This window comes from Streptomyces sp. NPDC058685 (assembly GCF_042714725.1).
Taxonomy (GTDB): domain Bacteria; phylum Actinomycetota; class Actinomycetes; order Streptomycetales; family Streptomycetaceae; genus Streptomyces.
Genome location: NZ_JBHXSL010000023.1, coordinates 1 through 55,059, shown reverse-complemented (window position 1 = coordinate 55,059; position 55,059 = coordinate 1). Strand labels below are relative to the sequence as shown.

Annotated in this window: 53 protein-coding genes, 1 pseudogene and 1 riboswitch (1 of these 55 only partly in view); of the genes and pseudogenes, 34 read left to right on the top strand and 20 right to left on the bottom strand. The window is 72.0% G+C overall.

The features are described 5' to 3' along the window. Both ACFWU3_RS19990 and ACFWU3_RS19985 read right to left on the bottom strand, forming a co-directional pair. Window positions 1–171, bottom strand: partial view of an urease subunit gamma gene (locus ACFWU3_RS19990; RefSeq protein WP_352204907.1) — the 5' portion only. The gene continues 132 nt to the left of window position 1, outside the view; only the first 171 of its 303 coding nucleotides appear in the window; the start codon lies at window positions 169–171; its stop codon lies off the left edge, out of view. A 135-nt stretch (window positions 172–306) separates the two neighbouring features. Continuing rightward, on the bottom strand, window positions 307–927 hold the full coding sequence (locus tag ACFWU3_RS19985) for a TetR/AcrR family transcriptional regulator (RefSeq protein ID WP_384439010.1): 621 nt from the start codon (window positions 925–927) through the stop codon (window positions 307–309). Window positions 928–1,031: 104 nt separating this feature from the next. Here ACFWU3_RS19985 and ACFWU3_RS19980 point away from each other — a divergent pair, with 104 nt between their 5' ends. Then, window positions 1,032–2,021 carry an ABC transporter permease gene (locus tag ACFWU3_RS19980; RefSeq protein WP_384439007.1) on the top strand — a complete coding sequence of 330 codons (990 nt, stop codon included), beginning with the start codon at window positions 1,032–1,034 and terminating at the stop codon, window positions 2,019–2,021. Between the two features lie 519 nt (window positions 2,022–2,540). On the opposite strand, the gene ACFWU3_RS19975 is transcribed toward ACFWU3_RS19980, so the two are convergent. Then, the gene (locus ACFWU3_RS19975) at window positions 2,541–2,822 is read right to left on the bottom strand and encodes a type II toxin-antitoxin system Phd/YefM family antitoxin (RefSeq protein WP_328859890.1); all 282 of its coding nucleotides are present in this window, start codon (window positions 2,820–2,822) and stop codon (window positions 2,541–2,543) included. Between the two features lie 96 nt (window positions 2,823–2,918). Between ACFWU3_RS19975 and ACFWU3_RS19970 the strand changes: the two genes are divergently transcribed. From ACFWU3_RS19970 to ACFWU3_RS19960, 3 genes are all read left to right on the top strand, one after another. Then, entirely contained in the window at window positions 2,919–3,554 is a 636-nt protein-coding gene (locus tag ACFWU3_RS19970; RefSeq protein ID WP_384439113.1) for an ATP-dependent Clp protease proteolytic subunit, read from the top strand. A gap of 9 nt (window positions 3,555–3,563) precedes the next feature. Beyond that, window positions 3,564–3,872 carry a hypothetical protein gene (locus ACFWU3_RS19965; RefSeq protein WP_384439004.1) on the top strand — a complete coding sequence of 103 codons (309 nt, stop codon included), beginning with the start codon at window positions 3,564–3,566 and terminating at the stop codon, window positions 3,870–3,872. Between the two features lie 317 nt (window positions 3,873–4,189). After that, window positions 4,190–4,375, top strand: a riboswitch (cyclic di-AMP (ydaO/yuaA leader). 3 nt (window positions 4,376–4,378) lie between these two features. Beyond that, complete coding sequence (locus ACFWU3_RS19960) at window positions 4,379–4,855, top strand: C40 family peptidase (RefSeq protein WP_384439001.1); 477 nt, start codon at window positions 4,379–4,381, stop codon at window positions 4,853–4,855. 87 nt (window positions 4,856–4,942) lie between these two features. On the opposite strand, the gene ACFWU3_RS19955 is transcribed toward ACFWU3_RS19960, so the two are convergent. After that, a complete protein-coding gene (locus tag ACFWU3_RS19955) occupies window positions 4,943–5,572 on the bottom strand; it encodes a LysE family translocator (RefSeq protein WP_384438998.1) in 630 nt (209 codons plus the stop codon). 82 nt (window positions 5,573–5,654) lie between these two features. Between ACFWU3_RS19955 and ACFWU3_RS19950 the strand changes: the two genes are divergently transcribed. Beyond that, a complete protein-coding gene (locus tag ACFWU3_RS19950; RefSeq protein WP_384438995.1) occupies window positions 5,655–6,566 on the top strand; it encodes a LysR family transcriptional regulator in 912 nt (303 codons plus the stop codon). Window positions 6,567–6,688: 122 nt separating this feature from the next. Here ACFWU3_RS19950 and ACFWU3_RS19945 read toward each other — a convergent pair whose 3' ends face one another. Together ACFWU3_RS19945 and ACFWU3_RS19940 are read right to left on the bottom strand one after the other, a co-directional pair. Then, window positions 6,689–7,120, bottom strand: coding sequence for an ATP-binding protein (locus ACFWU3_RS19945; RefSeq protein ID WP_384438992.1), 432 nt, complete (start codon window positions 7,118–7,120; stop codon window positions 6,689–6,691). A 310-nt stretch (window positions 7,121–7,430) separates the two neighbouring features. Continuing rightward, complete coding sequence (locus tag ACFWU3_RS19940) at window positions 7,431–8,576, bottom strand: 8-amino-7-oxononanoate synthase (RefSeq protein ID WP_384438990.1); 1,146 nt, start codon at window positions 8,574–8,576, stop codon at window positions 7,431–7,433. A gap of 146 nt (window positions 8,577–8,722) precedes the next feature. On the opposite strand from ACFWU3_RS19940, the gene bioB reads away from it, so the two are divergent. The 11 genes from bioB to ACFWU3_RS19885 all read left to right on the top strand — a co-directional run bounded on the left by bioB (window position 8,723) and on the right by ACFWU3_RS19885 (window position 20,366). Next, window positions 8,723–9,877 (top strand): biotin synthase BioB, encoded by a 1,155-nt coding sequence (gene bioB, locus ACFWU3_RS19935; RefSeq protein WP_384438987.1) that lies wholly within the window; start codon window positions 8,723–8,725, stop codon window positions 9,875–9,877. 8 nt (window positions 9,878–9,885) lie between these two features. Beyond that, window positions 9,886–11,178, top strand: a complete 1,293-nt coding sequence (locus ACFWU3_RS19930) for an adenosylmethionine--8-amino-7-oxononanoate transaminase (RefSeq protein WP_384438984.1) — start codon at window positions 9,886–9,888, stop codon at window positions 11,176–11,178. Between the two features lie 191 nt (window positions 11,179–11,369). Beyond that, window positions 11,370–12,083: a dethiobiotin synthase gene (bioD, locus tag ACFWU3_RS19925; protein WP_384438981.1), complete on the top strand. Its 714-nt coding sequence runs from the start codon at window positions 11,370–11,372 to the stop codon at window positions 12,081–12,083. A gap of 4 nt (window positions 12,084–12,087) precedes the next feature. Then, window positions 12,088–12,441 carry a VOC family protein gene (locus tag ACFWU3_RS19920; protein ID WP_384438978.1) on the top strand — a complete coding sequence of 118 codons (354 nt, stop codon included), beginning with the start codon at window positions 12,088–12,090 and terminating at the stop codon, window positions 12,439–12,441. Between the two features lie 43 nt (window positions 12,442–12,484). Beyond that, window positions 12,485–13,156 (top strand): class I SAM-dependent methyltransferase, encoded by a 672-nt coding sequence (locus ACFWU3_RS19915; protein WP_384438975.1) that lies wholly within the window; start codon window positions 12,485–12,487, stop codon window positions 13,154–13,156. A 312-nt stretch (window positions 13,157–13,468) separates the two neighbouring features. Next, on the top strand, window positions 13,469–14,287 hold the full coding sequence (locus tag ACFWU3_RS19910; RefSeq protein WP_384438972.1) for an ABC transporter ATP-binding protein: 819 nt from the start codon (window positions 13,469–13,471) through the stop codon (window positions 14,285–14,287). A gap of 9 nt (window positions 14,288–14,296) precedes the next feature. Continuing rightward, a complete protein-coding gene (locus ACFWU3_RS19905; protein ID WP_384438969.1) occupies window positions 14,297–16,861 on the top strand; it encodes an ABC transporter permease in 2,565 nt (854 codons plus the stop codon). Window positions 16,862–17,025: 164 nt separating this feature from the next. Next, complete coding sequence (locus ACFWU3_RS19900) at window positions 17,026–17,355, top strand: hypothetical protein (protein WP_384438966.1); 330 nt, start codon at window positions 17,026–17,028, stop codon at window positions 17,353–17,355. An 87-nt stretch (window positions 17,356–17,442) separates the two neighbouring features. After that, window positions 17,443–17,883, top strand: coding sequence for a GNAT family N-acetyltransferase (locus ACFWU3_RS19895; RefSeq protein ID WP_384438963.1), 441 nt, complete (start codon window positions 17,443–17,445; stop codon window positions 17,881–17,883). A gap of 138 nt (window positions 17,884–18,021) precedes the next feature. Further along, complete coding sequence (locus tag ACFWU3_RS19890; protein WP_384438960.1) at window positions 18,022–19,359, top strand: hemolysin family protein; 1,338 nt, start codon at window positions 18,022–18,024, stop codon at window positions 19,357–19,359. Next, on the top strand, window positions 19,356–20,366 hold the full coding sequence (locus ACFWU3_RS19885; RefSeq protein ID WP_384438957.1) for a hemolysin family protein: 1,011 nt from the start codon (window positions 19,356–19,358) through the stop codon (window positions 20,364–20,366). Before ACFWU3_RS19890 ends, ACFWU3_RS19885 begins: the two co-directional genes overlap by 4 nt. A 143-nt stretch (window positions 20,367–20,509) precedes the next feature. Here the strand turns inward: ACFWU3_RS19885 and ACFWU3_RS19880 are convergent, their stop codons facing one another. Further along, window positions 20,510–21,553, bottom strand: coding sequence for a maleylpyruvate isomerase family mycothiol-dependent enzyme (locus tag ACFWU3_RS19880; RefSeq protein WP_384438954.1), 1,044 nt, complete (start codon window positions 21,551–21,553; stop codon window positions 20,510–20,512). Window positions 21,554–21,611: 58 nt separating this feature from the next. On the opposite strand from ACFWU3_RS19880, the gene ACFWU3_RS19875 reads away from it, so the two are divergent. From ACFWU3_RS19875 to mug, 3 genes are read left to right on the top strand one after another with little or no spacing between them, the layout of a single operon-like run. Continuing rightward, window positions 21,612–22,403, top strand: coding sequence for an SGNH/GDSL hydrolase family protein (locus tag ACFWU3_RS19875; RefSeq protein ID WP_384438951.1), 792 nt, complete (start codon window positions 21,612–21,614; stop codon window positions 22,401–22,403). Between the two features lie 59 nt (window positions 22,404–22,462). Beyond that, window positions 22,463–23,896, top strand: a complete 1,434-nt coding sequence (purB, locus tag ACFWU3_RS19870) for an adenylosuccinate lyase (RefSeq protein WP_384438948.1) — start codon at window positions 22,463–22,465, stop codon at window positions 23,894–23,896. Continuing rightward, window positions 23,893–24,432, top strand: coding sequence for a G/U mismatch-specific DNA glycosylase (gene mug / locus ACFWU3_RS19865; protein WP_384439111.1), 540 nt, complete (start codon window positions 23,893–23,895; stop codon window positions 24,430–24,432). Before purB ends, mug begins: the two co-directional genes overlap by 4 nt. Window positions 24,433–24,455: 23 nt before the next feature. Here the strand turns inward: mug and ACFWU3_RS19860 are convergent, their stop codons facing one another. Beyond that, window positions 24,456–24,902, bottom strand: coding sequence for a hypothetical protein (locus tag ACFWU3_RS19860; RefSeq protein ID WP_384438945.1), 447 nt, complete (start codon window positions 24,900–24,902; stop codon window positions 24,456–24,458). 164 nt (window positions 24,903–25,066) lie between these two features. Here ACFWU3_RS19860 and ACFWU3_RS19855 point away from each other — a divergent pair, with 164 nt between their 5' ends. Continuing rightward, window positions 25,067–26,224, top strand: coding sequence for an ROK family transcriptional regulator (locus tag ACFWU3_RS19855; RefSeq protein ID WP_384438942.1), 1,158 nt, complete (start codon window positions 25,067–25,069; stop codon window positions 26,222–26,224). A gap of 171 nt (window positions 26,225–26,395) precedes the next feature. Here the strand turns inward: ACFWU3_RS19855 and ACFWU3_RS19850 are convergent, their stop codons facing one another. Next, window positions 26,396–27,160, bottom strand: coding sequence for a GntR family transcriptional regulator (locus ACFWU3_RS19850; RefSeq protein WP_384439108.1), 765 nt, complete (start codon window positions 27,158–27,160; stop codon window positions 26,396–26,398). A gap of 249 nt (window positions 27,161–27,409) precedes the next feature. Further along, window positions 27,410–28,294, bottom strand: coding sequence for an RNA polymerase sigma factor SigJ (sigJ, locus tag ACFWU3_RS19845; RefSeq protein ID WP_384438940.1), 885 nt, complete (start codon window positions 28,292–28,294; stop codon window positions 27,410–27,412). A gap of 202 nt (window positions 28,295–28,496) precedes the next feature. Here sigJ and ACFWU3_RS19840 point away from each other — a divergent pair, with 202 nt between their 5' ends. Continuing rightward, the gene (locus ACFWU3_RS19840) at window positions 28,497–29,327 is read left to right on the top strand and encodes an alpha/beta fold hydrolase (RefSeq protein ID WP_384438937.1); all 831 of its coding nucleotides are present in this window, start codon (window positions 28,497–28,499) and stop codon (window positions 29,325–29,327) included. Window positions 29,328–29,363: 36 nt separating this feature from the next. Here ACFWU3_RS19840 and ACFWU3_RS19835 read toward each other — a convergent pair. Beyond that, window positions 29,364–30,203: pseudogene (locus tag ACFWU3_RS19835) on the bottom strand (DMT family transporter); the annotation flags it as partial. Between the two features lie 56 nt (window positions 30,204–30,259). Between ACFWU3_RS19835 and ACFWU3_RS19830 the strand changes: the two are divergent. From ACFWU3_RS19830 to ACFWU3_RS19820, 3 genes are all read left to right on the top strand, one after another. After that, entirely contained in the window at window positions 30,260–31,711 is a 1,452-nt protein-coding gene (locus ACFWU3_RS19830; RefSeq protein WP_384438934.1) for a PLP-dependent aminotransferase family protein, read from the top strand. A gap of 403 nt (window positions 31,712–32,114) precedes the next feature. Continuing rightward, window positions 32,115–33,692: an alkaline phosphatase D family protein gene (locus tag ACFWU3_RS19825; protein ID WP_384438931.1), complete on the top strand. Its 1,578-nt coding sequence runs from the start codon at window positions 32,115–32,117 to the stop codon at window positions 33,690–33,692. Between the two features lie 357 nt (window positions 33,693–34,049). Next, window positions 34,050–35,441: a GNAT family N-acetyltransferase gene (locus ACFWU3_RS19820; protein WP_384438928.1), complete on the top strand. Its 1,392-nt coding sequence runs from the start codon at window positions 34,050–34,052 to the stop codon at window positions 35,439–35,441. On the opposite strand, the gene ACFWU3_RS19815 is transcribed toward ACFWU3_RS19820, so the two are convergent. After that, the gene (locus tag ACFWU3_RS19815; RefSeq protein WP_384438925.1) at window positions 35,377–36,576 is read right to left on the bottom strand and encodes a trans-sulfuration enzyme family protein; all 1,200 of its coding nucleotides are present in this window, start codon (window positions 36,574–36,576) and stop codon (window positions 35,377–35,379) included. The genes ACFWU3_RS19820 and ACFWU3_RS19815 overlap by 65 nt on opposite strands. A gap of 59 nt (window positions 36,577–36,635) precedes the next feature. Between ACFWU3_RS19815 and ACFWU3_RS19810 the strand changes: the two genes are divergently transcribed. Next, entirely contained in the window at window positions 36,636–37,115 is a 480-nt protein-coding gene (locus tag ACFWU3_RS19810) for an Lrp/AsnC family transcriptional regulator (RefSeq protein ID WP_352204938.1), read from the top strand. A gap of 75 nt (window positions 37,116–37,190) precedes the next feature. Then, window positions 37,191–38,873, top strand: a complete 1,683-nt coding sequence (locus tag ACFWU3_RS19805) for a DUF885 domain-containing protein (protein ID WP_384438922.1) — start codon at window positions 37,191–37,193, stop codon at window positions 38,871–38,873. Between the two features lie 706 nt (window positions 38,874–39,579). On the opposite strand, the gene ACFWU3_RS19800 is transcribed toward ACFWU3_RS19805, so the two are convergent. Both ACFWU3_RS19800 and ACFWU3_RS19795 read right to left on the bottom strand, forming a co-directional pair. Continuing rightward, entirely contained in the window at window positions 39,580–40,431 is an 852-nt protein-coding gene (locus ACFWU3_RS19800) for an SDR family oxidoreductase (RefSeq protein WP_384438919.1), read from the bottom strand. A gap of 103 nt (window positions 40,432–40,534) precedes the next feature. After that, complete coding sequence (locus ACFWU3_RS19795) at window positions 40,535–41,047, bottom strand: rhodanese-like domain-containing protein (protein ID WP_384438916.1); 513 nt, start codon at window positions 41,045–41,047, stop codon at window positions 40,535–40,537. Between the two features lie 94 nt (window positions 41,048–41,141). Between ACFWU3_RS19795 and ACFWU3_RS19790 the strand changes: the two genes are divergently transcribed. Beyond that, window positions 41,142–41,588 (top strand): Lrp/AsnC family transcriptional regulator, encoded by a 447-nt coding sequence (locus ACFWU3_RS19790; RefSeq protein ID WP_384438913.1) that lies wholly within the window; start codon window positions 41,142–41,144, stop codon window positions 41,586–41,588. Here the strand turns inward: ACFWU3_RS19790 and ACFWU3_RS19785 are convergent. Genes ACFWU3_RS19785 through ACFWU3_RS19775 form a run of 3 tightly spaced genes read right to left on the bottom strand, consistent with a single transcriptional unit; the run spans window position 41,578 to window position 46,508 of the window. Then, window positions 41,578–44,679 carry an AAA family ATPase gene (locus ACFWU3_RS19785; protein ID WP_384438910.1) on the bottom strand — a complete coding sequence of 1,034 codons (3,102 nt, stop codon included), beginning with the start codon at window positions 44,677–44,679 and terminating at the stop codon, window positions 41,578–41,580. The genes ACFWU3_RS19790 and ACFWU3_RS19785 overlap by 11 nt on opposite strands. Continuing rightward, window positions 44,676–45,839, bottom strand: coding sequence for an exonuclease SbcCD subunit D (locus ACFWU3_RS19780; protein WP_384438907.1), 1,164 nt, complete (start codon window positions 45,837–45,839; stop codon window positions 44,676–44,678). The genes ACFWU3_RS19785 and ACFWU3_RS19780 overlap by 4 nt, the downstream gene beginning before the upstream one ends. A 42-nt stretch (window positions 45,840–45,881) precedes the next feature. Further along, window positions 45,882–46,508, bottom strand: coding sequence for a YigZ family protein (locus ACFWU3_RS19775; protein WP_384438905.1), 627 nt, complete (start codon window positions 46,506–46,508; stop codon window positions 45,882–45,884). A 62-nt stretch (window positions 46,509–46,570) separates the two neighbouring features. Here ACFWU3_RS19775 and ACFWU3_RS19770 point away from each other — a divergent pair, with 62 nt between their 5' ends. Continuing rightward, window positions 46,571–46,978 (top strand): CoA-binding protein, encoded by a 408-nt coding sequence (locus tag ACFWU3_RS19770; RefSeq protein ID WP_384438902.1) that lies wholly within the window; start codon window positions 46,571–46,573, stop codon window positions 46,976–46,978. Between the two features lie 56 nt (window positions 46,979–47,034). Here ACFWU3_RS19770 and ACFWU3_RS19765 read toward each other — a convergent pair whose 3' ends face one another. Further along, window positions 47,035–47,589 carry a YbaK/EbsC family protein gene (locus ACFWU3_RS19765; RefSeq protein ID WP_384438898.1) on the bottom strand — a complete coding sequence of 185 codons (555 nt, stop codon included), beginning with the start codon at window positions 47,587–47,589 and terminating at the stop codon, window positions 47,035–47,037. A 44-nt stretch (window positions 47,590–47,633) separates the two neighbouring features. Further along, window positions 47,634–48,206, bottom strand: coding sequence for a helix-turn-helix domain-containing protein (locus ACFWU3_RS19760; RefSeq protein WP_384438895.1), 573 nt, complete (start codon window positions 48,204–48,206; stop codon window positions 47,634–47,636). A 92-nt stretch (window positions 48,207–48,298) separates the two neighbouring features. On the opposite strand from ACFWU3_RS19760, the gene ACFWU3_RS19755 reads away from it, so the two are divergent. Beyond that, the gene (locus ACFWU3_RS19755) at window positions 48,299–49,165 is read left to right on the top strand and encodes an EamA family transporter (protein WP_384438892.1); all 867 of its coding nucleotides are present in this window, start codon (window positions 48,299–48,301) and stop codon (window positions 49,163–49,165) included. Between the two features lie 70 nt (window positions 49,166–49,235). On the opposite strand, the gene ACFWU3_RS19750 is transcribed toward ACFWU3_RS19755, so the two are convergent. After that, window positions 49,236–49,973 (bottom strand): acyltransferase, encoded by a 738-nt coding sequence (locus ACFWU3_RS19750; protein ID WP_328859912.1) that lies wholly within the window; start codon window positions 49,971–49,973, stop codon window positions 49,236–49,238. A gap of 478 nt (window positions 49,974–50,451) precedes the next feature. Here ACFWU3_RS19750 and ACFWU3_RS19745 point away from each other — a divergent pair, with 478 nt between their 5' ends. The 5 genes from ACFWU3_RS19745 (at window position 50,452) to ACFWU3_RS19725 (ending at window position 54,917) form a co-directional block, all read left to right on the top strand. Beyond that, window positions 50,452–52,170, top strand: coding sequence for an ATP-binding protein (locus ACFWU3_RS19745; RefSeq protein ID WP_384438888.1), 1,719 nt, complete (start codon window positions 50,452–50,454; stop codon window positions 52,168–52,170). A gap of 75 nt (window positions 52,171–52,245) precedes the next feature. After that, window positions 52,246–52,704 carry a roadblock/LC7 domain-containing protein gene (locus ACFWU3_RS19740; protein ID WP_384438885.1) on the top strand — a complete coding sequence of 153 codons (459 nt, stop codon included), beginning with the start codon at window positions 52,246–52,248 and terminating at the stop codon, window positions 52,702–52,704. Then, window positions 52,701–53,060, top strand: a complete 360-nt coding sequence (locus tag ACFWU3_RS19735; RefSeq protein ID WP_356704662.1) for a DUF742 domain-containing protein — start codon at window positions 52,701–52,703, stop codon at window positions 53,058–53,060. The genes ACFWU3_RS19740 and ACFWU3_RS19735 overlap by 4 nt, the downstream gene beginning before the upstream one ends. Continuing rightward, the gene (locus ACFWU3_RS19730; protein ID WP_313947623.1) at window positions 53,041–53,655 is read left to right on the top strand and encodes an ATP/GTP-binding protein; all 615 of its coding nucleotides are present in this window, start codon (window positions 53,041–53,043) and stop codon (window positions 53,653–53,655) included. The genes ACFWU3_RS19735 and ACFWU3_RS19730 overlap by 20 nt, the downstream gene beginning before the upstream one ends. Next, window positions 53,652–54,917 (top strand): cytochrome P450, encoded by a 1,266-nt coding sequence (locus ACFWU3_RS19725; RefSeq protein ID WP_384438880.1) that lies wholly within the window; start codon window positions 53,652–53,654, stop codon window positions 54,915–54,917. Before ACFWU3_RS19730 ends, ACFWU3_RS19725 begins: the two co-directional genes overlap by 4 nt. Window positions 54,918–55,059 lie beyond the last annotated feature (142 nt).

Here is a 55,059-nt window from a genome sequence, read left to right as displayed (position 1 = left end):
CATCAGCTCGGCGACGGTGCGTCCGTCCCGCGCGCCTTCGAGAATGTGCGAGGTGATCAGGGCGACGGCTTCGGGGTGGTTGAGCCGCACCCCGCGGGCGCGGCGCTTCTCCGCCACGTCGGCCGCCACATGGATCAGCAGTCGTTCCTGCTCGTGCGGGGAGAGTTGCACGCGTCCACCTCACTGTCGTCCGTGCCGGGCCCGTTCGGGCACAGCGAGACCCGTCGCCGCCAACGCTCCGCCGACCTGCACGGTGCCGTCCCACTGCCGGGAGGTGAACGTTAGGGCGCAAGTTTTTCCGGCGCGTTAACTGACGTCGGGGGCGCTCATCGACATGAGCCCCCGGAGCCCGTCCTCCAGGACGTCGACGTCCACGTCGCCGAAGAGCGCCTGCTGAAGGACGAATCCCTGGGCGGTGGCGATGAGCGTGCGCGCCACATGGTCGGCGGGTACGTCGGCGACCATCAGGCCGTTGTCCCGGTAGGCGTCCACGAGCTTCGCCCAGGCGAGCCGCATGCCGCCGTACCCCTCGCCGAGCGTGGTGGCGAGCCGCTCGTTGCGCAGCGTCTCGGTCCACACCTGGACCACGAGCCGGGCGAAGGCCTGTCGGTCCTCCCCCGGTACCTGCTCCCGCAGCAGTTTGCGCAGGACGCGGCCGAGCAGCACGTCGGGCATGGGAGGCGGCGTCGTCCGGGCGGCATCCTCGAAGGCGCCCCGGATCCCGGCGAACGCCTCGTTCGCGATGGCCGCGATCAGCTCGTCCTTGCCACGGAAGTAGCGGTACACGGCGCCGGCCGACAGCTCCGCCTCACTGAGGATGTCCTGCATCGACGTGGCGTGGAAGCCGTTACGGGCGAAGCAGCGGGCGGCGCCGTCGAGGATCTGGCGTCGTCGTGCGTCGAGATGTTCCTGGGATACGCGGGCCATGCCAACAATCTAAAACGAACATTCATTCTTGACAAGCGCGACACGCGGCGGGACAGTGAGGACCAGAAAAACGAACGATCCTTCTCTTTGAATCGAGGCGCACGATGTCCGCCACGCCCACTCACCGCACGATCGCGGTGATGGCTCTCGTCCCCGCCCTGGTCGCGCTGGCCCTGTGGGCCTTCGCCTGGCCCGCCGCCCGTACCGCTCCCCGGGATCTCCCCATCGGCGTCGCCGGCCCGGCGTCCGCGGTCGCCCAGGTCGAACAGCGCCTGGAACAACGGCCGGACGCCTTCGAGGTGCACCGCTACACCGATGAGACCGCCGCCCGTGAGGCGATCGAGGACCGCGTTGTATACGGAGCGGTCGTCGTCACCCCGGAAGGGCCGCAGCTGCTGACCGCCTCCGCGGGGAGCGCCGTGGTCGCCGGACTGCTGAAGGAAGCCGTCACCGCGCACGCCCCTGCCGGCGAGCCGGTGAAGGTGACCGATGTGGTGGCCGCCCCCGCCGGCGATCCGCGCGGCGGCGGGCTGGCGTCGAGCATCCTGCCGCTGGCCCTGGCGGGTGTGGCGGCAGGAGTCATGGTGACGGTGCTCGGATTGCGCGGGAGCCGCGCGGCGCTCGCCCTGACCGGCGCGGCAGCACTGGTCGGACTCACGGCCGCCGCTCTCGCTCACAGCTGGCTCGGCCTGCTGAACGGCAACTGGTGGGCCGAAGCGGGAGTCCTCGGGCTGACCGTCCTCGCCATCGCGGGCGGCGTCGCGGGCTTCGCCGCACTGCTCGGCACCCGTGGCATCGCCCTCGGCAGTCTGCTGATGGTCCTGATCGGCAATCCGTTCTCGGGAGCCGCGAGTGCGCCGGAACTGCTGCCGGACCCCGCGGGAGTGATCGGCCAGTGGCTCCCGCCGGGTGCGGGTGCCCAACTGCTGCGATCGGTCTCGTACTTCGACGGCAGCGGTGCGGGCGCAGCGGTCCTCACGCTCTCGCTGTGGGCAGCGCTCGGACTCGCCGCGGTGCTTGCGGGCGGGCGGAGCGCGCAGCCGGCCGATGCGTCGAAGGAGTCGCTGCGACCCGTGCCGGCACCGGTCGGCTGAGCCCCCACGACCAGCCGCGCGTCCCCGCTGTAGCGGACGGGGACGCGCGGCTTTCTGCTGCGCGGGCGGGCGCCGGGCGGGCTTGTGCGGTGCGGGCCGGCGCCGGGCCCGCGCCACCGATGCGTGCTGGACCGGCCGAACACCCGGCTTGTGCCACTCGGGCGCGTGCTGGACCGGGCTGGGCACGAGGGGCTTGTGCCACTCGGGCGCGTGCTGGGCCGGGCTGGGCACCCGGGCTTGTGTCACTCGGGGGGCCGCACGATGCCGAGCCGGGCGGCAGGTCGTACCGGCCGATCGAGGCGGCGAAACGGCCACGACGGAAGGGCCTCCCCATATGCCCGGGACACCGCGCCCCGGCAACGCTGTGAACCGTCGAGCCCGGACGGCACACCCCCGGGCACCGGGCCGCGAGCCGTGAAGCTCAGCCGCCCGCTGCCCGCCGGGGACGCCGGACTTCACCAGGGCGCGCGGCCCCGTGAGGCCCAGACCTCCGCCGCGCGCCCGGGCGCGCGGCGCGCGTCAGCCGTGTGTGTCGGGCCGGCGGTGCTCCGCCGTGAGTCCGAAGCGCCCCCGTTCGCCGGAAGCGGACGAGAGGGAGCCGACGGACGAGACCGAACTGACCACCTGCTCCTCCGCGCCGTCCTGAGCCTGCTCCAGTCGTTCCAGGTCAGCGGCCGAGACGAGCGCCACGAGGGGCTTTCCGTGCCGGGTGACGACGACTCGTTCGCCCCCGTAGACGACGCGGTTGATCAGATCGGCGAGCTCTGCGCGGGCTTGCGTCACCGGAATCTCGTAGGCCATGCTCCCCATCATAACCGCCTGTACGTCCTGTACATTTTTTACAGAACCGTGCCAGGCGCGCACGGAGGAGACGCACTCATGGAGAAGAGGCCCGCCATGCACCGTCCGGTCGCCCGCTATGTCCTGCCGCAGTTCACCGAGCGCACGAGCTCGGGGACCCGCACCCTCGACCCGTACTCCAGGTTGCTGGAGGAGCGGATCGTCTTCCTCGGGACGGAGGTGGACGACACCGCGGCCAACGATGTGATCGCCCAGCTCCTGCACCTCGAGTACGCGGCCCCGGACCGGGACATCTCGCTCTACATCAACTCCCCCGGCGGCTCGCTCAGCGCCATGGCCGCGATCCACGACACGATGCAGGTGGTCACCTGCGACGTGGAGACGACCTGTCTGGGCCAGGCCGCATCGACGGCCGCCCTGCTGCTCGCCGCCGGCGCACCCGGGAAGCGGATGGCACTGCCGGGTGCGCGGATCGTCCTGCAACAGCCCGAGACCGACGAGCCGTTGCGGGGTCAGCCGTCCGATCTGGACATCGCGGCACAGGAGTTGCTGCGACTGCGGGCCCAACTGGTCGCGATGCTCGTGACGCACACCGGCCAGACGTCCGAGCGGATCGCGGCCGACCTGGAGCGCGTCAAGATCTTCGACGCCGAGGCGGCCAAGGAGTACGGGCTGCTCGACCACGTCATCCGGAACCGCAAGACGTCACTCTCCGCCCCCGGTTCACGGTGAGGCCGAGCCATGCCGCTTCCCGAACCGCCACCGCTGCCCGCGCTGACACGCGCCGAGGGCGACCTGATCGATGCCTTTCTCGAGGTCGTCGATCTGCTGGGGCGGATCAATCCGGCCCGCGCGACCCACACCTACGGCGCACTGCGCGCGGCCCAGGCGCTCGTCGGCCGGGCGAGCGCCCTGCGGGACGCCCTGACACTCATGCACCTGCGCGGCGAGAGCGAGATGCACCCGGCAACCCTCGGCCATGCGCTGCGGGTTCTTGACGGTGATCGGAGGACGCGGCGGGTGACCCTGCCGCCTCCGACGGAGAACTGACGGCGCCTCGGATCGTGTCAACCGCCGAATGGGTACGAGATTTCCTACCCCATTCGGTGGAGCCGTTGCACCCTATATGCCTACGGTCAACTTGCGCACCACGACCACCGATCTGGCGGAATAACTCATTCCGGTGCTGGTGCGAGCGTCCTCGGGTGTCGCGCGGCGAGCGGCCGAACACCCCTGTCCACCCGAACAGGTGAGTGGTGTCGAAACTCACATATCGCCGTTTCAGCTCGGAAATCCGGCGCGCCATGGGTCAAGATCCCTGGGACGACAAGCCCCCGTCACCTCGGCGGGGCGGTCCGGGCGGACGCCGAGTCCTGCCGCCGATCCGGACGTCTGGTCGACAGAAGTGCTTCGGCAGGAGTGGAGGACCCGAGCAACACGGGGCAGCCGGAAAGTCCGGCCGTCCCTCGGGGTGAAGCCGCGTTATGCAGCCGGGCACCTTCGTCCGCCCGAACCCGACAGGTCATCCTTCACAGGCGGCTGACGAAGGGTTGCGCATGAGTGCGCAGAAGCATGTCCCGTTCTTGATGACACGGGCGGGTGCCGTATCGGCCCTGACCCTGGCCGCCGTCGGCGGCTCCATGCTCGTGCCGGGTGCCTCGTCGGAGGCGTACGCAGCAACCACCCACGCCGGCAAGGCGTTGAAGGTGGCCGCGTCGAAGAAGGGCGCGCCGTACAAGTACGGCGCCATGGGTCCCTCCCGCTTCGACTGCTCGGGCCTGACGCTGTATTCGTACAAGAAGGCGGGCAAGAAGCTCCCCCGTACGGCCCAGCAGCAATACAACAAGACGCGTCATATCAAGGCCTCTTCACGGCAGGTGGGTGACCTCGTCTTCTTCCATTCCGGCAGGAGCGTCTATCACGTGGGTATCTACGCCGGCAGCGGGAAGATCTGGCACTCCCCCAAGACCGGTTCCTGGGTGAAGCTCGACAAGATCTGGACCAAGAGCGTCTGGTACGGGCGCGTCGGCTGACGGCACGCCACCGAGGGTGTACCGGCGGACGGTTGTCCCGGCCCGCCGGTGCGCCCGGGCAACGCCCGGTGTCCATGACGCCCGGCGTCAGTGCGCCAGCGGCTGGACGAGCAGTGTCGCGCCCAGCGCCGTGAGCGCGCCGCCGGTGACGCCCTCCACGGCACGGGTGGCCCGCGGCCTGCGCAGCCACGGGCCGAGCCGGTCCACCAGCAGCGCCACCAGCGGGAACCAGACCAGGGCGAGCGCGACGACGATCGTCGCCAGCTGCAGCGTGCGCGGCAGCACGGGGGCGCCCGCCGGCACGAACTGCGGCAGCAGACTGAGGAAGAGCACCGGGGCCTTCGGGTTCAGCACATTGGTGAGGAACCCCTGCCTCAGACCGCGGCGGGTCCCGTCGGCCGCCGTTCCGCCCTCGTCCGCCACGACGGGCCGGGGCCGCAGCGCCGAGCGCACCGCCCGTACTCCCAGGTAGAGCACATACACTCCGCCGGCGATCTGGAGCGTGCGGAAGAGGACCGGCACGGCGACGAGCACCGCCGCGAGCCCGGCCACGGCCAGCGCGGTGTGCACCAGCAGACCTCCCGCCACCCCGATGGCCGAGGCCACGCCGGCGCGCCGTGAGGCCAGCGCGTTGCGTACGACGACGGTGAAGTCCGCGCCCGGCATGGCGACCATGCCCGCAGCGATCCCGGTGAAGGCAACCAGTTGTGCGTCCATGCCAGCCATCCTGGACCTGCGGAGGCTTTAGTGTGTATAGGCAATCTTCTGGGTCTGCCCAAAGCAATGCTTAAGGGGTGCCATGTACGACCCGACACGGCTTGCCGCGCTGGTGGCGGTCGCCGAGGCCGGTTCGATCACCCAGGCCGCCGTGCGCCTCGGCTACACGCCGCCCGCGCTCTCCCAGCAGCTGGCCAAGCTGGAGCGCGAGGCGGGCGCGGCCCTGCTGATCCGGCACCACCGCGGTACCCGGCTCACCGCCGCGGGCGAGGTGCTCGCGACCCGCGCCCGGCGGGTGCTGGACGAGATGGACCAGGCGCGTCACGAACTGGCGCGGCTGTCGGGGCTGTCCGGCGGACGGCTGCGGGTCGGCACCTTCACCACTGTCGGCATCCATCTGCTGCCTCCGGTGCTGAGCGCGTTCCGCCGTGCCCACCCTGATGTCGATCTCACGGTCGCGGAGTACGAACCCCCGCAGGGGGTCCTCGCGGTGGCGGCGGGCGATGTGGACCTCGCGCTGACCCACACCTACGAGCCCAATGAACCGGCCGCGGCGCCGGCGGGAGCGGTTCTCGAACCGCTGCTGGTCGAGGAGTTGGTCCTGGTGACCTCGCCCGGCCATGCGCTGGCGGGTGGTTCGGGCCGGCTGCCCGTCGAGGAGCTGGCGGGCCAGCCGTTGATCAGCAGCGCCCCCGCCCACCCGCCGCGCAAGGGCGTGGAGGGAGCGCTGGCCCGAGCCGGTGCCACACCCTCCGTGGTGTGCGAGACACCGGGCTACGCCCTGGTGTGCGCCCTGGTCAGCTCGGGGCTCGGAGTGGCGGTGGTACCGGAGATGGTGGCCTCCATGTCCGTCACCCCGCTGGGCGTACGGCAGTTGGAGCCGGCTGCGTTCCGGCGGACCATCTCGGTGGCCCACCGCGGGGACGAGTCGGGTCCGGCGGCCGCTTCCCTGCGGGCCCTGCTGCGCGGGGCGTTCGGCCGCGCGACGGGCTGAAGCCGCCGAAGCGCCCGTCACCGGCGACCCATCGAACGCGCCGTCGTTCGGCCCGTCACCGGCGACCCATCGAACGCGCCGTCGTTCGGCCCGTCACGGAGACCCCTCGGACGCGCCGTCGTTCACCCCGGGACCGGCGCCGTCCACGGCAGCGCGATCCAGACCGTCTTGCCGCCCTCCGCGGTGGGGGTCACCGACAGGCGGCCACCGCACTCCGCCGTGAGGCTGCGGATGATGATCATGCCCCTGCCGTTGTCCTGCCGTACGGCGGCGGGCAGTCGCTGTGGCCAGCGCGGGTGGCTGTCCGTGACACCGATGACCAGTTCCTCGTCCCGCTCCAGCCGCAGATCGACCGTGAAGGTCGGTGACTGGCCGAAGGTGTGCTGGACCGCGTTCGTGGTCAGTTCGGAGACGATCAGCCGGACCGTGTCGCCTGCCTCGTCGTCCGCCGGAAGACCCCACTCGGAGAGGATGTCCGTAACGAATTTCCGGGCCGCGGAAACCGAGGCGGGATCGCTCGGCAGAGTGACGGAGGCTTCCTGAAGGTCGGCCATGGCGACGCTGTCCCTTTCCCACCGCGGCCGGGCTCCAACTCGTGGCGGATGATGCGCGGGCGGCCGCGGATTGCGCTTCGCGCCAGAGTGCCACTCCTCGCCCCGCCGGAGGTGGCGATCCACCAAGATATGTAGATATCTGTCGCTCGAAGCGGTGAACTCTGCTACGCGAGACCGGATTTGGTCCGCGCCGTCCCGTCCCTGGTCACGGGCGCGGCGAAACCGCCGAACGGCGTCCGCGGGCCGCGGCGGGCGCGAACGGGAGTGCGCCGTCCGCGACCGGCCCCCTGACGGGCCGCGTTCGGTGATGTCAGCCGGCCGGCGCCGTCTCCACGATCGTGGCGACGGCCCGGGCGATCTGCTCCTCGGTGAGATCCGCGCGGGCCGTCAGCCGCAGCCGCGAGATGCCGTCCGGGACCGACGGCGGGCGGAAGCAGCCGACGCCCAGACCCGCCGCCCGGCAGTCCGCGGCCCACTGCAGCGCCGCCTCCGGCGAGGGCGCCCGTACCGACACCACGGCAGCGTCCGGCCGTACGGCGGTCAGACCCTGGGCCGTCAGCCGCTGGTGCAGGGTCCCCGCGACCGCGCGCGCCCGCCCGGCGAGCTCCGGCTCGCGCCCCAGCAGCCGCAGGGCGGCCAGGGCGGCGCCCGCGGCGGCCGGCGCGAGTCCCGTGTCGAAGATGAACGTCCGTGCGGTGTTGACCAGGTGGTCGATGACCCGCGCGGGGCCGAGGACCGCGCCGCCCTGGCTGCCCAGCGACTTGGAGAGGGTCAGCATCGCGACGACCCCCTCGTCGCCCGCGAGCCCTGCGGCCGCCGCGGCTCCCCGGCCGCCCTCGCCGAGGACGCCCAGGCCGTGGGCGTCGTCCACGAGCAGCGCGGCGCCGTGCTCCCGGCACGCCTGCGCGAGAGCGGGCAGCGGTGCGGCGTCGCCGTCGACGGAGAAGACGGAGTCGGTGACGACGAGAGCACGCCGGCCTGGGTGCGCGTCGAGCGTCTTGCGGACGGCCTCGGCATCGGCGTGCGGGGAGATCGCGGTCTCCGCGCGGGAGAGCCGGCAGCCGTCCACGATCGAGGCGTGGTTGCCGGCGTCGGAGACGATCAGCGACCCGCGATCGCTCAGCGCGGTGACCGCGGCGAGATTGGCCGCATAGCCGGAGGACAGGACGAGGGCGGCCTCGAATCCGCAGAACGCGGCCAGTTCCCGTTCCAGTTCGGCGTGCAGCGCGGTGCTGCCCGTGACGAGCCGGGAGCCGGTCGCGCCGGCGCCCCAGCGCTGCGCCGCCTCGGCGGCCGCGGCCGTGATCTCCGGCCGGCGGGTCAGTCCCAGGTAGTCGTTGCCCGCAAGATCCAGCAGCTCGGAGTCGGCGTCGCGGGGCCGGAGCGTCCGGACGAGACCCGCGCTCGCACGGCGGCGGGACTCGTCGTCGATCCAGTCGAAAGGATCCTGGGTCATGGTGGTCCGGTCCTTTTTGTAGGCAGCGCACAGACCCTAACCGGGCCGGCTCGCGGAACCGATGTGGCCATACACACACCTCATTCGGGCTCTGTTGTCGGGTTCCGCCTTGGCCGGGACGTGTGCCGTACGTCAGGATCTGGCGCATGGACCTGCTGAACACGCTGGTGGAGAAGGGGCTGCGGCGCGAGCTGCCGACCCGTGAAGAGGCGCTCGCCGTACTGGCGACCTCAGACGACGACCTGCTCGAAGTGGTGGCCGCGGCCGGCAAGGTACGCCGTCAGTGGTTCGGGCGCCGGGTGAAGCTCAACTATCTGGTGAACCTCAAATCGGGGCTGTGTCCCGAGGACTGCTCCTACTGCTCGCAGCGGCTGGGGTCCAAGGCCGAGATTCTCAAGTACACCTGGCTGAAGCCCGACGAGGCATCCGAGGCTGCCGCCGCGGGTGTGGCGGGCGGCGCGAAGCGCGTCTGCCTGGTCGCGAGCGGCCGCGGCCCGACGGACCGGGACGTGGACCGCGTCTCCAAGACCATCGAGGCCATCAAGGAGCAGAACGAGGACGTCGAGGTCTGCGCGTGCCTCGGGCTGCTCTCCGAGGGACAGGCCGAGCGGCTGCGGGACGCCGGCGCCGACGCGTACAACCACAACCTCAACACGTCCGAGGGGACGTACGGGGACATCACGACCACCCACACCTACGCGGACCGCGTGGACACCGTGCACCAGGCGCAGGCCGCGGGCCTGTCGGCCTGCTCCGGTCTGATCGCGGGCATGGGCGAGAGCGACACCGACCTCGTCGACGTCGTCTTCTCGCTGCGTGAGCTCGACCCGGACTCCGTGCCGGTGAACTTCCTGATCCCCTTCGAGGGCACGCCGCTGGCCAAGGAGTGGAACCTCACCCCGCAGCGCTGTCTGCGGATTCTCGCCATGGTGCGGTTCGTCTGCCCGGACGTCGAGGTGCGGCTCGCGGGCGGCCGTGAGGTCCATCTGCGGTCGATGCAGCCGCTCGCCCTGAACCTGGTGAACTCGATCTTCCTCGGTGACTATCTGACCAGCGAGGGCCAGGCGGGCAAGGCGGACCTCGACATGATCGCGGACGCCGGGTTCGAGGTGGAGGGCGCGGAGACGACGACGCTGCCGAAGCACCGACAGGGCGGCTGCGGTTCCGTGTGCGGCGGCGAGTCGTCCGACGCTCCGGCCGAAGCGCCCGCCGAGGTCCGTGCGGAGGCCAACGCCGCCCGTACGGACCTGGTCTCCGTGCGCCGCCGCGGCGCCGGCACCGACCTTGCTCCCAATGCCTGAGGCGCCCCATGCCTGAACGAGTGCCCCCTGACGAGCTGGTCGCCCTGGACCGGGCCCATGTCTGGCATCCGTACGGTCCGATGCCGGGGCGCAGCGACCCGCTGGTCGTGGACTCCGCGTCCGGGGTACGGCTGCGGCTCGCCGAACCCGCCCACGGGCAGCATGAGTTGATCGACGGGATGTCGTCGTGGTGGTCGGCCATCCACGGCTACAACCACCCCGTCCTCAACGACGCGGCACGCGATCAGCTGGACCGCATGAGCCATGTGATGTTCGGCGGGCTCACCCACGAGCCCGCCGTGCGGCTCGCGACGCGGCTCGTCGAGATCACTCCCGAGCCGCTGCGGCATGTGTTCCTGTGCGACTCCGGGTCGGTGTCGGTCGAGGTCGCCGTCAAGATGTGCCTGCAGTACTGGCGTTCCACGGGCCGCCCGGAGAAGCGCCGGCTGCTCACCTGGCGCGGCGGGTACCACGGCGACACCTGGCAGCCCATGGCGGTGTGCGATCCCGAGGGCGGGATGCACGAGTTGTGGTCGGGGGTGCTGCCGCGGCAGGTCTTCGCGGACGCGCCGCCGGCCGAGTTCGACGAGGCGTACGCCGACCGCCTCCGGGATGCGGTCGCGCGGCACGCCGACGAGCTCGCGGCCGTGATCGTGGAGCCCGTGGTGCAGGGCGCGGGCGGTATGCGCTTCCACTCGCCCGCGTATCTGCGGGTGCTGCGGGAGGCGTGCGACGCCCACGGTGTGCTGCTGATCTTCGACGAGATCGCCACGGGCTTCGGGCGCACGGGCACGCTGTTCGCCGCGGAGCAGGGCGGGGTGTCGCCGGACGTGATGTGTCTGGGCAAGGCGCTGACCGGTGGCTATCTGACGATGGCGGCGACGCTGTGCACCGCACGGGTGGCAGACGGGATCTCGCGCGGCGAGGTGCCGGTACTGGCCCACGGCCCGACCTTCATGGCCAACCCGCTGGCCGCGTCGGTGGCGAACGCCTCCATCGATCTCCTGCTGGCGCAGGACTGGCCCCAGGAGGTCAAGCGCCTGGAGACGGGCCTGCGGGACGGCCTGGCGGAGGCGCGGAACCTGCCCGGGGTGAAGGACGTCCGGGTGCGGGGAGCGATCGGCGTCGTCCAGCTGGACCACGACGTGGACATGGCCGCGGCGACGGAGGCCGCGGTGCGCGCCGGGGTGTGGCTCCGGCCGTTCCGGGACCTGATCTACACGATGCCGCCGTATGTGACCGGGGACGAGGATCTGTCCCGGGTGTGCGAGGCGGTGTGCGCGGCCGCGGCCGCGGGGTGACCAGGGCCGTGGTCGCAGGGTGACCGGGACCCTGGTCGCAAGCCGACCCCGGGCGGGGCAGCGGACTCGCACGGCGCGGGCACGCGGATGACGCACCGTCCGGGACACGGGGCGGGCACGAGGCGCGGCGACATCGCGCCGAGGAACGAGCGGCGCTTCGGCGCCGGTGAACAGATGGGCGGTAGGGCACCATGGCAGTCGTCGTCGTCTCGGGAACCGGGACGGAGATCGGGAAGACCGTCGTCACCGGCGCCGTCGCCGCGCTCGCGCTCGCGCAGGGGCGGACCGTCGCCGTGGTCAAGCCCGCGCAGACCGGCGTCGGGCGCGACGAGCCCGGCGACCTCGCCGAAGTCGCGCGGCTCGCCGGAGGCGTGTTCGGGGTGGAACTGGCCCGGTACCCCGAGCCGCTCGCCCCCGCCACCGCCGCCCGGCGGGCCGGGGCCGCGCCCGTCCTGCCGCAGGAGGTGGCCGACGCCGTGGAGAAACTGGCCGCCGAGTACGACCTCGTCCTCGTCGAGGGCGCGGGCGGACTGCTCGTCCGGTTCGACGACGACGGCGGGACGCTGGCCGACGCCGCCCGGCTGCTGTCGGCTCCCGTCCTGGTCGTCACCACGGCGGGACTCGGCACGCTCAACGCCACCACGCTGACCGGTGAGGCTCTCCGCGCGCGGGGGCTGGCGCAGCTCGGCGTGGTCGTCGGGAGCTGGCCCGCGGACCCGGGGCTGGCCGAGCGGTGCAATCTGACCGACCTCCCCGAGGCCGCGGGGGCCCCGCTGCTCGGGGCCGTACCGGAGGGGTCCGGAACCCTCACGCCCGCGGATTTCCGTGCCCGCGCCGGAGGTTGGCTCGCTCCGGTGCTCGGCGGGTCGTGGGATGCGGAGGCGTTCGGCTCGGTCGTACGCTGACCGGATGCGCGCGCGTATCGACGAGATCGTCTTCGACTGCCACGATCCGGCCCTGCTGGTCCGCTTCTGGGCCGCGCTCGTCGGCGGGGAGCCCGTCGACCGCAGCGCCGGGTGGTCGTACATCGATCCGCCGGGCTCGGTGCGGATCGCGTTCCAGCGTGTGCCCGAGGGCAAGGCCGCGAAGAACCGTGTCCATCTGGATCTCGACGCCGGCGACGTGGACGAGGCGGCGGAACGGGCGGTGACTCTCGGCGCCGTACGGCTGGGCCCGCTCACGACCGACGACCACGGCCGGTTCCAGGTGCTGACGGATCCGGAGGGCAATGAGTTCTGCTTCGTCGCCCCGGGGGGAGAATGACGGTGAACGTCCGCCGTCCCGGACACGCACTGAGGAGGCCGTCATGCCCTTGCGGAGCAGCACAGTGCCGCGGGACGCCGTCCACCATCCGCTGTTCGCCCGTTTCTACGCCCGGTTCAGTGTGGCCGCGGACAAGAGCATCGCGCAGCACCGCAGGGAACTGCTGACCGGGCTCTCCGGCCGGGTGATCGAGGTCGGTGCGGGCAACGGTCTGAACTTCCCGCACTACCCGTCCGCCGTCTCCGAGGTCGTCGCCCTGGAACCCGAACGCCGCCTGCGCGCACTCGCGGTCGAGGCCGCGCGCCGCGCCGATGTCCCGGTCGACGTGGTCCCGGGAGCGGCCGAGGCGCTGCCGGTGAAGAGCGAGGCGTTCGACGCGGCCGTCGTGTCGCTGGTGCTGTGCTCCGTACGGGATCTGCCGCGGGCGCTGGCGGAGATCAGGCGGGTGTTGCGGCCCGGGGGCGAGCTGCGGTTCTTCGAGCACGGCCGCGCCGAGACCGCGGGAATGGCGCGGGCCCAGCGGCTGGTGGACCGTACGGTGTGGCCGCTGCTGTTCGGCGGCTGTCACACGTCGCGGGACACGCTCACGGCCATCGAGGCGGCCGGGTTCGAACTGGGCGAACACCGGCGGCTGCGGGTGCCGGAGCAGGGCATGCAGGTGCCGAGCTCTCCGTGTGTCCTCGGCAGGGCGTACCGTACCGCCGCCGAGAGCTGATCGCGGGCAGCGACGGCTCCCTTCGTCACCGACTGCCGCCCCCAGAACGGCACATGGCGGCACAGGACGGCGCATCACGGCCGTGGCGGCTCTTTTCGGCCGGCTGTGACCACGCCTGCGGTCCGTCCCGTCGTCCCCTCCGGCGAACACCGCCTCGAACACCACGTGCCTGCCCCTTACATCAACCCCGAGAACCGGGCCCTGCGACGGATACCGGGCACCTCCGGCCGTTCTCTAGTCTCTGGAAGCCTGAGTCTCAGCACGTTGTAGGGCACCGGAGCGAGTCGGAGCGGCACGACCCAGGAGGCGGCCATGTCCACACCTGCCACTGCACCCACCCACGGCCGGGCCACGGGCGTTCCGCTCGCCGCGCGGGCCCGGGCGCTGACCAAGGCGTACGGGAGCGGGGAGACGAGCGTCCGCGCACTGGACGCCGTCGACGTCGACATCGCCCGCGGGCGGTTCACGGCGGTGATGGGCCCGTCCGGTTCGGGCAAGTCCACGCTGATGCACTGCCTCGCAGGACTCGACACCGTCTCGGCGGGCCAGGTGTGGCTCGGGGACACGGAGATCACGGGGCTCAACGACCGCGAGCTGACCAGGCTTCGACGGGACCGGATCGGCTTCATGTTCCAGGCGTTCAATCTGCTGCCCACACTCACGGCGGCCGAGAACATCACCCTCCCCATGGACATCGCCGGACGCAAGCCCGACCAGGAGTGGCTGGAGCGGGTCATCGACACCCTGGGGCTCCGCGACCGCCTCCGGCACCGGCCCGCACAGCTGTCCGGCGGACAGCAGCAGCGAGTGGCCTGTGCGCGCGCCCTGGCGTCCCGCCCGGAGTTGATCTTCGCCGACGAACCGACCGGCAATCTCGACTCCCGCGCCGGCGCCGAAGTCCTCGGATTCCTCCGCGAGGCGGTGGACCACCTGGACCAGACGGTCGTGATGGTCACGCACGATCCGGGCGCCGCGGGCCACTCCGATCTGGTGCTCTACCTCGCGGACGGGCGGATCGTGGACGCGATGCCGGAGCCGACGGCCGAGGCCGTGCTGGAGCGGATGCGCCTGTTCTCCGGCGGCCGGACGCAACCACCGCCCGCCGGGGCCGACACCCTGGCCAAGGACTGAGGGCGCGCCGTGCTCAGAGCGACTCTGCGGAGCTTCTTCGCGCACAAGGGCCGGCTGCTGCTGTCGATGCTCGCGATCCTGCTGTCCGTCGCCTTCGTCAGCGGATCGCTGATCTTCTCGGACACCGTCTCCCGTACCTTCGACCGGCTCTTCGCCTCCACCTCCGCCGATGTCACGATCGCGCCGAAGGAAGGGGTCGGCGAGAGTCTGCCGACCGGCGTCGTACGGACGGTGCCGGCCTCGCTCGCGGACCGGGTGGGTGCCATCGACGGGGTCGCCGGCACCCACGTCGACGCGGCCGTCGAGAACATCACGGTCGTCGACGACCGCAACGAGCCCGTCGGGCCCACCAGTGGCGCGCCCACCATCGCCACCAACTGGTACGTCACCGACCGCAGTCCCGTGAAACTCACCAACGGCCGCGCGCCGCGCGGCCCCGGCGAGGCGCTGCTGGACCGGGACACCGCCGACAAGGCGAAGCTGGGCATCGGCGACCCGCTCACGCTCCTCGCCCAGCCCGGTTCCTTCCGGGTCGAGATCGTCGGCATCGCGACGTTCCGGACCACCAACCCCGGTGCGGCGCTGGTCTTCCTGGACACACCGACCGCGCAGGCCAAGGTGCTGGGCAGGCCCGGCGAAGCCACCTCGATCTCGGTCGACGCCGCCGAGGGCGTCAGCGACGACACGCTCAAGCGGCGGGTCGCCGCCGAACTCGGTGACGCCTACGACCTCAAGACCGCCGACGAACAGGCGGAGTCCGACGCGGCGCAGCTCGGCGGATTCCTCGACGTGATCAAGTGGGTGATGCTGGGCTTCGCGGGCGTGGCCGTCCTGGTGGGCGTCTTCCTGATCGTCAACACCTTCTCGATGCTGATCGCACAGCGCACCCGCGAACTGGGGCTGCTCCGCGCGCTCGGGGCCGACCGCCGCCAGGTGCGCCGTTCGGTGCTGACCGAGGCGGTGCTCCTGGGGCTGGTCGGCTCGACGCTCGGTCTCGCCGCCGGAGTCGGACTGGCGGCCGGGCTCATCGGGCTGATGAGCGCGTTCGGCATGAACCTCAGTGCCGCCGAGATGGTCGTGGGACCGGCGACTCCCGTCTCCGCGTACGCCGTGGGTCTCGGCGTCACCTTCCTGGCCGCGTATCTGCCCGCCCGCCGGGCCGCCCGGGTCTCCCCGATGGCGGCCCTCGTCGACGCCGAAGTCCAGGGCGTGGGACGGCCGTTGAAGGTCCGCGCCGTCGCCGGATCCCTCATGGCCGCCGCGGGCGCGGGCGCGCTCGCGGGCTGTGCGGTGAGCGACCGGACGGCAACGGCGTCCCTGCTGCTCGGACTCGGCGTGGTGCTCACGCTGGTCGCCACGATCGTCGCGGGTCCGCTCCTCGTACGGCCCGTGATCCGGGTGCTGGGCGGGGCGTTCCCCAAGGTCTTCGGGTCGGTGGGCAGGATGAGCCAGCGCAACGCCCTGCGCAATCCCCGGCGTACGGGCGCCACGGCCGCCGCGCTGATGGTCGGGCTGGCCCTGGTCGGCGGGCTGTCGATCGCGAGCGCGTCGATGACCAAGTCGTTCGACAACCAGATCGACAAGACGCTCGGCGCCGACTTCGTCGTCCAGAACAGCAACTTCATGCCCTTCCCGCAGGAGATCACCGAGAAGGTGCGGGCCGTCGAGGGCGCGGGAACGGTCGTACGTCAGCGCTTCGCGCCTCTCGCGCTGACACTGCCGGACGGCAAGCGGGTGGAGTCGACGGCCTCCGGCTACGACCCGAAGCTGGACGAGGCCGCCAACATCACGTACGCGAGCGGAACCACCGCGACCGCACTGGCCGCCGACAGCATCGCCATGGACGTCGCGTACGCGGACGAACACCGGGTGCGCGTCGGGTCGGTGCTGCCGGTCGAGTTCCCGGGCGGGCGGAAGGCCCGGCTGACCGTCGGGGCGCTCACGGACATGGACCAGACGGGCGGGCCGGGCATGGAGGGCGCTCTGTTCATGGGTCTGGCGACCGTCGAGAAGTATCTGCCGGGCGGTCAGGACGCCGCGGTCTTCGTCAACGCGGCCGACAGCGGCGCCACGGATGATCTGCGGACCGGTCTCGAAGCCGCGCTCGACCCGTATCCCCAGGTGCAGGTGCGCGACCAGGCCGACTACAAGGACCTGGTCCGCCAGCAGATCGCCGTGATGCTCTACCTCGTCTACGCCCTGCTCGGGCTGGCCATCGTCATCGCGGTGCTCGGGGTCGTCAACACCCTCGCCCTGTCGGTGGTGGAACGGACGCGGGAGATCGGACTGCTGCGCGCGATCGGCCTCTCCCGGGTGCAGCTGCGGCGGATGATCCGGCTGGAGTCCGTGGTGATCGCGGTCTTCGGGGCGTTGCTGGGGCTGGCGCTGGGCGTGGTGTGGGGCGTGGCCGTCCAGCAGGTGCTGGCGCTGGAGGGCCTGACCGCGTTCGCCGTGCCGTGGGGAACGGTGATCGCGGTGGTGGTGGGATCGGTGGTCGTCGGCCTCGCGGCGGCGGTGCTGCCGGCGCTCCGCGCGTCGCGGATGAACGTGCTGGCGGCGATCGCCCACGAGTAGGGGAGCGACTGCTCCATGACGACGGACACCTGCCGAAGACGGCCCAACGGCCCCGCCCTCCGCTGCTGATCGGCGGCAACGGGGACAAGGTCCTGCAACTCGCCACGGAGCACGCCGACATCATCGCGTTCACAGGCGCCCGGGACAGCAGGGACGGGCTCCGGGTGCTCACCGCCGAGGAGGTCGACGGGCGGGTAGCGGCGTACCGCAGGATGGCCGGCGGCCGGTCCGCGGAGCAGGAGCTCAATCTGCTGCTCCAGTTCGTCGCGGTCACCGACGACCGCGAGGCCCCGGTCAAGGAGCTGCTGCCCCGGGTCCCGCATCTGAGTGTCGAGCAGGTGCTGGACGTGCCCCTGCCGGCCGTCGGGACGGTAGAGGCGATCGCCGGCCGGCTGCGCTTGCAACGTGAGCGCTACGGCTTCAGCTACTTCACCGTCCTCGACCCCTACCTGGAGACGTTCGCGCCGGTGATGGACGAACTGCGCAACGGCTGAGCGGCGCGGAAGGCGAGGGTGCGACGCGGTGTCCCGAACCCTGAAAGCCGGTGGCAGGCACGCTCCCCCGCGTGCTTGGCTCGGCCCGTGATCGATCTGCGCATACGGACCGCCCGGCCGGACGAGGCGACGAGAGTTCTGGCCTTCTGGAAGGAGGCGGCCGAGGGGACCAGCGTCACGGACGACGTGGACGGCGTCACCCGGCTGGTCTCCCGTGACCCCGAGGCTCTGATCCTCGCCGAGTCCGACGGCCTGCTCGTCGGGTCCGTGATCGCGGGCTACGACGGATGGCGGTGTTCCCTCTACCGCCTCGCCGTCCTCCCCTCCCACCGCAGACGCGGTGTCTCGCGCGCCCTGCTGGAGGCGGCGGAGCGCCGGTTCGCCGCCGTCGGCGGACGCCGTGGCGATGCCATGGTTTTGGAAGCCAACGAACAGGCACACGGAGCATGGGCGGCCGCCGGGTACCGGAGGGAGGACCACTGGCGGCGCTGGGTGAAACCGTTCGCGGGCCCCTCCCGTCCCGAATGACTTTGCCGGTCCTTTACCATGGGTGAATCATCACTCTCCGCATGAAAGGTGTGAGCGTCCGTCCATGGGCGAGCCTCCCAGTAGCAGACATCGCGCGTTCCTCCTCCCGCTGTCCGATCATGGGACGGAGGTGACCCGATGACGGAAGTGCTCCTGCTCCTCGTGGCCGTGCTGCTCTCACTGGCCTGCGGTGCCTTCGTCGCGGCGGAGTTCTCGCTCACCACGGTCGAGCGCGCCGACCTCGAGAAGGCCGTCGAGCGGGGTGAACGAGGCGCGGCGAGCGCCCTCAAGGCCGTGCGCGGCCTCACCTTCCAGCTCTCGGGCGCCCAGCTCGGGATCACCGTCACCAACCTGATCGTCGGCATGCTGGCCGAGCCCTCGGTCGCCAAGCTGATCCGCGGTCCGGTCGAGGCGGCCGGGCTCTCGCCCTCCATGGCCTCCTCGGTGGCCCTCGTCCTCGGTACGGCGCTGTCCACCCTCGTGCTGATGGTCGTCGGCGAACTGGTGCCGAAGAACTGGGCCATCTCCTCCCCGCTGGCCGTGGCCAAGGTGGTCGCCCCCGCGCAGCGGGTCTTCACCGCCGCCTTCAAGCCGCTGATCAGCCATCTCAACAACACGGCCAACCGCATCCTGCGCCGGCTCGGCATGGAGCCGACCGAGGAGCTGGCCTCGGCCCGCAGCCCGCAGGAACTGGTCGCCCTGGCCCGTCACTCCGCGAAGGAGGGCGCGCTGGAGGCGGACACCGCCGAGCTGTTCGTCCGGACCCTGAAGCTCGCCGAGCTGACCGCGGAGAACGTGATGACCCCGCGCGTGCAGGTCACCGCGCTGGAGGTGCAGGCCACGGCCGAGGACGTCGCCAACGCGACCCGCGCGACCGGCCTCTCCCGCTTCCCCGTCTACCGCGGCAGCCTCGACACCGTCGTCGGCATCGCCCACATCAAGGACGTCCTGGCGGTACCGGCCGACGACCGGCCCCGCCGCGGCATCACCGAGCTGCTGCGCGAGCCGTTGCTGGTGCCGGAGACCCTCACGGTCGACCGGCTCCTCGACCGGCTGGCCGGCAAGTCGACGATGGCCGTCGTCATCGACGAGTACGGCGGCACGGCCGGTGTCGTGACGATGGAGGACATCGTCGAAGAGGTCGTCGGCGAGGTACGCGACGAACACGATCCCCACGAGACGCCGGACCTCGCACCCGCCGGCCAGGACGCCGACGGCCGCACGCTGTGGTCGGCCGACGGCGCGGCCCGCACCGACCAGCTGGAGCGCATCGGCCTGCGGGTGCCGGAAGGCCCGTACGAGACGCTCGCGGGTCTGATCGCCACCGAACTGGGACGCATCCCCGTCGAGGGCGACCGCATCGACCTCGAAGGCTGGCGCCTCGATGTCGTGGACGCCTCCGGGCGGCGCGCCGCGAGGGTGCTGATGCACGCTCCGCTCCCCTCGGCCGACGAGCCCGTGGAGGCCGGACGATGACCGCGATCCAACTTCTCATCGGCCTGCTGACCCTGGTGGTCAACGCCTTCTTCGTCGGCGCCGAATTCGCTCTGATCTCCGTGCGTCGCAGCCAGATCGAGCCCCACGCGGAGGCCGGCGACCGGCGGGCCCGCAGTGTCATATGGGGCCTGGAGCACGTGTCGGCGCTGCTGGCGGCGGCCCAGCTCGGGATCACACTGTGCACCCTGGTGCTCGGCATCGTCGCCGAGCCCGCGATCGCGCATCTGCTGGAGCCGCTGTTCGACGCGGTGGGCGTGCCGCACGGTGCGGTGCACCCGATCTCGTTCGTGATCGCGCTGGCCGTGGCCACGTATCTGCACATGCTCCTCGGCGAGATGGTGCCGAAGAACATCGCTCTCGCGGAGCCGACCCGCAGCGCTCTGCTCCTCGGCCCGCCGCTGGTGGCGCTCGCGCGGGCGCTGCGCCCGGTGATCTTCTCGATCAACGCCTGCGCCAACGCCCTGCTGAAGCTGCTGAGGGTCGAGGCCAAGGACGAGGTGGCCGCCACCTACTCGGACGACGAACTCGCCCGGATGGTGCGGGACGCCGGCGAGGCGGGCCTGCTCGACGACCGTTCGGCGGGACGTCTGCGCGACGCTCTGGAGCTGGGCCGCCGTCCCGTGCGGGACGTGGTCAGGCCGGTCGAGCAGGTGGTGTACGCGCAGGCGGGGACCACTCCGGAGCAGCTGGAGCGTCTGGCCGCCGAGTCCGGGTACTCACGTTTCCCGGTGGTCGACGCCCGCCGCATCCTCGGCTATCTCCATGTGAAGGACGCCCTGGACGCGGCTCCGCGCGACGAGCCCTTCCCGGTCACGGCGCTGCGGCCGATCGCCCGGGTCCGTGCGGCGACCCCGCTGGACGACGTACTGACCGCGATGCGCCGCAGCCGCACACACCTGGCGGCGGTGCTGGACGAGGACGACTCCCCGGTGGGCCTGGTGACGATGGAGGACGTGCTGCGGGAGCTGGTGGGCCGGCGCGACTAGTCCCCGTCTCCTGACGGTCGGCGCAGGACCGGATCGAGCCGCTGACGGCGGCCGGTCCGGTCCTCGCACGACCGGGGCCCGTCGCCTGCGGCGCACCGCATCCGACGCCGCGCGCTGATCCACCGGGGATGGCGGGACAGCCCTCAGAACGCCGTCGCCCGGAGCCACGCGTCGAGCGTCGCGCGTTCGCCGGAGACATCGAAGCGCGGGTCGTCGGACCGGTACCGGCCGTACAGCAGGAGCAGCAGATCGCCCGCCGCTCCTTGGACACGGGCCGACGCCTCGGGCCCGTCGGCGCGGGCCGGGACCGCAGGGCGGGGGCCGGAGCCCGAGGCCGTCCAGCGGTACCCGCTGCCGCCGAACGAGACGGTCCAGCCCGCCCCCGTGTCCGTGGCCACCAGCCGCAGCGAACCCCCGGGCAGGACGCCGACGGGTTCCGCGAGCCACGGGTAGCAGGGCAGGTTCTCCAGGAACTCCTCGATCCCGTCGGCCGCCGTGCCCGGAACGATCCGCGGCTCCTGGCCCAGTGCGAGTTCGGCGTCCGCGAGGTGGACGAGGGCCTCGAAGAGCAACCGGCGGGGGAAGAACCGCACCCGCTGGTCGGCGCCGTGCGACCACATCGGGGTGTCCGGGTCGACGCCGCGCATCGTACGGACCGAGCCCTCCGCGCTGCGGGCCAGCCACTGGGGGTACGCAGCCGGGTCGTCCGGGAGGTCCAGCGGCACGTCCTTCGACCAGACGCGTTCGGCGGCGCGGGTGCGCACCAGATGCTCCATCCAGCGGTGGGTGGTGCCGTGGTGCCGTACGAGGTCCGCGAAGGTCCAGCCGGGGCAGGTCGGCACCGGCGTCGCCGGGTCCACGTCCCGTACGGTCTGAACGAAGCGCCGCCCCAGGTCCTCCACCGCGTCGCAGTAGAGCTCGTGCTGGTCGTCGTCGATACCGAAGTCCTCGCAGATGCGCAGCACGTCGTCGCGCAGCCCTCCGTCCGGGCGACGGGCGGCGGTCTGCCGGAGCAGGGCCGACAGTGCGCCGCGGTCGGCGGGTGAGAGCCGGCCCAGGAGATACCCGGTGTTCTCCAGCCACTTGACCGCGGTGTCGGGGTCGAGCACGTCGTCGTCACAGGTGGCGACCGAGGTCACCAGATCGGCCAGCGCTTCGGTCAGCGCGTTCAGCAGCGCGTCGCTCACAGGGCTCCCTCCCGGTACGGAACCGACGGACCTTACCGCGCGGTAGGATCCTTCCGCCATGGAGATGCATGCCAACTACACCAGCTTTGTCGCCCTCGGCGACTCCTTCACCGAGGGCATGTCCGACCTGATGCCCGACGGGACCTACCGGGGCTGGGCGGATCTGCTCGCCGGGCGGCTGGCCGTCCGCACCGAGGGGTTCCGCTACGCGAACCTGGCGGTCCGCGGAAAGCTCATCAAGCAGATCGTCGACGAGCAGGTCGATGTCGCCGCTGCCATGCGCCCCGATCTGGTCACGCTCGTGGGCGGGCTGAACGACACCCTGCGCCCCAAGTGCGACATGGGCAACGTCCGCGGTCTGCTGGAGGAGGCCGTGGAGAAGCTGACCCCGTCCTGCGGTCAGCTGGTGCTGATGCGCAGCCCCGGCCGCAACGGCCCGGTGATGGAGCGCTTCCGCCCCCGCATGGAGGAGCTCTTCGACTTCATCGACGAGCTGGGCGCCCGGCACGGCGCTCTCGTGGTGGATCTCTACGGCTCCGGAGCCCTCGGAGACCAGCGGCTGTGGGACGTGGACCGGCTGCATCTGACGGCCGAAGGACACCGGAGGGTGGCGGAGGCCGTCTGGCAGACCCTCGGCCTCGACGCCGAGGACGACTGGCGCTCGCCGCTGCCGCCCGCCGTGCAGGCGCGGTGGACCGCCCGCCGGGTCGCCGACGTGCAGTTCGCCCGCCAGTATCTGGGCCCGTGGATCGGACGCCGGCTCACCGGCCGGTCCTCGGGCGACGGTCTCCCGCCCAAGCGCCCGGAGCTGCTGCCGTACGAGCTCCCCCGCACGGACGATCCCTCGTAGCAAGCCACAAACCGGGGCGGGACGCTGGCCTGCACAAACCGCCAGTAGAATCCGTACACGTGACTGCAAAGCCTCGTATCCCCAACGTCCTGGCCGGCCGCTACGCCTCCGCGGAGCTCGCCGTCCTGTGGTCCCCCGAGCAGAAGGTGAAGCTGGAGCGGCAGCTCTGGCTGGCCGTGCTGCGCGCGCAGAAGGACCTCGGGATCGAGGTGCCGGACAGCGCCCTCACCGACTACGAGCGGGTCGTCGACCAGGTCGACCTGGCCTCCATCGCCGAACGCGAGAAGATCACGCGCCACGATGTGAAGGCCCGGATCGAGGAGTTCAACGCGCTCGCCGGTCATGAGCACGTGCACAAGGGCATGACGTCCCGCGATCTGACCGAGAACGTCGAGCAGCTCCAGATCCGCCTCTCCCTGGAGCTGATGCGCGACCGTACCGTCGCGGTACTGGCCCGCCTCGGCAAGCTCTCCGCCGAATACGCCGAGCTCGTGATGGCCGGGCGCTCGCACAATGTCGCCGCCCAGGCCACGACGCTCGGGAAGCGGTTCGCCACCGCCGCCGACGAGTTGCTGGTGGCCTATGGACGGCTGGAGGACCTGCTGGCCCGCTACCCGCTGCGCGGGATCAAGGGCCCGGTCGGCACCGCTCAGGACATGCTCGACCTGCTCGGCGGGGACGCGGCGAAGCTCGCGGACCTGGAGGGGCGCATCGCCGGGCACCTGGGCTTCGCCCACGCCTTCACCTCGGTCGGCCAGGTCTACCCCCGTTCCCTCGACTACGACGTCGTCTCCGCCCTGGTCCAGCTGGCCGCGGCGCCGTCGTCCGTCGCCAAGACGATCCGGCTGATGGCCGGGCACGAACTGGTCACCGAGGGCTTCAAGCCGGGCCAGGTCGGCTCCTCCGCGATGCCGCACAAGATGAACACCCGCTCCTGCGAGCGCGTGAACGGCCTCATGGTGATCCTGCGGGGCTACGCCTCGATGACGGGTGAGCTGGCGGGCGACCAGTGGAACGAGGGCGACGTCTCGTGCTCCGTGGTGCGCCGGGTGGCCCTGCCGGACGCGTTCTTCGCGTTCGACGGTCTGCTGGAGACGTTCCTGACGGTGCTCGACGAGTTCGGCGCCTTCCCTGCCGTCGTCGCCCGGGAGCTCGACCGCTACCTCCCCTTCCTCGCCACCACGAAGGTGCTGATGGGCGCCGTTCGGGCGGGGGTCGGCCGCGAGGTGGCGCACGAGGCCATCAAGGAGAACGCCGTGGCCGCCGCGCTCGCGATGCGCGAGCAGGGCGCCGAGCGCAACGAGTTGCTCGACACGCTGGCCGCCGACGAGCGCATCCCGCTGGACCGCGCGCAGCTGGACGCCCTGATGGCCGACAAGCTCTCCTTCACGGGTGCCGCCGCCGACCAGGTCGCCGCCGTGGTCGGCCGGATCGAGGCCGTCGTGAAGGAGCACCCCGAGGCCGCGGGCTACACCCCCGGGTCGATCCTCTGACGCCCGACGAGTTGGAGGCCGCCCGCGACCGTGTCATCGACGATGTGGTCGCGGGCGGTCTGCATGTGCTGTTCTGCGGGATCAACCCGGGTCTGATGTCGGCGGCGACGGGGCATCACTTCGCCCGCCCCGGCAACCGGTTCTGGCCCGTACTGCACCGGTCGGGCTTCACACCGCGGCAGTTGAAGCCCGCCGAGCAGCGGGAGCTGCTCACCTACGGGCTCGGCATCACGAATGTGGTGGCGCGGGCGACCGCGCGGGCCGACGAGCTGAGCGACGAGGAGTTCCGCGAGGGCGGGCGGTTGCTGGCCGAGAAGGTGGAGCGGCTGCGGCCCGGTTGGCTGGCGGTGGTCGGGGTCACGGCCTACCGCACGGCTTTCGGCGACCGAAAAGCCAGGATCGGTCCGCAGGAGCGCACCATCGGCGGGACGCGGATCTGGGCGCTGCCCAATCCGAGCGGGCTGAACGCCCATTGGACGGCGCAGACGATGGCGGAGGAGTACGCCCGGCTGCGCGCGGCGGCGGAGTCGTCCTGACCCGGGGCCTTTCCGGAGGCCGTTCAGGGCGGGTCGTTCGCGGTGACGACCGCCAGGAGCTGGAACTCGGAGAGGCCGACGCCTATCCACCGGCCGTCGACGCGCCAGAGATGAAGCCAGAGGACGGTGGCGCTCAGGCGCAGCCACGGCTCCGGTATGTCCTCCTCTTCGGGCGCGGTCCGGGCGGCGCGCAGCTGTGTGCCGGTCAGGTCGAAGAGCGAGGAGTCGCCCCAGCGGTGGTCCAGCGCGTCCAGCAGGGCGCCGTGCTCGGCCCGGCGCTGTTCCGCTTCGGCGGGGAGGTCCGCGTCGGGTCCCGCGACAGCAAAGGGATCACCCGGGTCGACATATCCGACAAGTACCGCTATGTGAAAGCCCGGACCCTCGGAGCCGACGTCCGACGGTCCGGGCTCCGTGGCGAACGTGCGGGCGCGCAGCAGGTCGATCGTCTCGAGGTGCCGTGCCGTGGTCATGCCCCCAGTAAAGCCGCCCGCACTGACATATGGCTGTCCGTCAGACAACGAAAGCGGGCGGGCGCGCGACGACCCACCGTTGCACCCCTTGCACCGACCGTGCACGTCGTACGGCCAGCGAGTACGATCCGGCAGAACACGCGCTCGAGCTGGGAGGACACACAGTGGGGCGGCTGACCGGCGGGGACCCGTCGCTGCTGCGGCGGATCAACTCCGCGGTGGTACTGCATGCGCTACGAGGCGCCGGCTCCCCCACGCTCACGGACCTGACGCGGATCACCGGGCTGTCCCGGCCGACCGTCGAAGGCGTGGTCGAGGGTCTCATCGAGGCCGGTCTGGTCGTCGAGTCCGTTCCCGAGGAGGGTGCGGCCCGCCGCCAGGGACGTCCCGCGAGGCGATTCCGCTTCCGCGCCGAGGCCGGCCATCTGCTGGGCGTGGAGATCGGCCCGCACCGCGTCGCGGCCCTGTTGTCCGGCCTGGACGGCCGCATCATCGGGGCCGGGTCCCGGGAGGTGTCGGAGACCGCCTGCGCGGACGACCGGCTGGAGCGGGTGCGGCTGGTGGTCGCCGACGTCCTGCGCCGGGCCGGGATCGCCCGTAACAGCCTGCGGGCCGTGGGGGTGGGCTCACCGGGGATCGTGGAGGCGGACGGGACCGTACGGCTCGGGACCGCGCTGCCGGGCTGGACAGGACTCGCGCTCGGGCAGCGGCTCCAGCGCTCGTTCCGCTGCCCGGTGCTGGTGGAGAACGACGCCAACGCCGCCGCCGTGGCGGAGCACTGGAAGGGCTCGGGACGGGACTCCGACGACCTCGTCTTCGTACTGGCGGGGCTGAGCCCGGGTGCCGGATCGTTGATCGGCGGGCGGCTGCACCGGGGCTTCGGCGGAGCGGCGGGAGAGATCGGCGCGCTGCATCTGCTCGGGCGTGACGTCACCCCGGAGCGGCTGCTGTCGACGACGGACGAGCCGCTGCATCCGCTGGACGAGCAGGCCGTGGCCGATGTCTTCACACTCGCCAAGGGCGGCGACACCCGGGCGCAGGAGGCCGTCGAGCGTTTCATCCAGCGTCTGGTCCACGATGTGGCGGCCCTGGTGCTGGCGCTGGACCCCGAACTGGTGGTGATCGGCGGCTGGGCGGCCGGTCTGGACGGTGTACTGGACCCGCTGCGGGACGAGTTGTCGCGCTACTGCCTGCGGCCGCCGCGGGTCGCCCTGTCCCTGCTCGGCGAGGCGGCGGTGGCGACGGGCGCGCTGCGGCTGGCGCTCGACCACGTCGAGGAGGAACTCTTCGCCGTGGAGGGAACGGTGACGGCCCGCCGCTGAGCCTCAGCTCGTGCGACGGGCCGTGCGGGACGGGGATGCGCGTGACGGGCCGGACTCCGGGAAGCGCGGCGCTCCCGATCGTGGCCTTGGCGGCGCGGCACTCCAAAAGGGCCCAGGCAGCGCCGCGTTCCCGATCGTGGACCAGGCAGCGCGGCCGTCCTGCACCGTGCCCTAGGAGGCGCGGCGTTCCTCGTCGTGGTGTCTGATCTCGACATCGCCCGAGTCGCCGAAGGTGAGCCGGCAGGTGTCGGCCCGGTACGTCGCGACGGACAGCGCCGCCGTCCTGCCCTCGGAGAAGTAGCGGGTGGTGACCATCAGCACGGGCGCGCCCGGCAACCGGTCGAGCTCCTTGGCGTCGTCGGCGCGGGCGGATCCGAGCTCCACGGCGCGGTCCTGGCCGTCGAGTTCACGGCGCTGGAGTTCCCGCAGGACGGCACGCGCTCGGGCCGGTCCGGAGGGGGTGTCGATGGCGGAGAGCTCGGCGACGGACGCGGCCGGCACATAGAGCAGCTCGGCCGCGACCGGGTGCCCGTGGCTGACGCGCAGCCTGCGCACGACGTACGTCTCCTCGTCGGCGCCGGTGTCCAGGAAGCGTGCGACCGCGGTCGGCGGCACTGCCTGCGTGCAGTCGACGGACTGCCAGGAGTCCTGCGCCGATCCGGGCCATGCGTGCTCGGTGGTCGAGACGTCCACGCCGACGCGCGGAGGAGCGACGGTCGTGCCGACGCCGCGGCGCCGCTGGAGGCGTCCTTCGAGTTCGAGCTGTTCGAGTGCCTGACGCAGTGTCGCGCGGGCAACTCCGAAGCGGGCCGCGAGATCTCGTTCGTTGGGCAGGATCTCGCCCACCGCGAAGTCCGAGTCGAGCGCTTCACCGATCACGGTCTTGAGGTGCCAGTACTTCGGCTCCGGCACTGATTCGAGCTGCGTGGTCCCCACCCTGATCCTCCGCAATCGCCGTGTCAGCGGCGGCTTTTCCGCGCCCTTGTTTATTAAAGGTTCCTGCACTAACTCTGCGACCATAGGACGGCCCGCCACCTTGGTCAAGACCAATCCTGCGTTCGTCACGCTGTGGGGTCGAGTGGATTCGCAGCGCGTTCACAGGGCGTTCGTATCCCAGTGAAACGCGCGCGGCAAAGACCCCCCGCCCTTTTCGGACAGGGGGTCTCGGGGCGTGCCGTTCCCAGGTCAGAGCGCGGGGAGCGCGCCGAGTTTGTCGGGGTTGCGCACCAGGTAGATGCACTGGATGCGGCCGTCCCGGATCTCCAACTGGAAGACCGTGTCCGGCTTTCCGGCACTGAACACCACCAGCCCCGGTGCGCCGTTGATCTCGGGGAACGTGAAGTCCGCCTCCGGCATCGGCTGCTTCGCCACCGCGAACAGGAACCGTCCGACCTTGTCCGCGCTCTCCAGGATCCGTACCGGTGCCTTCGCCTTGCCTCCACTGTCGCTGATCATGCGGACGTCTGGGGCGAGGAGGTCCAGCAGGGCGTCCAGATCGCCGCCGGCCGCGGCGGTGAGGAAGCGCTCGGTGAGATCGCGCCGTTCGCCGGGATCCACGTCGTAGCGGGGTTTGCGCTCCTCCACATGCCGCCGCGCACGGCCCGCGAGCTGTCGCACGGCCGCCTCGGAGCGCTCCAGCGTGGTCGCGATCTCGCCATAGGGAAAGCCGAAGGCCTCGCGGAGCACGAACACCGCCCGCTCCAGCGGCGAGAGCGATTCCAGCACCACGAGCACGGCGAGGGAGACGGATTCGGCGAGAACCGCCTGCTCTGCCGCGTCGGGGACCGTGCTGCCGAAGTCCGTTGCGATCGGCTCGGGGAGCCAGGGACCGATGTACGCCTCGCCCCGCGCCCTGATCTGCCGCAGCCGGTCGATCGCGAGCCGGGTGGTGATCCGTACGAGGTAGCCACGCGGCTCCGCCACATCGCTTCGCTCCTGTGCGGTCCACCGCAGCCACGCGTCCTGCACCACGTCCTCGGCGTCGGCCGCGCGGCCGAGCATGCGGTAGGCCACGCCGGTCAGCACGGGCCGGTGCTCTTCGAAGACGTCGGTCGCGGTGTCGGTCGCCACCCTTCCATCCCACCCGACGGCGCATCCGGTGTCCAGGCGGCGGGGGCGCGCCGCGCCGCACATCGACGTCCGCCCGGCGGTTCCTCTTGAACTGGAAGCTACTGAGCGGTAATTCTTACGGACAAGCGGCCGGGCCGCCCGTCCCACGGGCGTACGCCGTCCGACACATCGGTGCCGTGGCGAGACCAAGGAGCAGCAGGGCATGGTCGCGAAGATCTCGTTCTCCGTCGAGTCACCCCGGGGCAGCCGGGAGCTGTCCGTCTCCTACGAGAGGGCGAGCTCGGGCGAACCACTGCTGCTGCTCCACGGCATAGGGCATCACCGCCAGGCCTGGGACCCGGTGATCGGGATTCTCGCCGCCGAGCGCGAGGTCATCGCGGTCGACCTGCCCGGCTTCGGTGTCTCTCCGGCGCTGCCCGACGGGGTGCGGTACGACCTGGCGGCCGTCGGGGGCGCGCTCGCCGCGCTCTGCGAGGCGCTGGAGATCGAGCGGCCCCATGTGGCCGGCAACTCCCTCGGCGGGCTGCTGGCCCTCGAGTTGGGCCGTGAGAAGCTCGTCCGTTCCGTCACGGCCCTCTCCCCCGCCGGCTTCTGGACGGAAGGGGAACGGCTCTTCGCCTTCGGAACGCTGCGGGCCATGCGGCTCGGCGCCCAGTCGTTGTCCCTGCCGATGATCGAGTGGCTGGCGCGCAGCGCCGCCGGGCGCGCGGCGCTCACCAGCACCATCTACGCCAAGCCGGGCAGGCGTTCACCCGAGGCCGTCGTCGCGGAGACCCTCGCGCTGCGCGGGGCCACCGGCTTCCACGAGACCCTCATGGCCGGCCGCGACGTCCTGTTCACCGACGACATCCCCGATGTGCCCGTCACCATCGCCTGGGGCACCCGCGACCGGCTGCTGTTCCGCCGTCAGGGAGTCCGCGCCAAGCAGGCCATCCCCGGCGCCCGGCTCGTCCGGCTGCCCGGCTGCGGCCATGTGCCGATGAACGACGACCCCGCTCTCGTCGCCCGCGTCCTGCTGGACGGCAGCCGCTGACCCGCCTCCGAAGACGCCCGAGCCGAGCGCCGCGCCCGCTCCCACCAGCACTCCGCCCGCCGCCTGAGCGGGACCGAACGTGCCGGTGCCCACGAGCGGCGCGGTGAGGGCGGCGGCGACGGGGATGAGGCCGGTGAAGAGCGTCGCCCGCTCGGTGCCGATCCGCTGCAGCCCCATGTACCAGGTCACAAAGCCGATCACGGTCACCACGGCCGCCTGCCACAGCAGTGCCAGTGCCTCGCCCTGGTCAGGGGTCCGCACGAATCCGGCGCCGTCCACGACGAGGCCGACGATTGTCGACTCGACGGCCGCGACACCGCACACGGTCGCCGTGAGCAGCTTCGGTCCGAGCGGCCGGAGCACGGGCGCCGCCAGTACGGCGAACCCGACCTCGCCCGCCAGCGCGGCCACCGACCAGCCGATGCCCGCGGCGTCGGCGCGGCCCCAGCCCTGGACCGTGAACGCCCCCGCCGCCACGAGCAGTGCTCCGGACAGGACCGGCCGGGTGGGCCGCCGCCCGTCCGCGAGCGGTACGAGCACGGCGACGATGACGGGCGCGCAGCCGACGAACACGCCCGGGACCGCGGGCTCGGACGTGCGTTCCGCCGCCAGGATCGCCAGGTTGAACCCGACCATGCCGACGCCGGCGAGCAGGGCGATGCGGCCCCACTGGGCGGGGCCGAGCAGCTTCAGTGGCGCGAGTGCGGCCCGTCCGCCGAGCAGGGGCAGCAGAAGCAGACCGGCCAGGGCGTAGCGCACGGCCTGACCGCCGGCGTACGGGTAGTCGCCGAGGACGCTGTTGGCGGTGAAGGAGGCGCCGACCAGGCAGTAGGCGAAGGAGACGAGCCCCACGCCGTGCAGCGTGCGGGTGTTCATACGGTTCATGGGTTCGACGCTATGGACGTATGCGGTCCCCTTTAAGGTCCACTTCCATGACGTCATCGGGGACCAATCCGCCGGACGGGCCGTCCTGGACGACTGCCTGGGAACTGCTGCTGCCGGCCGCCGGAGCGCCGGCCCGCCGGCGCGGCAGGGCGCTCCAGTCGGCCCTGCGCGAGTCGGTCAGATCGGGCCGGCTGGCGGCAGGTACGCGGCTGCCCTCCAGCCGGGAGCTCGCCGTAGACCTCGGAGTGTCACGCGGTCTGGTCACCGAGGCGTACGAACAGCTGACCGCCGAGGGCTATCTGCGCAGTGACCGGGGCGCCGGCACCTGGGTGGGGGACGCGGCCCGGGCCGGTTCCCGGGCCGCGCGGGACCTCGCGCCGCGGGCGTCCGGCGCCGGGGTGGACTTCCGTCCCGGCACTCCCGACCTCTCGCTCTTCCCGCGCGCCGCGTGGGCCGCCGCGCACAAGTCCGTACTGGCGCGGCTGCCCCATCGGGCGCTCGGCTACCCGGATCCGCGCGGGCTGCCCGAGCTGCGTGCCGCGCTCGCGTCACTGCTCGTCCGGCGCCGCGGTGTCGTCGCCGACCCCGAACGGCTGGTGGTGTGCTCGGGCGTCGCCCAGGCCATGACCCTGCTGGGATTCGCGCTCCACGGGCACGGGCTGCGCACGATCGGCGTCGAGGACCCGGGGAGCCCGCAGCACGGCCCGCTGTTGGCCGCGGCCGGCCTCGGCGAGACCCCGCTCCCGCTGGACGAGGACGGACTGGCCATGGAACCGCTCCACCGGTCCGGTGTACGGGCCGTGGTGACGACACCGGCGCATCAGTTCCCCTCCGGGATCGCCTACTCCGCGCGGCGCCGCACCGAACTCCTGGACTGGGCACGGTCGGTGGACGGACTGGTCGTCGAGGACGACTACGACGGCGACTTCCGCTACGACCGCGCGCCGGTGGGCGCGCTCCAGGGCCTGGACCCCGAACGCGTCGCCTACAGCGGCTCGGTGAGCAAATCGCTCGCCCCGGGGCTGCGCCTCGGCTGGCTGCTGGTGCCCGAGCGTCTCGCCGGGGAGGTGGTGGAACGCAAGCGCACGATGGACCTGGGCAACCCGTCTCTCGACCAGGCGCTGCTCGCCGAGTTCATCGACGGCGGCGGCTACGACCGGCAACTGCGCCGCTGCCAGCGTGCCTACCGCGAGCGACGCGACGCGCTCGTCTGCGCGCTCGACGAGCACTTCCCGGGTACGGAGGTGAGCGGTATCGCCGCGGGACTGCATGCCATCGCGCGGCTGCCGGAGCGGTTCGGCCCGGAGCCGCGTTTCCTGGAGGCGGCGCAGCGTGCGGGTATCGCTCTGCGACCGCTCACCGAACACGGGACGGCACGGTACGCGGACACGGCGGTCCGGCTAGTGCTCGGGTACGCGCATCTGACGCCGTCCGACATCGCGCGCGGGATCGGGCTGCTGGCGCGGGAGACGCGGCCCGGCGGCCCGGCGGGGCCCTGACGAGCCCGGCCGCCGGACATCGGGCCACGGGGTATGCGGTGTACGGAGGTTGATGCCGAGGGATCGTGCGCCGCAGGGCGGAGGTCCGCGCACGGAGAGCGGGTGAGCGGGTGAGCCGACGGCGCGGCGGGGCTCCGGGGCTCCGGACGCGGAAGGGCCGCTGAAGGACCGGTGTCCACAGGGCACGGGCCCGGAAGGGCATGCGCGGAAGGCCGATGTCCGGAGAGGCCGATGTCCGGAGAGGCCGGGCGCGGTAGTCGGCACATGGAGGCCCGCGTGCCGAAGGGCCCCGGCGCGGAAGGCCGGTTGTTCACCTTCGGTTCGTGTGCGCGCCGCAGCCGGGCGCTAGGCATGGTCGGCACACCCGGCGCACCCCTCCCCCAACCGTTCTGGAGGCCCAGCGATGTCGCACAGCCCGCGAAGAACATCCCCCGACCGCCGTACCGTTCTGCGGGGCACGGTCGCCGCCTCGGCGGCCCTCGCTCTTCCGGCGGTGGGCGCGGCACCCGCGCTGGCCCGTTCCGGCCGTCCTCGTGCCGCCTGGGGTGTGCAGACCGGTGACGTCACCACGTCGTCGGGGCTGGTGTGGGCGCGTTCGGACCGGCCCGCCCGCATGATCGTCGAGACGTCGGCGACGGACTCCTTCCGGCGTACGCACCGGTGGCACGGCCCGCTGCTCGGGCCCGGCACGGACTTCACCGGTACGTCGTCGCTGCGCGGGCTGCCGGCGGGCGAGCAGATCCACTACCGGGTCACGCTCGCGGACCCGGACGACCCCCGCCGTACCGGGGAGCCGGTGTACGGAACGTTTCGGACCGCACCCGCCCGGCGCCGTCAGGACGTGCGCTTTCTGTGGTCGGGCGACATCGCGGGCCAGGGCTGGGGCATCAACCCGGACATCGGTGGTTACCGCGCCTACGAGGAGATGCGCCGGCGCAACCCGGACTTCTTCCTGTGCAGCGGTGACACGGTGTACGCGGACGGCCCGCTGGTCCCGAGCGTGACGCTGCCGGACGGCCGAGTGTGGCGCAACCTGATGACCGAGGAGAAGGCGAAGGTCGCCGAGACGCTCGCGGAGTACCGCGGCAACTTCCGCTACAACCTCCTCGACGAGAACGTCCGCCGCTTCAACGCGCAGGTGCCGACCGTGGTCCAGTGGGACGACCACGAGGTGCGCAACAACTGGTACCCGGGCCAGATCCTCGACGACGTCCGCTACTCCGAGAAGAACGTGGACGTCCTGGCCGCGCGCGCGTCCCGTGCGTTCAGCGAGTACTTCCCGGTCTCGACCCTGCCGTCGGGCGGTCGCGAGGGCCGGATGCACCGGGTGGTGCGGTACGGTCCGCTGCTCGACGTGTTCGTCCTCGACATGCGCTCGTACCGGAACGCCAACTCGCCGGGCCGGCAGGCCGACGACACACAGGGCATCCTCGGCGCCGAGCAGCTCGCCTGGCTGAAGCGGGAGTTGTCGCGGTCGCGCGCGGTGTGGAAGGTCATCGCCTCGGACATGCCGCTCGGCCTGGTGGTGCCCGACGGCGCGGCGAACATCGAGGCGGTGGCGCAGGGCGACCCTGGCGTGCCCCTCGGACGCGAGCTCCAGATCGCGGAGTTGCTGCGTCACATCAAGCACCGCCGGATCACCGGAACCCTGTGGCTCACGGCGGATGTGCACTACACCTCGGCCCAGCACTACGCGCCGGAGCGGGGCGCCTTCAAGGACTTCGCCCCGTTCTGGGAGTTCGTCTCGGGGCCGCTGGCCGCGGGCGGTTTTCCGGCCAATGCCCTGGACGGCACGTTCGGTCCCGAGCGGGTCTTCGTCCGCGCGCCCGAGCGGGCGAACGTCTCGCCGATGGAGTCCTCGCAGTACTTCGGCGAGGTCGACATCGACGGCGGCAGCGGTGAGTTGACCGTACGGCTGCGGGCCGAGGGCGGGACGGTGCTGTTCAGCACGGTGCTCCAGCCGGGCCGGGTAGGGCAGTAGAAGGCCCCGGCATACGCCCGGACTTCGAGCCCGGTCGTCCACCCCCGCGAGGGGGTGCGGGCGGCCGGGCTCCGTTGTGCGCCCGGCCTCACACGCCGAGCCGGCGCGAACCGTCACATGCGAGGATGTGTGGAGTTCTCCCCGGGGGATACTCGCGAGGGCTGGGGATCCCCGCGCGGGGTTGTCGTCGCAGCTCGCGGGGTGGGACCTGGCGGCCGATGATCGCGATGGATCGAGCGACCGATCGCTCCTCGCCAAAATCGGCCAAAAATGCTCTATAGCGGTTCAGATCCGCGCTTAACCCATCAGTCACAATACGTTCGTGATCACGCAACACAGAACGTTCACAGTGGGGGCATGACTGATGTGACTTCTGCGAAAAGTGCCCGCCGCCCTCACCACTGGCGCCGGGATCTCGTCGAACTGGCCGCCGTCTTCACGGCGGTGGCGGTCGCCGACGGCATCGCGAACCTGGTCGGCCACAGCCCCGACGGTCCGTTTCTGCTCGTCGCCTCCGCCGTCGCCCTCGTCGCCACGGCCACGTTCCACACATGGTGGGCACGACTCCACGGCCATGCTCCTCCGGCCGGCACGAGCGATACCACCGGCGGCACGGGCACGGCGGGGGCCCGGCGCGCCGACGACGGCACACCGCACGAGACGACGCTGTGGCGCATGCGCACCACCGTCCAGGACGCGCCCGGCAGTCTCGCCGCGCTGTGCACCGCCCTCGCCTCGCTACGCGTGGACATCCTCACCCTCCAGACGCATCCGCTCGCCGCGGGCACCGTGGACGAGTTCCTGCTCAGGGCCCCCGGGCCGCTCCAGGCCCAGCAGCTGACCCATGCCGTCTCGGCGGCCGGCGGCAGCGGCACCTGGATCGAGCGGGCGGACGCCCACGACCTCGTCGACACCCCGACGCGGGTGCTCGGCCTCGCCACCCGCACCGCCCTGGACGCGGCCGAACTCCCGCTGGCGCTCCGTCAGTTGCTCGGCCGGTGCACCATCCACTCGCTGCCCGCCGTATCCCTCACCGGCCGCCCCACCGGCGATCTCCCGCCGGTGGAAGGCGTCCTGGAGGACACGGTGATGCGTCTGCGCGACCCGAACGGAGGCGCGATCACCGTCGAGCGGCCCTATCTCCCCTTCACCCCCACCGAGTTCGCCCGAGCACGTGCCCTCGTCGAGCTGGACGCCCGGCTCGGCCCCCGTGTCCCCCGCAGCCAGGACGTCCTCACCCTCCCCGAGGGCAACGAGATCACCGTGCGCCGCGCCGACCAGAGCGATGTCGAAGCGGCGAAGGCGATGCACGACCGGTGCTCGCAGCGCACGCTCGGCCACCGGTACCACGGCCCGGTCGGCGACGCCGACCGCTATCTGAACCATCTGCTCAGCCCGCGATTCGGCCGCACACTCGCCGTCCAGACCGCCTCCGGGCGGCTCGTCGCCCTCGGTCATCTCCTGTGGGACGGGGACGAGACCGAGATCGCTCTGCTGGTGGAGGACGACTGGCAGCGCCGCGGCATCGGCTCGGAGCTGCTCGGCCGGCTGGTCGCCCTCGCCCGGGAGGCCCGCTGCAGCAGCGTGTACGCCGTGACCCAGTCGTCCAACACCGCCATGGTGGCGGCGATGCGCGGCCTGGGTCTGCCCCTCGACTACCAGATCGAGGAGGGCACGCTGGTGATCACAGCCCGACTGGGCGGGTCTGCCGAACAGCACCGGTCCTGGTTCGAACAGGCTGAGCGCTGAGCGCTTCGGCGAGATCCCGCCAGAGGTCCTCGACGTCCTCGAGCCCGACGGACAGCCGCAGCAGCCGGTCGCTGACACCGGCCGAGCGCCGGTCGCCCTCCGCGACGATGCGGTGACTGATGGACGCCGGGTGCTGGATCAGGCTGTCGACACTGCCGAGACTGACGGCGGGGGTGATCAGCCGTACGCCGGCGATCACCCGGTGCGGGTCGCCGTAGACCTCGAACGAGACCATGGCCCCGCCGATCCGCGGGTAGTGCACACGCGCGATGCGCGGATCGGCGGCCAGCCGGCACGCCAGGTCGGCGGCCGAGGCGGAGGCTGCCCTGACCCGTACCGGCAGGGTCGACAGACCGCGCAGCAGCAGGTATCCCGCCATCGGATGCAGCACACCACCGGTCGCGAAGCGCACCTGCCGCAGGCGTCCGGCGAACTCCTCGTCGCAGGCCACGACCCCGCCCATCACGTCGCCGTGACCGCCCAGGTACTTGGTGGCACTGTGCAGCACGATCCGCGCGCCCTGCTCGATCGGGCGCTGGAGCACAGGAGTGGCGAAGGTGTTGTCGACGAGCAGCGGCACCGACCCGCAGGCATGGCGTACCGCCTCGATGTCGACCTCGGCGAGCGTCGGGTTGGCCGGCGTCTCGACCATGACCAGACCGGTGTCGGGACGTATCGCGTCGGCGATCCCCGCCGGATCCGTCCAGGTCACCTCGGTGCCCAGCAGACCGGTCTCCAGCAGGTGGTCGCTGCATCCGTACAGGGGGCGGACGGCGATCACATGGCGCAGGCCCATGCTCGCCCGCACCAGCAGTACGGCGGTGAGCGCGGCCATCCCGCTGGCGAAGGCCACCGCGGCCTCGGCGCCCTCGAGCCGTGCCAGAGCGGTCTCGAAGCGGGCCGTGGTCGGGTTGTCGAGCCGGCCGTAGACGGGCGGGCCCTCGGGCCGGCCGCCGGTGAGGGCGAAGGCGTCGATCCGCTCGGCCTCGCCCGCGGCGTCGTAGGAGGGATACGTGGTCGACAGGTCCAGCGGCGGTGCGTGCACACCCAGCTCCGCGAGGTCCTCGCGTCCGGCGTGCACTGCTTCGGTGGCCAGCGCCCGGGGTACGGGGGCGGCGAAGGCTGCGTTGTCCATGACCGCAGACTGAACACCTACCGGAAGGTAGCGTCAGATGACCGTGCTACGTTCGATGAATGACCGAATCTGTCGCTCTGGACCCGGTCGACCTGCAGATCCTCCGCCTTCTGCAGAACGACGCCCGGACCACGTACCGCGATCTGGCGGCGGAGGTCGGAGTCGCGCCGTCCACCTGCCTGGACCGGGTGACGCGGCTGCGCCGCTCCGGCGTGATCCTCGGTCACCGCCTGGCCCTCGACCCGGCCCGGCTGGGCCGCGGTCTCCAGGCCCTGCTGTCGGTGCAGGTGCGTCCGCACCGGCGCGAGCTGATCGGGCCGTTCGTGGAGCGCATCCGCGCGCTGCCGGAATCGCTGTCCCTGTTCCATCTCACCGGACCGGACGACTATCTGGTGCATGTGGCGGTGACCGACACGGCCGACCTCCAGCGCCTGGTCATCGACGAGTTCACGTCTCAGCGGGAAGTCGCCCGTGTGGAGACCCGGTTGATATTCCAGCAGTGGGACTGCGGGCCCCTGCTGCCGCCGGCCGGACAGTGAGCGATCCGGCCGATGACATGCCGCTGAGCCGGGACGATGGTGACGCGGAGGCCACACTCGTATGAGGATGTGCGCATGTCTGTCACCCTCAGCCATCCGCTGCCCCGCCAGGTCGCCGACGCCTACGTCGACGCGCTCATCGAACTCGATCCGACCGTCGGAAGTTATCTGGGAGTCAAGGAGAGCGCCGGACTGCTCCCCGACTACTCACCCGCAGGTCAGGAGCGATTCGCCGAACTCGCCAGGGAGACCCTCGCCCGGCTCGACGAGGCCGAGAAACTGCCGGGTGCCGCCGTGGACGCGGAACGGCGATGCGGACGGCTGCTGCGAGAGCGTCTGACGGCCGAACTGGCCGTGCATGATGCGGAGGAAGGGCTGCGAACCGTCAGCAACATGCGCTCCCCGGTGCACGCGGTGCGCGAAGTCTTCACGGTGACGCCGACGCAGACCGACGAGGACTGGGCAGCGGTGGCTCAGCGCCTGCGGGCCGTCCCGCACGCCCTCGGCGGCTACCGGGAATCCCTCGAACTGGGCCTGGAACGCAAGCTGTTCGGCGGTCCGCGGGCTACCACGACCCATATCGGGCAACTGACGGAGTGGCTGGGCACGGACCGCAGCTGGTTCGAGGACATCGTCGCGGACGGCCCGGACGCGCTGCGCGCCGAACTCGACGCCGCCGCCCGCACGGCGACCGCCGCCCTCGGTGAGCTGCGCGACTGGATGCGCGACGTCTACGCCCCGGCTGTCGCGGACGCGCCGGACACCGTGGGTCGCGAGCGATACGCCCGCTGGTCCCGCTACTTCAACGGCACCGATCTCGACCTCGACGAGGCGTACGCGTACGGCTGGTCCGAATACCACCGCCTGCTGGCCGAGATGCAGAAGGAAGCCGCCAAGATCCTGCCCGGCGCGGGCCCTTGGGAGGCGCTGGCCCATCTCGACGTGCACGGCGAGCACATCGAGGGCGTCGAAGAGGTCCGGGTCTGGCTCCAGAACCTGATGGACGAAGCGATCGAGGCGCTGGACGGCACCCACTTCGAACTCGCCGAGCGGGTACGCAAGGTGGAGTCCCGGATCGCGCCTCCGGGCGGAGCGGCGGCGCCGTACTACACGGGTCCCTCGGAGGACTTCACCCGGATCGGCCAGACGTGGCTGCCGACGATGGGCGCCACGCGCTTCCCGGTGTACGACCTGGTGTCCACCTGGTACCACGAGGGTGTCCCGGGCCATCATCTGCAGATCGCGCAGTGGGTGCACGTCGCCGACCAGCTCTCCCGCTATCAGGCCACGGTCGGCATGGTCAGCGCGAACGCCGAGGGCTGGGCCCTGTACGCGGAGCGGCTGATGGACGAACTGGGCTTCCTGCCCGACCCCGAGCGCCGGCTCGGCTATCTGGACGCCCAGATGATGCGCGCGTGCCGGGTGATCGTGGACATCGGTATGCACCTGGAGCTGGAGATCCCGGCCGACTCGCCGTTCCACCCCGGAGAGCGCTGGACGCCGGAACTGGCACAGGAGTTCTTCGGCAACCACAGTGGCCGGCCGGCGGACTTCGTGGAGAGCGAGCTGACGCGGTACCTCTCGATGCCCGCGCAGGCGATCGGCTACAAGCTCGGCGAACGAGCCTGGCTGCTGGGCCGCGAGAACGCGCGCCGGAACCACGGCGCGTCGTTCGACGCGAAGGCCTGGCACATGGCGGCGCTGTCGCAGGGGTCGCTGGGGCTGGACGATCTGGTGGACGAGCTCTCGAAGTTGTGAGCAGGCGGGCCCGGCGGGCGGCACGGTGCGCCGCGGCGCCCCGGTCGGTGCAGGAGGGCCCGCCGGGTTCGGCGGGGGCGCAGCGCTACGAGCGGGCGGCCCCGGCTGGGGCGGGCCCGCCGGGTGATCGGGCCTGCGAGAGCCGCCCGATCGGCCGGGCTCCGCTGTGGGGGCCGGCCGCTCGGCCCGTGGAAGGGGCCTCACCCGCTGAGCGGCCTGGGGCCCGCAGGCGTGGGGTCCGGTGGCAGCAGGCCGATCGGCGGGGCCTCCAAGAGACCAGGCCGCTCGGACGGCGGAGGAGGTCCGCCGGTTCGGACCGGGTGACGGCGTTGCCGAGCGCCGGGCTCCCCGAGGAGACCGGCCGCCCGCGGAGGCCTCACCCGCTGAGCGGCCTGGGGCCCGCGGGCGTGGGGTCCGGTGGCAGCAGGCCGATCGGCGGGGCCTCCAAGAGACCAGGCCGCTCGGCCGGTGGAGGAGGTCCGCCGGTTCGGACCGGGTGACCGCGTTGCCGAGCGACCGGGCTCCCCGAGGAGACCGGCCGCCCGCGGAGGCCTCACCCGCTGAGCGGCCGGTGAAAGCCGGCCGGCCGGGCCGGGACGCGGCACCGCGGCGTGCCTCCGCCGCCTGCCCCGTCGCTCCCGCGCGGGGCTCACAGCCGACCGCCTCCCCAGTGGCTCACCTCCCGCGGCGGGACGCGGCACCGCCTTCAACGCCGGAACCCGCCCTCCGAGTTGATCACTTCGCCGGTGATCCACTCCGCCTCGTCCGTCGCCAGCCACGCGATGAGCCGTGCCGGGTCGTCGGGCATGCCCCAGCGGCCCGCCGGGAACATCCCCGCGATCTCCTCGTACACCTCGCCGTCCAGGTAGTCCGTGTCCACCGGCCCCGGGTTGACGGTGTTCACGGTCACCAGCAGATCCCCGAGGGACGTGGCGAGCGACCTGGTCGCCGATGCGAGCGCGCCCTTGGCCAGGGCGTAGGCCATCTCGTGCGGCATCCCGCCGGCGATGTCCTGGCCCGATGTCATCATCACCACGCGGCCGCCCGGGGTGCGCTCCGGCAGCGCGGCCCGCCGGCGTGCGTACGCCTGGACCAGGAGGATCACCGAGCGCGCGTCGACCGCCCAGTGGGCGTCGAGCATGGCGGCGTCGATCGCGTCGAGAGGCCCGTCGCCCCCGCTGAGAGCGTGATTGGCGACAAGAATGTCGAGCCGGCCGCCGAGCGCTTCGGTGGCGGTGGCGACGAGGTCGGCCGGGGCGGCCGCGTCCGACAGATCGCCGGGGCCGTGGAGGACGACCGCCGACGGGTCGCCGAGTGCCTCGCGCACCCCGTCGGCCACGGCGCGGGGCCCGTCCGGGTCCGCACCCCACGGCTGGGCCGCGTCGTGCGGAACATGATGGTGGAGATAGACGCTCGCACCGTACGCGGCGAGCCGGCGGGCGACCGCGTAGCCGATGCCGCCGCGCCGGCTGGCACCGGTGACGAGGGCGGTACGGCCGCGCAGCGGCAGTGGATCACGCCGCAGCGACGCGGCATCGGGGTTCGGGATCCGGGGCATGGCAGGTCATCCTGCTCGATCGCACCGCCCGTGTCACACCGATTGCGACCGGCGCGCGGCCACCGTCCACGGTCCTCCGCAACCCGCGTCGCCCGCCGCCGGTTCAGCAACCGCAGTCGTCCGCGCCGACCGGTGCGGTCAGGGGGTCGGCCTCGCGCTGCGCCGCGCCCTCCCATGTCTCGTACGCGAATCCCTCCCTCACCCAGTACTCGAAGCCGCCGAGCATCTCCTTGACCTGGTAGCCGAGTTCGGCCAGGGCGAGCGCGGCACGGGCTCCCCCGTTGCAGCCGGGGCCCCAGCAGTAGGTGACCACCGGCACCACCGGGTCGAGCAGTTGTCCTGCCTGCTCGGCGATCAGCGCGGTCGGCAGATGGACCGCTCCGGGGACGTGCCCCTGGTCCCAGGACCGTGTGGACCGTGAGTCGAGGACGACGAAACCCGGGTCACCGCCGGCCGCGAGCGCCGCGTCCACGTCGGAGACATCGGCGTGGAAGGCGAGAGAGGCACCGAAGTACGCGGCGGCAGCGGCGGGCGACGTCGGCGGGACGCGAAGTACGGGGTTGGAGTGAGTGGGGCTCGACGGGACGGAATGCGCGGTGAGCTGCGTCGTTGTCATGACCGAGAATCTACGAGCGGCCGACGCGCGCCTGAAGGGAGATCTCCCGGCGCTGCTCTTGATCGGCCGGGGATTCCCCTGTTATCTCTCAGGGATGACCGCGTATTCACCGGACGCCACGGACTGGCGCATTCTGCGGGCTCTGCAGAGCGAGGGCAGGGCCAGCTTCGCCGAGCTCGCCCGCACGGTCTCTATGTCCGCGAGCGCCGTGACGGAGCGGGTGCGGCGGCTGGAGGAGGCAGGCGTCATCGCGGGCTACACCGCTGTGGTCGACCAGGAGCGGCTCGGACTGCCGATTCTCGCCTTCGTACGGCTGCGGTATCCGAACGGCAACTACAAGCCCTTCCACGACCTGCTGGAGACGACGCCCGAGATCCTCGAAGCGCACCATGTGACCGGCGACGACTGCTTCGTGCTGAAGGTCGCCGCCCGGTCCATGAGCCATCTCGAATCCGTCTCGGGCAAGATCGGCGCGCTGGGCTCGGTGACGACGAGCATCGTCTACTCCTCCCCGCTGCCGCGCCGGGCGATCAGCCGCTGAGCGGGGCCGTCCGCAGCCGCACCACGGATCCGTTCCGCTCCTTGACCACTTCGAGCTGGGTGGGGATGCGGCGGCGCAGATCGGGGACGTGGCTGACGATGCCGACGCTGCGGTCCCGCTCGCGCAGCGAGTCGAGCACGTCGATGACCTCGTCGAGGGTCTGCTCGTCCAGGCTGCCGAAGCCCTCGTCGATGAAGAGGGTGTCCAGCTGTACGCCGCCCGCCTCGTCGGTGACCACGTCGGCGAGGCCGAGAGCGAGGGCGAGCGAGGCGAAGAACGTCTCGCCGCCGGAGAGCGTCGCCGTGTCGCGTTCGCTCCCCGTCCAGGCGTCGACGACATGCAGTCCGAGTCCCGAACGCTTGCCTCCGGCGCGGGCGTCGGAGTGCACCAGGGTGTAACGGCCGGCCGACATCCGCTGGAGCCGCGCGGTGGCCGCCGCCGCGACCTGTTCGAGCCGGGCGGCGAGGACGTACGACTCCAGGCGCATCTTGCGCTCGTTGTCCGCGGAGGTGCCCGCGGTGAGTCCGGCGAGCCGTGCCACCCGGTCGTACTCCTCGCGCAGCGGGCCGAGGCGGAGCACCTCGGCGACGGCCTGGCGCGAGAGCCGTCCGAGCTCGGCGGTCCGGCCGCGGGCCGCCGTGAGCACGGATGTGGCGTCGCGCAGGGCGCGTTCGGCTGTGTCGTGCGCGGCACGGGCGGACTCGGGGTCGGACGGCGGACGTCCTGCCGCATCCTGGGTGTCCGCCTCGGCGAGCCGGTCGGCGACCGCGGCGGCCTCCGTCTGCCAGCCGTCGATACGGTGCTGGAGGTCGCGGTGCTCCGCGTCGCTCAGCATCGCCTCGGCGGCGGCCCGGGGCGTGTCGAACCCGGCGCGGAACGCGGCGTCGGCGAGCCGGTCGTCGGCGTCCTTCAGCCGCTGGGCCGTGAGATCGACGGCACGGACGGCTTCGGCGGCCGCGGTGAGCAGGCGGACCCGACGCTCCAGCAGCTCCGCGTGCGCGGCGACAGTCGCCTCGCCGCCTCTCGCTCGCTCCAACTCATCCGCCAGCGACGCCTGTTCGCGGTCCAGTGCTTCCCGGCCAGAGGTCCGGGCCGCGGCGCGCCGGCCGGCCTCCTGCTGTGCCGCGAGACGCTCCTGGTGTTCCCGCTCGGCGTGGTCGAGCGCCTCCCGGGCGGCGTGCATCCCGGAGGCCAGACGGCGGGCCTGCTGAGAGTCGTGTTCCAACTGCTCGACCAGGGTCCGCAGTTCGGACACGTCGGGATCGACGGCGTGCGCACCGCCATCCGTCGCCGCACCGGCGGACACCGTGTCCGCCTCTCCGCCGGACGCCGGGTCCGCCTCCTCGCTCGTCCCCTCCCGGGCCGCTCCCCGCGCCGCGGCCAACGACTCGCGCACCACCGCCAGTTCGCGTTCCGCGTCCGCTTTCGCGGCATCCGCCCGGGTGTAGCCCTCGTACGCGGACTCCTCCGCCGAGTGGTCCACGTGCCCCTCCCCGGCGCGGGCCGGATCGGGATGGTCCGGCGATCCGCAGACGGCGCAGGGCTCGCCGGGCAGCAGTCCCGCGGCCAGCTCGGCGGCGATGCCGCGCAGCCGGCGTTCCTTGAGGTCGAGCCAGCGCTCCCGGGCGCTGTTGGCCCTCTCATGTGCGGTCCGCAGCCGCGCCGCTGCGCCTTCGGCACGGACGGCCAGCCGGTCCCGTTCCACAGCGGCCTTCAGACTGCGGCGGGCGGGGTCGAGCCGGCCGGCCAGGTGCTCGGCGGCCGTGGCGGCCTCCTGGGCGGCCGTGATGTGCTCCTGGTGACGACGACGCAGCGAATCCCAGCCGGCCAGCCACGCCGCCGCGTCCTGGAGGATGTCGTCGTCGGCCCGGGCCTGGCGGTCGAGGTCCGCTCGCTGGCGTCCGATCTCCTCGCTGCGCCGCTCGGCCCTGCGGGCGGCGTCGAGACCGCCGAGGTCCTGGCGCAGTTTCCTTTCCAGCTCGGACAGTTGCTCCGCGCCGGCCTCCCGCAGCTCCGGCGGGAGCCCCGCCAGGGCGAGGTCGCACGCCTCGCTCGCGCTGCCGTGCTCGCGCTCGGCGTCGTCCCGCAGCCGCAGCGCCGGTGCCACACGTTCGGCCTTGCGGCCCCGTTCCATACGGGTGTGCAGCGCCTCGCGCTCCGGTCGGCGCGCCTCCAGGGCCTCCTGGCGGCGCTTCGCGTCGCCGTACCGCTGCTGCAGCCGGTGCAGTTCACGCTCGGCGTCCAGCGCGTGGCGCGCGGCCGCCTGCCGGCTCTCCGCGGCGGACAGCGCGCAGTCGGCGATGTCCTGGCGCTCCCCGGCCCCCGCGCGGGCGACCGCCGCCCAGTCCAGCACGGCGCCGGCCAGGCCCGGGTCACCGGGCTGCTGTTGCGGCAGCGGCCAGTCGCCGGCCACGGCGCCTGCCTCCTGCTCCATCTTGTGGGCGATCGCGAGGAGTCGTTCGTCCCCGGCTTTCACCTGTTGCTCCGCGGCGCGCCGCTGGTCGGCGAGCCGGTCCTCGACGGCGGCGAAACGGCGGGTGTCGAAGAGCCGGCCCAGCAGCTTGCCGCGGGCCTCGGCGTCGGCGCGCAGGAAGCGGGCGAAGTCGCCCTGCGGCAGCAGCACCACCTGGCAGAACTGGTCGCGGCTCATGCCGACGAGCTGGGTGAGCTCCTCGCCGATCTCCTGGTGGGAGCGGCTCAGCGCCTGCCACTCGCCGCTCGGTGCGTCGTACTCGCGCAGCCAGCTCTGTGCGCGCTCGGTGGTGAACCCCTTGCCGTTCTTCTTCGGCCGGAGCTGTGCCGGGCGGCGGCGGATCTCCAACCGCCGTCCGCCGACGGTCAGTTCGAGCAGCACCTCGGTGAAGGTGCCGGCCACGGCGTGGTCGCTGCGCAGCGAGGCCCCCGGGCTCTGCCGGGCCCCGGGCACCGCGCCGTACAGCGCGAAGCACACGGCGTCGAGCACCGAGGTCTTGCCGGCGCCGGTCGGCCCGTGGAGCAGGAAGATCCCTGCGGCGGACAGCGTGTCGAAGTCGACCTCCTGGTCGGCGCCGAAGGGGCCGAAGGCGGCGACGGTCAGCCGGTGCAGCCTCACCCGGCCACCTCGCGCACGGTGTCGTCCACACGGACGTCGTCGAACGCTCCGCGCAGCACCGTGCGCTCGCGCTCGTCGGGCCCGCTGCCCCGCACATGGGCCACGAAGTCCTCCGCGATCTGCTGGTCGCTGCGGCCCTTCAGCCTCTCGGCGTACGAGGCGACGGCGTCCTCCTCGGCGCGCTCGGGTTCGAAGACGAGGCTCAACGCGTACGGGAAGCGCTCGGTGAGGCGCGCCATCGGGTCGGCCGGCCGCACCGGGTCGGTGAGCGTGGCCTCGACGAACGACTGCTCGTGTGCGGCGAGCGCCGGGTCGTCGAGCAGGTCTTCGAGGTGTCCGCGCAGCCGCGCGAGGGGCCGCGGGACGGGGCAGTCGATGCGCTCGGCGTCGACCTCACCGGCGGCGCCGAGGTCGACGAGCCACATGGACTTGCGGTGGGCCGCCTCGGAGAAGGAGTAGGCGAGCGGCGAACCGGAGTAGCGCACGCGCTCGGTGATGGTCTGGGCGCCGTGCAGATGCCCGAGCGCGACATAGTCGACGCCGTCGAACACTCCGGCCGGCACCGCCGCCACGCCGCCGACGGTGATGTCCCGTTCGCTGTCGCTCTCCTGGCCGCCGGCGACGAACGCGTGCGCCAGCACGAGTGAGCGCGCACCGGCCGGACGGGTCGCGAGGTCGGCCCTGACCCGGTCCATCGCCGCACCGATGACGGCTTCGTGGTGTGTTCTGTCGGTTTTGAACTCGTCCTTCACCAGGGCCGGTTCCAGATACGGCAGCCCGTAGCAGGCGACCTCTCCGTGGTCGTCCGCGAGGACCACGGGGGTGTCGCACCCTGCCGGGTCGGTACGCAGATGTATCCCGGCCCGCTCGATGAGTCCCGCTGCCACCCCGAGGCGGCGCGCGGAGTCGTGGTTCCCGGAGATCATGACGGTCGGCACGCCGACAGCCGCCAGCCGGTGCAGTGCGTCGTCGAACAACTCGACGGCGGTGAGCGGCGGCACCGCCCGGTCGTACACGTCTCCCGCCACCAGCACCGCGTCCACGTCGCGTTCGCGAACCGTCGCCACCAGGTGGTCGAGGAACGCGGCCTGGGCGTCGAGCATGCTCACCCGGTGGAGCGAGCGCCCCAGGTGCCAGTCCGACGTGTGCAGGAATCTCATGATCCCCGAGAGTAACGGTGGGGTCGGACATCACGTGCGGAATCAGGCGTCCCCATACGCCTCACCGCCCAACTCCAGCCCCGCGGTACCCGCGGTGGCGTCCGCGAGCCAGCCGCGGAACGCCTCGACGTCTGCGTCGGGCAGACCGATCTCGAAGGTGACGGCCTCCGCGTACCGCACCTCGCGCACATCGCGTCCGGTGGCCCGCAGATCGTTCTCGAGCTTGCCCGCGCGCTGGTGGTCGACGGTGACGGTGGCGAGCCGGAAGCGCTGCCGGGTGAGCGTCCCGAGCGCGTCGAGTGCTTCGCCGACCGCTCCCCCGTAGGCCCGGATCAGCCCGCCGGCGCCGAGCTTGACACCGCCGTAGTACCGCGTGACGACAGCGACGACATAGCGGACATCACGCCGCATCAGCATCTGGAGCATGGGAACACCGGCCGTACCGCCGGGCTCGCCGTCGTCACTCGCCTTCTGGGCGGCGGCGTCGGCCCCGATGACATAGGCGAAGCAGTTGTGCGAAGCGGCCGGGTGCTCCTTGCGGACCCGGGCGACGAAGGCCTGTGCCTCCTCCTCGGTCGCCGCGGGCGCGAGCGCGCAGATGAAGCGCGATCGGTTGATCTCTGTCTCGTGCACACCCTCACGGGCGACCGTCCGGTACTGCTCCTGCATCCGGCCACCCTATGCGGCGCCCGGAGGGGAATGCTCCGCGAGACTCCCCGGTTGTCGGTGTCATGGACGCAGACACAGAGACGATCCGCAGGATTCTGACCTCGACGGGTGACACATGGGCCGTGGTGGGCCTGTCCAACAACACGTCGCGGGCGGCGTACGGCGTCGCCGACGTCCTCCAGCGCTTCGGCAAGCGCATCGTGCCGGTCCACCCCAAGGCCGAGACGGTCCACGGCGAGCAGGGCTACGCCTCACTCGCCGACATCCCCTTCGAGGTCGACGTGGTCGACGTCTTCGTCAACGCGGACCTCGCGGGCGCGGTGGCGGACGAGGCGGTGGCGGCGGGCGCGAAGGCGGTCTGGTTCCAGCTGGGCGTGATCGACCCCGCGGCGTACGACCGCACGCGCGCGGCGGGGCTGGACATGGTGATGGACCGCTGCCCGGCGATCGAGATCCCGCGACTGGGGTGAACGAGGGGGGGGCGGGTGGGGCTCGTCGCCGATGGCGGCTTGCCGGTGTCCGAGGGTCAGATCCCCAACCCGGCAAGAACGGTCGTCCCCGCCGGCCCCGCGAACACCTTCCCCGGCACGATCAGCTTCCCCCGCCTGCGTCCGCTGCCGATCAGCACCCACGGGATGTCGACGACCGCCGCGTCCACCAGCACGGGCCAGCTCTCCGGGAGTCCGATCGGGGTGATGCCGCCGTACTCCATGCCCGTCTCGCCCGTCGCGGTGTCCATCGACGCGAACGACGCCTTGCGCGCGCCCAGTTGCTTGCGGACGACCCCGTTCACGTCGACCCGCGTGCTCGACAGCACGACGCACGCCGCGAGGGTGGACTCGCCGCCTCGTCTGCCCGCGACGACCACGCAGTTCGCCGACTGTTCGAGCAGTTCCTGGCCGTAGTGCTCCACGAACACGGCCGTGTCCGCGATCTCCGGGTCCGTGTCCACGTAGATCAGCTGGTCCGCCGGGACCTCGCCCTGCCAGCCGCGGACGGCGTCGGCGACCGGGGCGGCCAGGATGTCGAGGCAGTCCGGTGCGGGGCGGGCGTCGGGGAAGTTTCCGATGGGGGCGCGCATGGGCGGAAAAATAGCAGCGGCCCGCGGCGGGGCGGACGGGCGTCTCAGCGGACGGGCGGGATGGAGACGGCCATGGTCATCACGACCTTCTCGGTCCCGTCGTTCCGGTATCCGTGGGGGACGTTCGCCTCGAACGTGGCGGAGGAACCGGCGGGCACCGCGTGCGGGGCGCCGTCGACCAGCAGGGTGAGGTCCCCCGCGGTGACGTGGAGGAGTTCGATCGTCCCGTCCGGGTGCGCGTCGGACTCGCTGCGGTCGCCGGGCATCAGCTCCCAGGCCCACAGCTCCAGAGGTCCTCGCTTCTCGGTGCCGACCAGCAGCGTGGTGAAGCTGCCGGTGGAGGTCGACCACATCCGTACGGCCTGGTCCGGCGGGACGACGCGGACCTGCGGCCCCTGCTCGTAGTCGAGGAGCGTGGTGATGCTGACGCCGAGCGCGTCGGCGAGCTTCACCGTGGTCCCGACGCTCGGGTTGGTGCGCGCCTGCTCGATCTGGATGATCATGCCGCGGCTGACCCCCGCGCGGGCGGCGAGAGCGTCGAGCGTGAGCCCCCGCTCGCCGCGCCAGCGTTTGAGGTTACGGGCGAGCGACTGCGTGAGCTGGTCGAGATCCGACACGTTCCGTCCATTATTCTGGATGACATAGTTCAATATCTTGCACTACGGTGTGGTGCACCCAAACGTTCACCGCACTGTACTGCGAGGCCCCCATGACCGCACTGTTCGCCCTGGCCACCAGCGTGCTGTGGGGCCTCGCGGACTTCGGCGGCGGACTGCTGACCCGGCGGACTCCCGCCCTCACCGTCGTGGTGGTCTCGCAGTCGATCGCGGTCGTGGTCCTCGGCGTGATCGTCGTCGCCACGGGCGGCCTGCACGAGGCGGGTCACCAGCTCTGGTACGCGGTGGGCGCCGGCGTCGTCGGGCCCGTCGCGATGCTCTCCTTCTACAAGGCGCTCGCCCTCGGCCCCATGGGTGTGGTCTCGCCCCTCGGCTCGCTGGGTGTGGCCGTTCCCGTGGGCGTCGGCCTCGTACTGGGCGAGCGGCCCGGCCTGATCCAGTTCGCCGGGATCGGCGTGGCCGTGGTCGGCATCGTGCTGGCCGGCGGTCCGGAGCTGCGGGGTGCGGCCGTGCAGCGGCAGGCGATCCTGCTGACCCTGACGGCCGCCTTCGGGTTCGGCGCCGTCATGGCCCTCATCGCCGAGGCGTCGACCACCCTCACCGGCCTGTTCCTGGCTCTGTTCGTGCAGCGCGTCACCAATGTGACCGTGGGCGGCACGGCGCTGTACGTGTCGGTGAAGCGCGGCGGGCGGGCCCTGCCGGAGGACGGCGGGATGAAGGTCGTCCTGTCCTCGCTCCCCGCCCTCGCCTTCGTCGGCCTCGCAGACGTCGCGGCCAACGGTACGTACTCCATCGCCGCCCAGACGGGCCCGGTGACCGTGGCGGCCGTGCTCGCCAACCTCTACCCGGTGGTCACGGTGCTGGCCGCGCTGCTGCTGCTGCGGGAACGGCTGCGGATGATCCAGGCGGCGGGGGCCGGGCTCGCGCTCGTGGGCACGGTCCTGCTGGCCTCCGGCTGAACGCGGCTCGCATCCGGCCTGCCGGACGCCCGCCGGGCTCGGCCCTCGTACCGCTTGCGCCTCGCCGGGCTCAGCTCTCCTCCAGCTCCGCCAGCGCCAGCAGCTGCTCGGGCGTGACGCCGTCCGGGATCGGCACCGGCGCGGGAGTTCGCAGCGGCGGCTGCCAGCCGAGGACCGGGTCCCAGCTCCTGACCACGCGGGCCGGCGCCCCGGCGACCACGGAGTGGTCGGGGACCTCGCCCCGGACGACGGCGCCGGCGGCGACCACGACATTGCGGCCGAGGCGTGCGCCGGGCAGCACCACCGCGCCGGTGCCCAGCCAGCACCCCGGTCCGATCGTCACCGGCTCGGTCCGGGGCCACTGCTTGCCGACCGGCTCGTGCGGATCGTCGTAACTGTGGTTGGTCGAGGTGATGTAGACGTACGGACCGCAGTAGGTGTCGGAGCCGATGGACACCCTCGTGTCGGCGATGACATGGCTGCCGCGGCCGAGCACCACACCGTCGCCCAGGGTCAGGATCGGCTCCGTGCCGAGATCGAGGTCGGGCATCATCCCCGCGGTCAGGGTGACCTGCTCGCCGATGATGCAGTGGTCCCCGAGTTCGATCCACGCCTCTCCGAACACGGTGCCCTGCGGGAAGGCGAGACGCGTGCCGTGGCCGATGCTGCGGAAGCGCAGCCTGCCGGGGTGGTCGGCGGTGACGGCACCGGCGTCCTGTGCCCAGCGCCAGCCCCGGTGGAGGGCACGGGCGAGAACGCCACGCCACCAGGCGGCGGGCGATGAGAACGTGTTTCTGTTCTTCGGCACCCGCACACGGTAGTCGGCCCGCTCGCGGCCGATCGGAGCACCGCGCTGTGATGTTCGCCCCACGGAGTCCGCCGACGGGACGCCGCGGGGGCCGTTCTGCCCGTGCACCCCGTACCGGGATGGCCGGAAAGCGCCGCTCGGACGGGCGGTGTCGTGGTCTCGCGCATCCCATTCGGCACAGAAGCAACAGCGGCCACGAGGTCTTCGGCACCGTTTCCGGCGGCACACGGGCCGCCGGGAGGAAAACGCTGTCTACCACGTCCACCGGGACGCGACAGTGACTTCGGGACTAAGTCCTCCGTTCCGTGGGCAGTCCGGCTTCTCGGGGCTCCCGGGCATCGGCGCGTGACTAGCATGAGCGCCACATGCGTACGGAAGATCACCGTCAACTTACGGTGCCTGTACGGCATGTGGTCGGCCGATGCGCGCCAGTCGGCCTCGTCTTCTTCCCCGGACTCAAGCAGCGAGGGATCGCGGAATGTCAGTGCCAGTCGCCCGGAAACCGCACAGGATACGAACCCGACGGCCCTTGCCCCTCGTCGTACCGCTGGCCGCCGTGGTGGTGGCCGGCGCGGCCGCCGGCGCGGTGATCGCCACGGCACCCGACGCGGCCAGGAACTGGGTCGCGGCGACCGTGGGCGTCGCCTGGGTGTGGGTGGCGGCCACCGTCGTCGTGACGGCGCTGAGCTCGCGCCGGCTGCGCGCCACGGCGATGGCCGCCGCCGGTGAACTGCGGGCGGTGCAGGCCCAGTCGGCCCAGACCACCGCCGAGTCCGCCCATCTGGTGAACGTCACGCTCCCCTCGGTCGTGAAGCGGTTGCGTGACGGGGAGAACTCCGAGGACACCCTCGCCGGCACCACGCCGCCGACCGATCCACAACTGCGGCGCCTGCTCCAGGTGTTCGCCACCGAGCTCGGGGCCGGCGAGCGCCGGGCCGAGACCTCGGCCGCCAACAGCGCCTCCGCCGTACGCCAGTTGGCTCAGGCGGCCGACGACCTGGACCGGCTGACCACGGTGACGCTGCCCGGCGCCTTCGAACATCTGCGCAGCGGAGCCTCGGCCGACACGGTCCTCGGCGAGCTCGAGCGGCCCGCCGACGCCCGGCTGCGGGTGATCCTGGACGCCGTGGTCCGGGAGTTCGCCGTCAGTGAGCGGCGTGCGGCGGCCGCCCAGGGCGCGAGCGCCAAGGCGCTGAGCCGGGTTCAGGCCAAGGCCGTGAGCATGCTCGCCGACCTGCGGGAGATGCAGGATCGTCACGGCGAAGAGGTGTTCGGCGATCTGCTCAAGCTCGACCACAACACCTCGCAGCTCGGTCTGCTGACCGACCGCCTCGCGCTTCTCATGGGCGGTCGGTCGAGTCGTTCGTGGAACAAGCCGATCGGCATGGAGAGCATCCTGCGCGGTGCGGTGGGCCGGATCGCGGCCTATCAGCGGGTGCGCCTGCACTCCTCCAGCACCGCCGCGATCGCCGGCTTCGCCGCCGAGGGCGTCATGCATCTGCTGGCCGAACTGATGGACAACGCGGCGAACTTCTCGCCGCCCATCGACGAGGTCCACGTCTATGTCGAGGAGCGCACCGCCGGCCTGGTCGTCACGATCGAGGACAGCGGTCTGAAGATGGCCGACGCCGCCATGCGGCGGGCTGAGGAGGCCGTGTCGGGCCGGGTCAACGACCTCGCGGCCCTCCAGGGCACCCGGCTCGGGCTCGCCGTGGTGGGCCGGCTCGCCGCCAAATACCGGATGAGCGTCAACTTCCGGCCCTCCTCCCGCGGCGGCACCGGCGTCGTGGTGCTGTTCCCGCCGCAGCTGCTGGCCCAGCAGCGCAGCGCGGCACCGGAGACGACGATCCACCGCGCCACCCCCGACACGGTGGAGCGGACGCCCGACGCCCCCACCACCTCCGGCTCGGGCGCGGCAGCACCCGGTTCCGTGGCCGCCGGGGGCACCCCCTTCCCGGCCCGGTCCGGGCCTCGGGTGGCGACGCCGAACGGCCTGCCCGTACGGCCGCCGGGTCGCACCATGGCCGCCGCCGACCGCGGCCGCGAGCCGGCCGGCCCCGGCAGGGGAAACACCGCGCCCGACCGCGAGACCGGCACAGCGCGCGACCCGGGCCGTGACGCCGGTGCGCAGTTCGGCGCCTTCCACCGCGCCCGCAAGGCGCAGGAGGACCGGCCCGCAGGGCCCACCGAGGAGTGATGCGATCCGCCCCGCCGGCGCCCGGGTCATGGCGCCACCCCCGTTACACGACGTGAGAGAAGGAGGCACGGGCGGATGACCGGATCACCGGGACGCATCCGCCCCACGCAGACGATGCAGACCACTGACAACAGCCTGACCTGGCTACTGGAAAGCCTTCTCGAACGCACTCCGGGCACCCGGCACGCCCTGGTGCTCTCCCGCGACGGGCTCAAGCTGTGCTGGACCCGGCATCTGACGCTCGACCAGGCCGATCAGCTGGCCGCGATCTGCTCGGGCATCCAGGCGCTGGCCCAGGGGGCGTCGGTCGAGTTCGGCAACGGCAGCGGTGGCGTACGGCATTCGATGACCGAGTTCCACGGCGGACTGCTGTTCATCGTGGAGGCCGGCGACGGTGCCCATCTGGCGGTCGTCGCGGAGGACGGCGCCGATCCCGGCGTGGTCGGCCACCAGATGACCGACCTGGTGGAGCAGATCGGCGAGCATCTGCGGGCGGAACCGCGGGTGCCGGCCCCGGAGAGTCCGCTCTCATGACCCGCAAACCCGTCGACACGGGTGATCCGGACCGGCTCTACACGGTCACGGGGGGCCGCAGCCGCGCCGACGACGACGCGTTCGACCTGGTGACGCTGATCGTCAGCGAGTGCGAGCCGACGCTCGGGATGCAGTCGGAGCACGTGCGGATCCTCGACCTGTGCCGTCATCCGACCGCGGTCGTCGAGTTGTCGGCGGAGCTGAAGCTGCCGGTGACGGTCGTACGGATCCTGCTGGGCGACCTGCTGGCGACGGGGCGTATCACGGCCCGTCATCCGCGGGCCGCCCGCTCGCTCGTCGATCTGCCGGACTCGGCCCTCTTGAAGGAGGTGCTCCATGGACTCCGCAACCTCTGAACTGCCTGCCCGCACCCCGCTCGTCGACTCGGCCGAGACCGGGTTGAAGATCGTGATCGTGGGTGGTTTCGGGGTCGGCAAGACCACGCTGGTGAAGTCGGTCAGCGAGATCCGGCCGCTGAACACCGAGGAAGTCATGACGCAGGCGGGTGTCGGCGTCGACGAGACCGCCGGTCTCGCCACCAAGACGACCACCACCGTCGCCTTCGACTTCGGCCGGATCAGCCTCAACGACCGCATGGTCCTGTACTTGTTCGGCGCTCCCGGACAGGAGCGTTTCTGGTTCCTGTGGGACCGCCTCTTCACCGGCACCCTGGGTGCCGTGGTGCTGGTGGACACCCGGCGCATGAGCGACTCCTGGTACGCGATCGACCGGCTCGAGCACCACCGGACGCCGTTCGTGGTGGCGGTCAACCGCTTCGACGACGACATGGCCGCCTTCTCGCTGGACGAGATACGCCAGGCGCTGTCGCTCGCCCCGCATGTGCCGCTGATCGACTGCGACGCCCGGGTCCGCTCGTCCGGCAAGCACGTCCTGATCAGCCTTGTCGACCACCTTCATGAACTGGCCATGGCACGGGAGATGACACCATGACCGACCCCGCCGTACCCGAACCCGCGCCGTCCCCGCCGCCGGGCTGCCCCGCTCATGTGGGGGCGATCCGCCTCAGCGGCCTGGAGTACCAGCAGAGCCCCTCCGAGCTGTACCGCTCGATGCGCCGTGAGCAGGGTGCGGTGGCTCCGATCCTGCTCGACGGGGACATCCCCGCCTGGCTGGTGCTCGGTTACGCCGAGGTCTCCTATGTGACCAGCCACGACGACCTGTTCGCCCGGGACTCCCGGCGCTGGAACCAGTGGGAGAACATCCCCGCCGACTGGCCCCTGATGCCGTTCGTCGGCTACCAGCCCTCGGTCCTGTTCGCCGAGGGAGCCGAGCACCAGCGGCGGGCGGGCGTCATCACCGAGGCGCTCGAGTCGGTCGACCAGTTCGAACTGGCCCACTGGAGCACGCGGATCGCCGACCAGCTGATCGACGGCTTCGCGGGCAGCGGGCAGGCCGAGCTGATGTCCGCGTACGCCCACGCCCTGCCCATGCGCGCCGCGGTCCAGATGTGCGGGATGCCCGCGCGGGGTTCCGACACCGACGACCTCGTACGCGATCTGCAGATCTCGCTGGACGCGGCCGAGGGCGACGACCCGGTGGCCGCGTACGTACGTGTGCAGGAACGCATCCAGCGTCTGGTCAAGGACAAGCGCGGCGCACCGGGTCCGGATGTCACCTCGCGGATGCTCCGGCATCCGGCGGGGCTGGCGGACGAGGAGATCGTCCAGGACCTGATCTCGATCATCGCCGCGGCACAGCAGCCGACGGCGAACTGGATCTGCAACACGCTGCGTCTGCTGCTGACCGACGACCGGTTCGCGCTGAACGTCTCCGGCGGCCGCCTCAGCGTCGGCCAGGCCCTCAACGAGGTGCTCTGGCTGGACACCCCCACCCAGAACTTCATCGGACGCTGGGCGGTGCGCGACACGCAGCTCGGTGGCCGGCAGATCCGGGCGGGCGACTGTGTGGTGCTCGGGCTGGCGGCGGCCAACACCGATCCGCAGATCTGGCCCGAGGGCCACATCGGTGCCGAGAACTCCTCGCATCTGTCCTTCAGCAACGGGGAGCACCGCTGCCCCTATCCGGCGCCCCTGCTGGCCGATGTCATCGCGCGTACGGCGATCGAGACGCTGCTGGAGCGGCTGCCGGACGTGGTGCTGGCCGTGGAGCCGGAGGAGTTGACCTGGCGGCCGTCCATCTGGATGCGGGGGCTGACGTCCCTGCCGGTGCAGTTCAGTCCGGTCGTGCAGTGAGCGGCCCGGTCGTGCAGTGAGCGGCCCGGTCGTGCAGTGAGCGGCGGCGCCGGGGCCCGCGGTGGAACCCCGGCCCCGGCGCCCCGGCCCCCCCGGCGGTGATGAGGCGGCGCCGGGCGGGAAGCGGCCGGGGCGCGGCAGC

What these genes read in the sequence shown, in the direction of transcription:
- ACFWU3_RS19885 (WP_384438957.1), top strand. Translation starts at nt 19,356, where the DNA reads ATGACCGCGATCCAACTTCTCATCGGCCTGCTGACCCTGGTGGTCAAC.
- ACFWU3_RS19745 (WP_384438888.1), top strand. Translation starts at nt 50,452, where the DNA reads ATGTCAGTGCCAGTCGCCCGGAAACCGCACAGGATACGAACCCGACGG.
- ACFWU3_RS19795 (WP_384438916.1), bottom strand. Translation starts at nt 41,047, where the DNA reads ATGACAACGACGCAGCTCACCGCGCATTCCGTCCCGTCGAGCCCCACT.
- ACFWU3_RS19775 (WP_384438905.1), bottom strand. Translation starts at nt 46,508, where the DNA reads ATGCAGGAGCAGTACCGGACGGTCGCCCGTGAGGGTGTGCACGAGACA.
- ACFWU3_RS19815 (WP_384438925.1), bottom strand. Translation starts at nt 36,576, where the DNA reads ATGGACAACGCAGCCTTCGCCGCCCCCGTACCCCGGGCGCTGGCCACC.
- ACFWU3_RS19730 (WP_313947623.1), top strand. Translation starts at nt 53,041, where the DNA reads ATGGACTCCGCAACCTCTGAACTGCCTGCCCGCACCCCGCTCGTCGAC.
- ACFWU3_RS19830 (WP_384438934.1), top strand. Translation starts at nt 30,260, where the DNA reads ATGACGTCATCGGGGACCAATCCGCCGGACGGGCCGTCCTGGACGACT.
- ACFWU3_RS19765 (WP_384438898.1), bottom strand. Translation starts at nt 47,589, where the DNA reads ATGCGCGCCCCCATCGGAAACTTCCCCGACGCCCGCCCCGCACCGGAC.
- ACFWU3_RS19955 (WP_384438998.1), bottom strand. Translation starts at nt 5,572, where the DNA reads ATGGACGCACAACTGGTTGCCTTCACCGGGATCGCTGCGGGCATGGTC.
- ACFWU3_RS19800 (WP_384438919.1), bottom strand. Translation starts at nt 40,431, where the DNA reads ATGCCCCGGATCCCGAACCCCGATGCCGCGTCGCTGCGGCGTGATCCA.
- ACFWU3_RS19735 (WP_356704662.1), top strand. Translation starts at nt 52,701, where the DNA reads ATGACCCGCAAACCCGTCGACACGGGTGATCCGGACCGGCTCTACACG.
- ACFWU3_RS19755 (WP_384438892.1), top strand. Translation starts at nt 48,299, where the DNA reads ATGACCGCACTGTTCGCCCTGGCCACCAGCGTGCTGTGGGGCCTCGCG.
- ACFWU3_RS19920 (WP_384438978.1), top strand. Translation starts at nt 12,088, where the DNA reads ATGCGCGCGCGTATCGACGAGATCGTCTTCGACTGCCACGATCCGGCC.
- bioD (WP_384438981.1), top strand. Translation starts at nt 11,370, where the DNA reads ATGGCAGTCGTCGTCGTCTCGGGAACCGGGACGGAGATCGGGAAGACC.
- ACFWU3_RS19915 (WP_384438975.1), top strand. Translation starts at nt 12,485, where the DNA reads ATGCCCTTGCGGAGCAGCACAGTGCCGCGGGACGCCGTCCACCATCCG.
- bioB (WP_384438987.1), top strand. Translation starts at nt 8,723, where the DNA reads ATGGACCTGCTGAACACGCTGGTGGAGAAGGGGCTGCGGCGCGAGCTG.
- ACFWU3_RS19825 (WP_384438931.1), top strand. Translation starts at nt 32,115, where the DNA reads ATGTCGCACAGCCCGCGAAGAACATCCCCCGACCGCCGTACCGTTCTG.
- ACFWU3_RS19890 (WP_384438960.1), top strand. Translation starts at nt 18,022, where the DNA reads ATGACGGAAGTGCTCCTGCTCCTCGTGGCCGTGCTGCTCTCACTGGCC.
- ACFWU3_RS19840 (WP_384438937.1), top strand. Translation starts at nt 28,497, where the DNA reads ATGGTCGCGAAGATCTCGTTCTCCGTCGAGTCACCCCGGGGCAGCCGG.
- ACFWU3_RS19790 (WP_384438913.1), top strand. Translation starts at nt 41,142, where the DNA reads ATGACCGCGTATTCACCGGACGCCACGGACTGGCGCATTCTGCGGGCT.
- ACFWU3_RS19945 (WP_384438992.1), bottom strand. Translation starts at nt 7,120, where the DNA reads ATGGCCGACCTTCAGGAAGCCTCCGTCACTCTGCCGAGCGATCCCGCC.
- ACFWU3_RS19930 (WP_384438984.1), top strand. Translation starts at nt 9,886, where the DNA reads ATGCCTGAACGAGTGCCCCCTGACGAGCTGGTCGCCCTGGACCGGGCC.
- ACFWU3_RS19980 (WP_384439007.1), top strand. Translation starts at nt 1,032, where the DNA reads ATGTCCGCCACGCCCACTCACCGCACGATCGCGGTGATGGCTCTCGTC.
- ACFWU3_RS19965 (WP_384439004.1), top strand. Translation starts at nt 3,564, where the DNA reads ATGCCGCTTCCCGAACCGCCACCGCTGCCCGCGCTGACACGCGCCGAG.
- ACFWU3_RS19725 (WP_384438880.1), top strand. Translation starts at nt 53,652, where the DNA reads ATGACCGACCCCGCCGTACCCGAACCCGCGCCGTCCCCGCCGCCGGGC.
- ACFWU3_RS19810 (WP_352204938.1), top strand. Translation starts at nt 36,636, where the DNA reads ATGACCGAATCTGTCGCTCTGGACCCGGTCGACCTGCAGATCCTCCGC.
- ACFWU3_RS19770 (WP_384438902.1), top strand. Translation starts at nt 46,571, where the DNA reads ATGGACGCAGACACAGAGACGATCCGCAGGATTCTGACCTCGACGGGT.
- ACFWU3_RS19740 (WP_384438885.1), top strand. Translation starts at nt 52,246, where the DNA reads ATGACCGGATCACCGGGACGCATCCGCCCCACGCAGACGATGCAGACC.
- ACFWU3_RS19950 (WP_384438995.1), top strand. Translation starts at nt 5,655, where the DNA reads ATGTACGACCCGACACGGCTTGCCGCGCTGGTGGCGGTCGCCGAGGCC.
- ACFWU3_RS19910 (WP_384438972.1), top strand. Translation starts at nt 13,469, where the DNA reads ATGTCCACACCTGCCACTGCACCCACCCACGGCCGGGCCACGGGCGTT.
- ACFWU3_RS19940 (WP_384438990.1), bottom strand. Translation starts at nt 8,576, where the DNA reads ATGACCCAGGATCCTTTCGACTGGATCGACGACGAGTCCCGCCGCCGT.
- ACFWU3_RS19985 (WP_384439010.1), bottom strand. Translation starts at nt 927, where the DNA reads ATGGCCCGCGTATCCCAGGAACATCTCGACGCACGACGACGCCAGATC.
- ACFWU3_RS19780 (WP_384438907.1), bottom strand. Translation starts at nt 45,839, where the DNA reads ATGAGATTCCTGCACACGTCGGACTGGCACCTGGGGCGCTCGCTCCAC.
- ACFWU3_RS19875 (WP_384438951.1), top strand. Translation starts at nt 21,612, where the DNA reads ATGGAGATGCATGCCAACTACACCAGCTTTGTCGCCCTCGGCGACTCC.
- ACFWU3_RS19970 (WP_384439113.1), top strand. Translation starts at nt 2,919, where the DNA reads ATGCACCGTCCGGTCGCCCGCTATGTCCTGCCGCAGTTCACCGAGCGC.
- ACFWU3_RS19860 (WP_384438945.1), bottom strand. Translation starts at nt 24,902, where the DNA reads ATGACCACGGCACGGCACCTCGAGACGATCGACCTGCTGCGCGCCCGC.
- ACFWU3_RS19805 (WP_384438922.1), top strand. Translation starts at nt 37,191, where the DNA reads ATGTCTGTCACCCTCAGCCATCCGCTGCCCCGCCAGGTCGCCGACGCC.
- ACFWU3_RS19960 (WP_384439001.1), top strand. Translation starts at nt 4,379, where the DNA reads ATGAGTGCGCAGAAGCATGTCCCGTTCTTGATGACACGGGCGGGTGCC.
- ACFWU3_RS19975 (WP_328859890.1), bottom strand. Translation starts at nt 2,822, where the DNA reads ATGGCCTACGAGATTCCGGTGACGCAAGCCCGCGCAGAGCTCGCCGAT.
- ACFWU3_RS19820 (WP_384438928.1), top strand. Translation starts at nt 34,050, where the DNA reads ATGACTGATGTGACTTCTGCGAAAAGTGCCCGCCGCCCTCACCACTGG.